At 60.4% G+C, this 56,214-nt stretch carries 55 protein-coding genes (1 of these 55 only partly in view); 19 read left to right on the plus strand and 36 right to left on the minus strand.

Annotation, left to right across the window (positions count from 1 at the left end; all coding sequences use genetic code 11):
* Positions 1 to 182 precede the first annotated feature (182 nt).
* Both OOZ52_RS11030 and OOZ52_RS11035 read right to left on the minus strand, forming a co-directional pair.
* Positions 183 to 1,394, minus strand: coding sequence for a glycosyltransferase family 4 protein (locus OOZ52_RS11030; RefSeq protein WP_274698580.1), 1,212 nt, complete (start codon positions 1,392 to 1,394; stop codon positions 183 to 185).
* The gene (locus OOZ52_RS11035; protein WP_274698581.1) at positions 1,391 to 2,269 is read right to left on the minus strand and encodes an NAD-dependent epimerase/dehydratase family protein; all 879 of its coding nucleotides are present in this window, start codon (positions 2,267 to 2,269) and stop codon (positions 1,391 to 1,393) included. The genes OOZ52_RS11030 and OOZ52_RS11035 overlap by 4 nt, the downstream gene beginning before the upstream one ends.
* Positions 2,270 to 2,366: 97 nt before the next feature.
* Here OOZ52_RS11035 and OOZ52_RS11040 point away from each other — a divergent pair, with 97 nt between their 5' ends.
* Positions 2,367 to 2,951: a sugar transferase gene (locus OOZ52_RS11040; protein ID WP_274698582.1), complete on the plus strand. Its 585-nt coding sequence runs from the start codon at positions 2,367 to 2,369 to the stop codon at positions 2,949 to 2,951.
* A gap of 21 nt (positions 2,952 to 2,972) precedes the next feature.
* On the opposite strand, the gene OOZ52_RS11045 is transcribed toward OOZ52_RS11040, so the two are convergent.
* Positions 2,973 to 4,979, minus strand: a complete 2,007-nt coding sequence (locus OOZ52_RS11045) for a polysaccharide biosynthesis protein (RefSeq protein WP_274698583.1) — start codon at positions 4,977 to 4,979, stop codon at positions 2,973 to 2,975.
* A 113-nt stretch (positions 4,980 to 5,092) separates the two neighbouring features.
* Between OOZ52_RS11045 and purF the strand changes: the two genes are divergently transcribed.
* The 3 genes from purF (at position 5,093) to OOZ52_RS11060 (ending at position 7,767) form a co-directional block, all read left to right on the plus strand.
* Positions 5,093 to 6,595 (plus strand): amidophosphoribosyltransferase, encoded by a 1,503-nt coding sequence (purF, locus tag OOZ52_RS11050; protein WP_274698584.1) that lies wholly within the window; start codon positions 5,093 to 5,095, stop codon positions 6,593 to 6,595.
* Positions 6,595 to 7,326, plus strand: coding sequence for an SDR family NAD(P)-dependent oxidoreductase (locus OOZ52_RS11055; protein WP_274698585.1), 732 nt, complete (start codon positions 6,595 to 6,597; stop codon positions 7,324 to 7,326). The genes purF and OOZ52_RS11055 overlap by 1 nt, the downstream gene beginning before the upstream one ends.
* Before the next feature lie 99 nt (positions 7,327 to 7,425).
* On the plus strand, positions 7,426 to 7,767 hold the full coding sequence (locus OOZ52_RS11060; protein ID WP_446698127.1) for a PilZ domain-containing protein: 342 nt from the start codon (positions 7,426 to 7,428) through the stop codon (positions 7,765 to 7,767).
* Positions 7,768 to 7,838: 71 nt separating this feature from the next.
* On the opposite strand, the gene OOZ52_RS11065 is transcribed toward OOZ52_RS11060, so the two are convergent.
* The 5 genes from OOZ52_RS11065 to OOZ52_RS11085 form a co-directional block, all read right to left on the minus strand.
* Entirely contained in the window at positions 7,839 to 11,141 is a 3,303-nt protein-coding gene (locus OOZ52_RS11065; RefSeq protein ID WP_274698587.1) for a S41 family peptidase, read from the minus strand.
* A 129-nt stretch (positions 11,142 to 11,270) separates the two neighbouring features.
* Positions 11,271 to 12,539, minus strand: coding sequence for a UDP-N-acetyl-D-mannosamine dehydrogenase (gene wecC / locus OOZ52_RS11070; RefSeq protein ID WP_274698588.1), 1,269 nt, complete (start codon positions 12,537 to 12,539; stop codon positions 11,271 to 11,273).
* A complete protein-coding gene (gene wecB / locus OOZ52_RS11075; protein ID WP_274698589.1) occupies positions 12,536 to 13,711 on the minus strand; it encodes a non-hydrolyzing UDP-N-acetylglucosamine 2-epimerase in 1,176 nt (391 codons plus the stop codon). The genes wecC and wecB overlap by 4 nt, the downstream gene beginning before the upstream one ends.
* 60 nt (positions 13,712 to 13,771) lie before the next feature.
* Positions 13,772 to 15,016: a serine hydrolase domain-containing protein gene (locus OOZ52_RS11080; RefSeq protein WP_274698590.1), complete on the minus strand. Its 1,245-nt coding sequence runs from the start codon at positions 15,014 to 15,016 to the stop codon at positions 13,772 to 13,774.
* Positions 15,013 to 16,257 (minus strand): SAM-dependent methyltransferase, encoded by a 1,245-nt coding sequence (locus OOZ52_RS11085; protein WP_274698591.1) that lies wholly within the window; start codon positions 16,255 to 16,257, stop codon positions 15,013 to 15,015. Before OOZ52_RS11085 ends, OOZ52_RS11080 begins: the two co-directional genes overlap by 4 nt.
* Before the next feature lie 96 nt (positions 16,258 to 16,353).
* Between OOZ52_RS11085 and OOZ52_RS11090 the strand changes: the two genes are divergently transcribed.
* A complete protein-coding gene (locus OOZ52_RS11090; protein WP_274698592.1) occupies positions 16,354 to 16,764 on the plus strand; it encodes a hypothetical protein in 411 nt (136 codons plus the stop codon).
* Between the two features lie 9 nt (positions 16,765 to 16,773).
* On the opposite strand, the gene OOZ52_RS11095 is transcribed toward OOZ52_RS11090, so the two are convergent.
* From OOZ52_RS11095 to OOZ52_RS11110, 4 genes are all read right to left on the minus strand, one after another.
* Positions 16,774 to 18,165, minus strand: a complete 1,392-nt coding sequence (locus OOZ52_RS11095) for a cryptochrome/photolyase family protein (RefSeq protein WP_274698593.1) — start codon at positions 18,163 to 18,165, stop codon at positions 16,774 to 16,776.
* 112 nt (positions 18,166 to 18,277) lie between these two features.
* The gene (locus OOZ52_RS11100) at positions 18,278 to 19,228 is read right to left on the minus strand and encodes a metal-dependent hydrolase (protein WP_274698594.1); all 951 of its coding nucleotides are present in this window, start codon (positions 19,226 to 19,228) and stop codon (positions 18,278 to 18,280) included.
* Between the two features lie 6 nt (positions 19,229 to 19,234).
* The gene (locus tag OOZ52_RS11105) at positions 19,235 to 20,251 is read right to left on the minus strand and encodes a 2-oxoacid:ferredoxin oxidoreductase subunit beta (RefSeq protein ID WP_274698595.1); all 1,017 of its coding nucleotides are present in this window, start codon (positions 20,249 to 20,251) and stop codon (positions 19,235 to 19,237) included.
* Positions 20,248 to 22,197, minus strand: a complete 1,950-nt coding sequence (locus tag OOZ52_RS11110) for a 2-oxoacid:acceptor oxidoreductase subunit alpha (protein WP_274698596.1) — start codon at positions 22,195 to 22,197, stop codon at positions 20,248 to 20,250. Before OOZ52_RS11110 ends, OOZ52_RS11105 begins: the two co-directional genes overlap by 4 nt.
* 148 nt (positions 22,198 to 22,345) lie before the next feature.
* Here OOZ52_RS11110 and OOZ52_RS11115 point away from each other — a divergent pair, with 148 nt between their 5' ends.
* Positions 22,346 to 22,828 carry an RNA pyrophosphohydrolase gene (locus OOZ52_RS11115; RefSeq protein ID WP_274698597.1) on the plus strand — a complete coding sequence of 161 codons (483 nt, stop codon included), beginning with the start codon at positions 22,346 to 22,348 and terminating at the stop codon, positions 22,826 to 22,828.
* 88 nt (positions 22,829 to 22,916) lie between these two features.
* On the opposite strand, the gene OOZ52_RS11120 is transcribed toward OOZ52_RS11115, so the two are convergent.
* Genes OOZ52_RS11120 through OOZ52_RS11140 form a run of 5 tightly spaced genes read right to left on the minus strand, consistent with a single transcriptional unit; the run spans position 22,917 to position 27,534 of the window.
* Positions 22,917 to 23,453: a tetratricopeptide repeat protein gene (locus OOZ52_RS11120; RefSeq protein ID WP_274698598.1), complete on the minus strand. Its 537-nt coding sequence runs from the start codon at positions 23,451 to 23,453 to the stop codon at positions 22,917 to 22,919.
* Between the two features lie 14 nt (positions 23,454 to 23,467).
* Positions 23,468 to 24,649 (minus strand): RsmB/NOP family class I SAM-dependent RNA methyltransferase, encoded by a 1,182-nt coding sequence (locus OOZ52_RS11125; protein ID WP_274698599.1) that lies wholly within the window; start codon positions 24,647 to 24,649, stop codon positions 23,468 to 23,470.
* A 9-nt stretch (positions 24,650 to 24,658) separates the two neighbouring features.
* Positions 24,659 to 26,122, minus strand: coding sequence for an IMP dehydrogenase (guaB, locus tag OOZ52_RS11130; RefSeq protein ID WP_274698600.1), 1,464 nt, complete (start codon positions 26,120 to 26,122; stop codon positions 24,659 to 24,661).
* A 54-nt stretch (positions 26,123 to 26,176) separates the two neighbouring features.
* Positions 26,177 to 26,749 (minus strand): hypothetical protein, encoded by a 573-nt coding sequence (locus OOZ52_RS11135; RefSeq protein WP_274698601.1) that lies wholly within the window; start codon positions 26,747 to 26,749, stop codon positions 26,177 to 26,179.
* 29 nt (positions 26,750 to 26,778) lie between these two features.
* Positions 26,779 to 27,534, minus strand: a complete 756-nt coding sequence (locus tag OOZ52_RS11140) for a 3-hydroxybutyrate dehydrogenase (protein WP_274698766.1) — start codon at positions 27,532 to 27,534, stop codon at positions 26,779 to 26,781.
* A 94-nt stretch (positions 27,535 to 27,628) separates the two neighbouring features.
* Between OOZ52_RS11140 and ypfJ the strand changes: the two genes are divergently transcribed.
* Positions 27,629 to 28,483 (plus strand): KPN_02809 family neutral zinc metallopeptidase, encoded by an 855-nt coding sequence (ypfJ, locus tag OOZ52_RS11145; RefSeq protein ID WP_274698602.1) that lies wholly within the window; start codon positions 27,629 to 27,631, stop codon positions 28,481 to 28,483.
* Between the two features lie 72 nt (positions 28,484 to 28,555).
* On the opposite strand, the gene OOZ52_RS11150 is transcribed toward ypfJ, so the two are convergent.
* A complete protein-coding gene (locus OOZ52_RS11150; protein WP_274698603.1) occupies positions 28,556 to 30,376 on the minus strand; it encodes a M56 family metallopeptidase in 1,821 nt (606 codons plus the stop codon).
* Positions 30,373 to 30,765, minus strand: a complete 393-nt coding sequence (locus OOZ52_RS11155) for a BlaI/MecI/CopY family transcriptional regulator (protein WP_274698604.1) — start codon at positions 30,763 to 30,765, stop codon at positions 30,373 to 30,375. Before OOZ52_RS11155 ends, OOZ52_RS11150 begins: the two co-directional genes overlap by 4 nt.
* Before the next feature lie 153 nt (positions 30,766 to 30,918).
* Between OOZ52_RS11155 and OOZ52_RS11160 the strand changes: the two genes are divergently transcribed.
* The 3 genes from OOZ52_RS11160 to OOZ52_RS11170 are packed head-to-tail and all read left to right on the plus strand — an operon-like array spanning position 30,919 to position 32,784.
* On the plus strand, positions 30,919 to 31,446 hold the full coding sequence (locus tag OOZ52_RS11160; RefSeq protein ID WP_274698605.1) for a sigma-70 family RNA polymerase sigma factor: 528 nt from the start codon (positions 30,919 to 30,921) through the stop codon (positions 31,444 to 31,446).
* Positions 31,443 to 32,069 (plus strand): DUF1109 domain-containing protein, encoded by a 627-nt coding sequence (locus OOZ52_RS11165; RefSeq protein WP_274698606.1) that lies wholly within the window; start codon positions 31,443 to 31,445, stop codon positions 32,067 to 32,069. Before OOZ52_RS11160 ends, OOZ52_RS11165 begins: the two co-directional genes overlap by 4 nt.
* Positions 32,070 to 32,127: 58 nt before the next feature.
* Positions 32,128 to 32,784 carry a peptidylprolyl isomerase gene (locus tag OOZ52_RS11170; RefSeq protein WP_274698607.1) on the plus strand — a complete coding sequence of 219 codons (657 nt, stop codon included), beginning with the start codon at positions 32,128 to 32,130 and terminating at the stop codon, positions 32,782 to 32,784.
* A 25-nt stretch (positions 32,785 to 32,809) separates the two neighbouring features.
* Here the strand turns inward: OOZ52_RS11170 and OOZ52_RS11175 are convergent, their stop codons facing one another.
* The 10 genes from OOZ52_RS11175 to sdhC form a co-directional block, all read right to left on the minus strand.
* Positions 32,810 to 33,487, minus strand: coding sequence for a polysaccharide biosynthesis/export family protein (locus OOZ52_RS11175; RefSeq protein ID WP_274698608.1), 678 nt, complete (start codon positions 33,485 to 33,487; stop codon positions 32,810 to 32,812).
* Positions 33,488 to 33,661: 174 nt separating this feature from the next.
* Complete coding sequence (locus OOZ52_RS11180) at positions 33,662 to 34,045, minus strand: VanZ family protein (RefSeq protein WP_274698609.1); 384 nt, start codon at positions 34,043 to 34,045, stop codon at positions 33,662 to 33,664.
* A gap of 70 nt (positions 34,046 to 34,115) precedes the next feature.
* Positions 34,116 to 35,417 (minus strand): M20/M25/M40 family metallo-hydrolase, encoded by a 1,302-nt coding sequence (locus tag OOZ52_RS11185; protein ID WP_274698610.1) that lies wholly within the window; start codon positions 35,415 to 35,417, stop codon positions 34,116 to 34,118.
* Positions 35,418 to 35,476: 59 nt separating this feature from the next.
* A complete protein-coding gene (locus OOZ52_RS11190) occupies positions 35,477 to 35,968 on the minus strand; it encodes a MarR family winged helix-turn-helix transcriptional regulator (protein ID WP_274698611.1) in 492 nt (163 codons plus the stop codon).
* On the minus strand, positions 35,965 to 37,269 hold the full coding sequence (locus OOZ52_RS11195; RefSeq protein WP_274698612.1) for a S41 family peptidase: 1,305 nt from the start codon (positions 37,267 to 37,269) through the stop codon (positions 35,965 to 35,967). Before OOZ52_RS11195 ends, OOZ52_RS11190 begins: the two co-directional genes overlap by 4 nt.
* 184 nt (positions 37,270 to 37,453) lie before the next feature.
* Positions 37,454 to 37,900 carry a thiol-disulfide oxidoreductase DCC family protein gene (locus OOZ52_RS11200; RefSeq protein WP_274698613.1) on the minus strand — a complete coding sequence of 149 codons (447 nt, stop codon included), beginning with the start codon at positions 37,898 to 37,900 and terminating at the stop codon, positions 37,454 to 37,456.
* Positions 37,897 to 38,994 carry a saccharopine dehydrogenase NADP-binding domain-containing protein gene (locus tag OOZ52_RS11205; protein WP_274698614.1) on the minus strand — a complete coding sequence of 366 codons (1,098 nt, stop codon included), beginning with the start codon at positions 38,992 to 38,994 and terminating at the stop codon, positions 37,897 to 37,899. Before OOZ52_RS11205 ends, OOZ52_RS11200 begins: the two co-directional genes overlap by 4 nt.
* A gap of 16 nt (positions 38,995 to 39,010) precedes the next feature.
* Positions 39,011 to 40,855, minus strand: a complete 1,845-nt coding sequence (gene sdhA / locus OOZ52_RS11210) for a succinate dehydrogenase flavoprotein subunit (RefSeq protein ID WP_274698615.1) — start codon at positions 40,853 to 40,855, stop codon at positions 39,011 to 39,013.
* Positions 40,855 to 41,244, minus strand: coding sequence for a succinate dehydrogenase, hydrophobic membrane anchor protein (sdhD, locus tag OOZ52_RS11215; RefSeq protein ID WP_274698616.1), 390 nt, complete (start codon positions 41,242 to 41,244; stop codon positions 40,855 to 40,857). Before sdhD ends, sdhA begins: the two co-directional genes overlap by 1 nt.
* 10 nt (positions 41,245 to 41,254) lie before the next feature.
* Complete coding sequence (gene sdhC / locus OOZ52_RS11220; protein WP_274698617.1) at positions 41,255 to 41,635, minus strand: succinate dehydrogenase, cytochrome b556 subunit; 381 nt, start codon at positions 41,633 to 41,635, stop codon at positions 41,255 to 41,257.
* Between the two features lie 131 nt (positions 41,636 to 41,766).
* Here sdhC and OOZ52_RS11225 point away from each other — a divergent pair, with 131 nt between their 5' ends.
* The 4 genes from OOZ52_RS11225 to OOZ52_RS11240 are packed head-to-tail and all read left to right on the plus strand — an operon-like array spanning position 41,767 to position 44,972.
* Positions 41,767 to 42,477, plus strand: coding sequence for an SDR family NAD(P)-dependent oxidoreductase (locus OOZ52_RS11225; protein WP_274698618.1), 711 nt, complete (start codon positions 41,767 to 41,769; stop codon positions 42,475 to 42,477).
* Positions 42,467 to 43,378, plus strand: a complete 912-nt coding sequence (gene bla, locus OOZ52_RS11230; protein WP_274698619.1) for a subclass B3 metallo-beta-lactamase — start codon at positions 42,467 to 42,469, stop codon at positions 43,376 to 43,378. The genes OOZ52_RS11225 and bla overlap by 11 nt, the downstream gene beginning before the upstream one ends.
* Entirely contained in the window at positions 43,375 to 44,280 is a 906-nt protein-coding gene (locus OOZ52_RS11235; RefSeq protein ID WP_274698620.1) for a 50S ribosomal protein L11 methyltransferase, read from the plus strand. The genes bla and OOZ52_RS11235 overlap by 4 nt, the downstream gene beginning before the upstream one ends.
* Positions 44,277 to 44,972 carry a DUF2459 domain-containing protein gene (locus OOZ52_RS11240; protein WP_274698621.1) on the plus strand — a complete coding sequence of 232 codons (696 nt, stop codon included), beginning with the start codon at positions 44,277 to 44,279 and terminating at the stop codon, positions 44,970 to 44,972. The genes OOZ52_RS11235 and OOZ52_RS11240 overlap by 4 nt, the downstream gene beginning before the upstream one ends.
* Here OOZ52_RS11240 and OOZ52_RS11245 read toward each other — a convergent pair whose 3' ends face one another.
* The 5 genes from OOZ52_RS11245 to recN all read right to left on the minus strand — a co-directional run bounded on the left by OOZ52_RS11245 (position 44,973) and on the right by recN (position 50,331).
* Positions 44,973 to 45,518 (minus strand): DUF7010 family protein, encoded by a 546-nt coding sequence (locus tag OOZ52_RS11245; protein WP_274698622.1) that lies wholly within the window; start codon positions 45,516 to 45,518, stop codon positions 44,973 to 44,975.
* Positions 45,519 to 45,529: 11 nt separating this feature from the next.
* A complete protein-coding gene (ligA, locus tag OOZ52_RS11250) occupies positions 45,530 to 47,605 on the minus strand; it encodes an NAD-dependent DNA ligase LigA (protein WP_274698623.1) in 2,076 nt (691 codons plus the stop codon).
* Positions 47,602 to 48,324, minus strand: a complete 723-nt coding sequence (locus OOZ52_RS11255) for a GNAT family N-acetyltransferase (RefSeq protein ID WP_274698624.1) — start codon at positions 48,322 to 48,324, stop codon at positions 47,602 to 47,604. The genes ligA and OOZ52_RS11255 overlap by 4 nt, the downstream gene beginning before the upstream one ends.
* On the minus strand, positions 48,290 to 48,586 hold the full coding sequence (locus OOZ52_RS11260) for a putative quinol monooxygenase (RefSeq protein WP_274698625.1): 297 nt from the start codon (positions 48,584 to 48,586) through the stop codon (positions 48,290 to 48,292). Before OOZ52_RS11260 ends, OOZ52_RS11255 begins: the two co-directional genes overlap by 35 nt.
* Before the next feature lie 80 nt (positions 48,587 to 48,666).
* On the minus strand, positions 48,667 to 50,331 hold the full coding sequence (gene recN / locus OOZ52_RS11265; protein ID WP_274698767.1) for a DNA repair protein RecN: 1,665 nt from the start codon (positions 50,329 to 50,331) through the stop codon (positions 48,667 to 48,669).
* A 149-nt stretch (positions 50,332 to 50,480) separates the two neighbouring features.
* Between recN and OOZ52_RS11270 the strand changes: the two genes are divergently transcribed.
* Both OOZ52_RS11270 and OOZ52_RS11275 read left to right on the plus strand, forming a co-directional pair.
* Complete coding sequence (locus tag OOZ52_RS11270; protein ID WP_274698626.1) at positions 50,481 to 50,807, plus strand: PilZ domain-containing protein; 327 nt, start codon at positions 50,481 to 50,483, stop codon at positions 50,805 to 50,807.
* Between the two features lie 86 nt (positions 50,808 to 50,893).
* Entirely contained in the window at positions 50,894 to 51,223 is a 330-nt protein-coding gene (locus OOZ52_RS11275) for a hypothetical protein (RefSeq protein WP_274698627.1), read from the plus strand.
* Positions 51,224 to 51,234: 11 nt separating this feature from the next.
* Here OOZ52_RS11275 and OOZ52_RS11280 read toward each other — a convergent pair whose 3' ends face one another.
* Positions 51,235 to 52,041 (minus strand): outer membrane protein assembly factor BamD, encoded by an 807-nt coding sequence (locus OOZ52_RS11280; RefSeq protein WP_274698628.1) that lies wholly within the window; start codon positions 52,039 to 52,041, stop codon positions 51,235 to 51,237.
* Positions 52,042 to 52,481: 440 nt separating this feature from the next.
* Here OOZ52_RS11280 and OOZ52_RS11285 point away from each other — a divergent pair, with 440 nt between their 5' ends.
* Genes OOZ52_RS11285 through OOZ52_RS11295 form a run of 3 tightly spaced genes read left to right on the plus strand, consistent with a single transcriptional unit; the run spans position 52,482 to position 55,839 of the window.
* Complete coding sequence (locus OOZ52_RS11285; RefSeq protein WP_274698629.1) at positions 52,482 to 53,219, plus strand: 2OG-Fe(II) oxygenase; 738 nt, start codon at positions 52,482 to 52,484, stop codon at positions 53,217 to 53,219.
* Positions 53,216 to 54,916: a tetratricopeptide repeat protein gene (locus OOZ52_RS11290; protein ID WP_274698630.1), complete on the plus strand. Its 1,701-nt coding sequence runs from the start codon at positions 53,216 to 53,218 to the stop codon at positions 54,914 to 54,916. The genes OOZ52_RS11285 and OOZ52_RS11290 overlap by 4 nt, the downstream gene beginning before the upstream one ends.
* Positions 54,913 to 55,839: a class I SAM-dependent methyltransferase gene (locus OOZ52_RS11295; protein ID WP_274698631.1), complete on the plus strand. Its 927-nt coding sequence runs from the start codon at positions 54,913 to 54,915 to the stop codon at positions 55,837 to 55,839. Before OOZ52_RS11290 ends, OOZ52_RS11295 begins: the two co-directional genes overlap by 4 nt.
* Positions 55,840 to 55,982: 143 nt before the next feature.
* Here the strand turns inward: OOZ52_RS11295 and OOZ52_RS11300 are convergent, their stop codons facing one another.
* Positions 55,983 to 56,214: the 3' end of a TonB-dependent receptor domain-containing protein gene (locus tag OOZ52_RS11300; RefSeq protein WP_274698632.1), read on the minus strand. Its footprint extends 2,666 nt past the window's final position; 232 of the gene's 2,898 nt are visible here — the last part of the coding sequence; the start codon falls outside the window, past its right edge — the gene reads right to left on this strand; its stop codon occupies positions 55,983 to 55,985.

The raw sequence follows: 56,214 nt of genomic DNA on the forward strand, positions 1-56,214 counted from the left end.
AACCCTTCTCCAGCAACAAATGCGAAAGATAGGCTCCATCCTGTCCCGTCACTCCCGTTATAAGTGCTGTTTTTGCTTTGGCTTCAGACACGCTATGATCCTGTTTTCTGATCGAGAATATCGTGCGCCTGTAGCCCGTACCAGCCACGGATCAACCCCCGCAGTCCGGCAGTTTGACCGAACTAATCCAGCAAATGGCGGAAATCGGCAAGAATTGCCGGTAGCGAATAGCTCCTGATGACAGCTTTCCTTCCGCGTAAACCGCGTTGCGCAGCCTCTGCGCGCCCCTCCGCGCTGACGATATGTTCCATTATCCGTGCCAGTCCATCCGCGTCTCCGGGAGGCAGCACCCACCCGCACTCTTCTTCTTTGACAACCAGTGCCAATTCGGATTCCGGATGGGCCATAGCGATGATCGGCGTGCCTGCAGCCATGACATTATACATCCGGCTGGGCACGGAAACGCCAAGCATGTTGTCGACAAAGGCAATGACGACCGCGTCGGCACCGCTCAGCATTCCGGGAAGCATGTCACGCGGCTGACGGGGTAGCTGAAGCAGCGGTATTCCCGGTTTTTCTGCGGCTGAAACCAGCGATGCCTTGCCACCGAAGCCAACGAACTGGACGGCGATGTCATCGCGGTCACCCAGGCTGCGAGCCGCCTCAAGGATCGCCTCGACATCGTGTGTCCGCCCGATATTACCGGAAAACTGGATGATCGCACGCTGTTCAGGGTTGTGCTTGGCGGAAAACGGGTTCTGGTCTGCCTCAATTGGGCGGATCTCATCAACATCTCCCCAATTGGGGATGACCATTACGCGATCATGCTCATTACCAACCCGGCGTTCGGCTACCTTCGCCATATCGCGTCCTAGCACGACGATCTTTTCATAGAGGCGATAGGTCGACCCGATAAATGTACCAAGCAGGCGATCAACCACACCGCCGCTCTTGATGAAGCCAGTAGCTACCAACACTTCTGGATAGACATCGTGGACGAGCAAGAACGGCCTTGCCCCCTTCAAGCGGGCGATGAAACCGACAATTGGCGGCAAGGTCGGTGGGTTGGTGAGCACAAGAACCCGGTCACCTTTGCCAAAGCTGAAAAGCGCGCGAATTGAAATGCTGAAAGTCAGGGTCAGCAGATTCAAAAGTCTGCCAACCAACCCATCCTTGTCGAACCTGGTCGACCACGCCCGCCTGATCTCAACACCGGCATGCGTCTCGCGCGCGGGGACGTTCATATCTCGCTCGCTGTAAGTTGGGCGACTGCAAAGCGCCTTCACCTCGAACCGGTCCGCAAGGCCCTGGGCAATATGCGTGACGAAGTACCCGGTTGATGTTTCCTCGGGATAATAGAGTTCTGAAACGACCCAGAGACGCGGCTTGTTCATTGAGGTTTTCCCGAGCGCACGATCGCACCCAAGGTGCTGAAAAGATCGCTGTGATGCTGGCGCAGCAGATTGTCTTCCGGATCGAGCAAGCTGTCTTCGAACAGGTTGGCGTAAGCTCCCGGCGACACTTTGCCGATACATGCGGAGGCCCATTTTGGTACCGCTAGACTACGCACAGGCTTTCCGCTTCCTTCCTCTATCGCGCGCGCTGCCAACGCATAAGTGAACGGTTGCGGATCGGCAGCGAAGCGGATCCCCCCATCATCATTGGCAGCAAGCAGTGCGATAGCGTCTGCGGCAAGCTCAGTCGAAATCATGGAGCGGCTGATGTCATCCATCGGCACGGGCCACCAACCAAGGCGGCGCCACGTGTTGAGCAGTTTTTCGACCTTTCGCCCACCTTTGAGAGGATCCAGAATTGCCGGGAGCCGTAGAGACACACATTTCAAACCTCCAGCGGCGGCTTCCAGCATTGCCTCGTCGCCGCGAAGTTTGCTCAAACCATATGCGCTGCGAGGCTGAGGCGCTGTGGCAGCTCCGATACGCTTCTGGAATCCGTAAACTGAAAAAGACGAAATGTGGACCAACCTATCTACCCCGGCCTTACCGCAGGCCAGCGACAACCTTCGGGGCAATTCCACATTTGCATCATTAAGATCGTCCTCGGGCGCATCCACGGCACCGGCGCAATTGATAACGACCGCGAACCCTTCCAGATCCTGCGCCGATACCTGCTGATACCGGGCAACGATCCTCTCGTTGTTGCCGGATGATTTTCTGACGAACAGTGTAGCTTCGGGAAAGTGCTTCTGCACAAGCAGGCGAGCGATCGCACTGCTCCCTCCGACTATTGCAATATCGCGGCCCTTTTTCATGGGAGCGCCCTTTGGCACAGGCCATTAAGCGAGGAAAGCGTTGACTGGCATTAGGCAAGTTCCCATTAAGCCGCGCGAACTGTTTACCGGATTGACAATGGATCGAAAAATCTACGCACTGGCGAAACGCTCGCTCGATATCCTTGTATCGTTGGCGGTCGGCATCATTGCCATCCCGGTTGTTCTGGTCATTTCTCTTGCGATCAAGGCCACATCGAAAGGCCCGGTACTGTACTGGTCCGACCGGGTGGCGGCAGGAAGCGGCACTTTCAGAATGCCCAAGTTCAGAACGATGCGCGTCGGAACCCCGGCTGTGGCCACGCACCTGCTCGATGACGCGGACAGCATGTTGACCCCAATTGGAGGTTTCCTGCGCCGTAGCAGCCTTGATGAGATTCCCCAGCTGTGGTGCATCCTGATTGGCGAGATGTCGTTGGTCGGGCCGCGACCGGCATTGTTCAACCAGGATGATTTGATGGCATTGAGGCACGAAGCCGGCGTTGCCGATCTGGTGCCGGGCTTGACCGGTTGGGCGCAGATCAACGGGCGCGACGAGTTACCGCTCCCTGTCAAGGTGAAGCTTGAGCGAGAGTACATGGAAAACCGTTCATTCTGGTTCGATGCGAAGATAATTGCGATGACTGCCTGGAAAGTTATCTCCAGCAAGGATGTCCAGCACTAGAGCGCTTGCTTGTGCGCCGGCTTATTCGGCCCTTGCCGCCTTCACATCGCGATCATGATCAAATTCCGGAACGATCTTCATCAGAGCACCAATTGCCTCATCATTGCTTGTACAACGCTCGATCGTTGTAACGAACTGATCGAGTGATGCTCGGTCAGCAAAGGCCTCCGAAGCTTTCATGATGCGCTTGTGGTCCGTCTTCTCGGGCTTGCTACCGATCAACAGTTCTTCATACAGTTTCTCGCCAGGCCGCAGACCGACTTCCGTTATCTCGATGTCTCCGTCGGGATTCTCGTGTTCGTCGTAAACGGTCAATCCGGACAACTCGATCATCGTCTGTGCAAGATCGCCAATCCGTACAGGCTTGCCCATATCGAGCACGAAGACCTCGCCTCCACGCGCCATGCCGCCTGCCTGAATAACCAGCAAGGCAGCCTCCGGAATCGTCATGAAGTACCGATTCACGTCCTTGTGAGTAAGCGTGACCGGCCCACCGGCTTCAATCTGCTGGCGGAAGAGCGGCACAACCGAACCGCTAGATCCCAGGACGTTTCCGAACCGGACCATGGAGTAACGTCCCTCGCGGGCTTCCGATGCCCGTGACTGCACCAACTGCTCGGCCGCGCGCTTTGATGCGCCCATGACATTGGTAGGCCGCACGGCCTTGTCCGTACTGATCAGAATAAAATCGGCCGCGCCGAATTGCTCAACGGCCGCGAGAAGGCGCGCAGTGCCCAATACATTGTTACGGATGCCTTCAAGCGGGTTGGCTTCCACCAGTGGCACGTGTTTGTAAGCCGCTGCATGATAGACCGTTTGCGGCTGCCAGAGACGAAAAACACTGTCCACCGTCTCACGGTCGGCAGCCGAACCCAATACCGGAACAATCTCTATTTCTCGGCCCAGCTCTGCAGCAAGCGCGGCCAGCTCCATCTCTATCGAGTATAATGCAAACTCGGATATTTCGAGCAAAACCAGGGTTTTTGGCCCGATTTGGACGATTTGACGACAAAGTTCGCTGCCAATCGAGCCTCCCGCACCTGTCACAAGTACCGTCTTGCCCACGATGGTCTTGCCCAACAGTATCTCGTTGGGCGGCACGGTATCACGGCCAAGCAGATCCTCGATCTGGATTTCCTTGAGGTCATTTACCGAAACGGTGCCATCAACGATCTCTGACACTGCTGGCAGTGTCAGAACGCTGACCTTATACGGTCGCAGTTGCTCGATGATCTGGGCGCGCCTTTTGCGTGAAGCATTGGGAAGCGCAAGCATGACCCTGTCGACACGTCTTTTCTCGATAGCCTTGCTGAGTTCACTGCTGTGGAAGATGCGCGTTTCGTTGAGGCGCTGCCCGCGCAATCGCTTATCATCATCGATAAAGCCGACCAGCATCAGATTGGGTTCGTGGCGCATCGCAAGCGCCAGTTGTTGTCCGGCGGCCCCCGCACCAAAGATCATCACCCGCTGAATCCCGCCCCCAAAGTGATCGGCCAAGACGACATCGGTCACAAGATAACGAATTCCGACACGTGCCGTCGCCATCAAACAGAAGAACAGGATTGGCTGGATGACCGCAACGGTACGTGGAATGTCCGGAACTTGCCGGAAAAGAAACACGATCATCAGAGGTAGGGAATAGGCAAAAGTAGCCTTGCCCAGATTGAAGATTGTGCGCGCACCGGCAAAGCGGAAAATGGTGGAATAGACGCCGCTCAAGTAGAATATCGGAGCAAACAGCGGCACCGCGACTGCGGCGAAGAACAGTGGCTCTGAGACAGGGAAGCTCAACGCGCCAACCCTGAGCGAAAACGCCACGAAAGTAGCCAAGATACAGAGTGTTACATCGGCCGCAAAAACCATGAGGCTTTTTTGCATCCGCGGAATACGAACGAGCGAAACCGTCGCATCCTTGATGCGCTTACGCCAAGACTTCCTGGTTGCTTCGATAAAGCTCATGGCAAGGCCACTACATTCAAAAGGCTGTATTAGGAAGCAAAGAACGTCGAGTTTTTTGCAGTGCAGCAAAAACCTTTCTCACATTTGCGGGCGACAGCTGCCTTGTGCATCTCCACCCACCCTTGTAATCGCCCTGCAACATCGTCATTAGGGCGACGCGGCAGGCCACAGACGGAAATTCGATGAATTTCACCCATCCTTTTCTCGACGAAAGCGGTGACGACAAACTGCATGAAGAATGCGGTGTGTTCGGCATTATCGGCGGAGATAACAAAGCTTCGGGCGTAACGGCACTGGGGCTCCACGCCTTGCAGCACCGCGGCCAGGAAGCTGTCGGTATCACCAGTTTCAACGGCAGCGAGTTCTACACACGGCGAGCGATTGGCCATGTGGCGGAGAACTTCGGCACCGAAGAATCACTCGCTGAACTTCCGGGACACATGTCCGCCGGCCACGTCCGCTATTCCACCACTGGCGGATCGGGCCTACGCAACGTGCAGCCGCTCTATGCGGATCTGGCAAGCGGCGGTTTCGCGGTGGCGCACAACGGTAACATATCCAACGCTGCAACGCTGCGGCAGGATCTGGTCGAAAAGGGTGCGATTTTCCAGTCGACCTCTGACACCGAGGTTATCATCCATCTGGTCGCAACCAGCCGTTATCCGACCATGCTGGACAAGCTGATCGACGCACTGCGCATGGTCGAAGGCGCATATGCGCTGATCGTCATGACGCCGCGCGGAATGGCCGTGTGCCGCGATCCGATGGGTATTCGCCCGCTGGTGATGGGCAAGCTGGGCGATGCAACCGTGTTCGCCAGCGAGACAGTGGCGCTCGACGTCGTGGGTGCGACCTTCGAGCGGCAGGTTGATCCGGGCGAATTTATCGAGGTCGATTTCGACGGGACCATGCGCACACATCGCCCGTTCGGCAACGTGCCCGCCCGCCCCTGCATTTTCGAACACGTTTACTTCAGCCGGCCCGATTCGATCTTCAACAAACGCTCCGTCTACGACAGCCGCAAGAGCATCGGGATCGAGCTCGCCAAGGAAAGCCCTTGCGAGGCGGACCTTGTCGTTCCCGTGCCAGACAGCGGTGTTCCGGCTGCTATCGGCTACGCGCAAGAGAGCGGTATCCCGTTCGAGCTGGGCATTATCCGCTCGCACTACGTCGGGCGCACCTTCATCCAGCCAAGCGACGGCGCGCGCCACGCAGGCGTAAAGCGCAAGCACAATGCCAACCGCGCCATCGTGGAAGGCAAGCGCATCGTCCTGATCGACGATTCGATCGTGCGCGGCACGACCAGCATGAAGATCGTGCAGATCATGCGCGATGCAGGCGCCGCCGAAGTGCATTTCCGCGTCGCCAGCCCGCCAACCGGTCATGGCTGCTATTACGGAGTCGATACGCCCGAGCGTTCCAAACTGCTCGCGGGCCGGATGGATCTTCCTGCCATGCGCGAATTCATCCAGGCCGATAGCCTCGCCTTTGTTTCGATGGACGGGCTTTACCGCGCAGTGGGAATGGCCGGTCGTGACAATGCCTGCCCGCAGTATTGCGATGCCTGCTTCTCCGGCGACTACCCCACCCCGCTTACTGATCTCGCGCGCCGTGAACACGGCGAGGCGCAATTGACATTGGATGTAAGCAAGGGTGTGCAAACCCCTGAAAACGAGGACGCTTGATGTCTGACACTTCTTCTACGGGCCCGCTTGCGGGCCAGGTCGCGCTTGTCACCGGTTCCAGCCGCGGGATCGGCGCAGCGACTGCCAAGGCTTTGGCTGCCAAAGGGGCACACGTAGTGATCACCGGCCGCCGCGTGAAAGACCTCGAAGGCGTGGAAGACGCCATCCATGAAGCAGGCGGCACAGCCACGATTGCGCCAATGGACCTGACCGATGGCGAGAGCGTGGGCCGCCTTGCGCAGGCGATTGCGGAACGCTGGGAAAAGCTCGACCTGCTGGTGATCTGTGCAGCGCAGCTCCCTGTGCTTACGCCCGTCACGCAAATCGAGCCGAAGAGCTTCAACGAAGCCCTCACGCTCAACGTGCTCGCCACGCAGGCGCTGATTGCCGGTTTCGATCCGCTGCTGAAACGATCTGAGGCGGGCAAGATCATCGGCCTCACCAGCTCTGTCGGTGCAGAGCCGCGCCCGTTCTGGGGAGCCTATGGCGCGACCAAGGCAGCGTTCGAAAACCTGCTCCTCAGCCACGGCAAGGAAGTGGAGCGCATTTCCGAAATCCGCATCGCGATAATCGACCCGGGCGCGACTCGCACGGCCATGCGTGCCCGCGCCTATCCGGGCGAAGATCCGCAAACAGTGAAGCCGCCAGAGGCTGTTGCGGACCGTATCGCAGAACTGGCCGAAGACGGATTCGCCAACTTGCACCGCGAGCGGGTGGAAACATCCTCTTAACCTTACCTGGTAACTCCGTGGTAAGCATTTCCCGACATTCTGCGCAAAGCACACGGGTAGGGACCGTACAGCTTAGAATAGGTTTGTCTGACGATGAGCATGCAGAATACAATCGGTCGATACGACATCGCCGCCCAGGAAGATCGCAGCGCCCCCCGCACGCGCATCATGATCCCGGCGCAGCTTCGTGCATCGGGCAATCGTGCCTTCCAGACGGTGGTCAACGACCTGTCGCTGAGTGGCTTTTCCGCCACCGCCCTCAATCGCATGCACGTCGGTTCGATCTGCTGGTTGACCCTGCCCGGTCTTGAAAGTCTCCAGGCAGAGGTCGTGTGGTGGGAAAACGGCACCGCCGGTTGCGCCTTCACAAACCTGCTCAGTCCGATCGTCCATGATAACATCCTCGCCCGTTACCGCGGCGACGGATCGTTCAAGGGCTGATTACGACCACCCGCAAAACCTGGTCAAAGTGAAAAGGGCTCCTTCGGGGCCCTTTTCTTTTGTGCGGTGCCCTAGTCCGGAAGCCTCTGCACATCCCTTCCCGGCGTGCCGAGCGGCGGAAGCGCACGAGGCCTTAGCGGCGTTACCGGCTCCTCGGTCATGCGCTGGTTCAGCAGCGATATCGCCGTGCCCAGCTGCGCATCCTGGCCGTTGAAACGGGCGTGCGGCATGTTCTCGACTTCGTAGTCGGGGCCGACACCGTATCCCTCGAGGATCCAGTTTCCGTTGATGTCGTACTGGGCATATTCGGCAACGCGTACCGCGCCGTTGTCGACGAGGCGATTGCGATCGGACAGCCAGATGCCAGCCCCTGCCGTGCGGGTACCTACGAGCGGCGCAAGGCCGAGCGATTTCATGCCCGCCGCGAACGTCTCGCCATCCGAATAGGTCCGCTCGTCAATCAGCACGACAACATGCCCCCGATAGGCATTCTGCATATTGGTTGTGGCAACACCTTCTCCTTCGGGATCGGTCCAGAAGGCCCACGGCTGGCGAAGGAACTGGTTGATGATGATCGAATCGATATTGCCGCCGTTGTTTCCGCGCACGTCGATGATCAGGCCGGGCCGATCCATCTGCGCAAAGTAATCGCGCGCAAAGGTCGCAATGTCACCCGAGCCCATGGATCGCAGGTGGATGTAGCCAATGCTTCCTTCTGTTGCGGCATCCACAGCGGCGCGGTTGGTTTCAACGAAGTCCCAATAGGCTGCCGTGCGCGCCCCGCCCCAGCTCATCGGCTCGACAATAGCGCTGGTCGATGCACCTGCACGGGTCAGGTCGAGCCGCACCTGCTGGCCCGACTTGGATGCCAGCGCGAGCCGCAGGTCTGCGAGCGAAGCAACCGGTCGGCCATCTACGCGGCGAATGATGTCACCCGCGCGAACATCAACACCCGGACGACGCAAGGCCGGGCGCTGTGAAACCAGGTCTGCCTCTGCGCGATAGATGCGGTCGATCCGCAGTCCGCCCGAGACCGGCGTATATTCCGCGCCGAGGAAAGCCATATCACTGTTCTCGCCATCTTCGGGCAGATCGCCGGAGCGGACCTGGCTGTGCAGGATGCCGAGTTGCGAGGCCATCTGGCCGAGAATCGTGTTCAGTTCCGCGCGGTGTCCGATACGCGAGAGCAGCGGCTCATGCTGCGCGCGCACCGCATTCCAGTCGACCCCGCGCAAGGCAGGATCATAGGCGAAATCGCGGTGCATCCTCCAGGCATCGACGAACATCTGCTGCCACTCGGAAACCGGATCGATGGTGACCCGCCAATCGCCGAGGCGCACGCGGTTGGGAGCCATATCATCGGGCACATCATCTGCCGCAGGGACCAATGCAAATGTCGGCTGGCCATTAGACCGGCCGATGACAAGCACCGCCTCACGATCTGCCGAAAGGCTGAGACTTTGCGCATCAGCGGCAAAGGTCTTCTCTTCGGCGTCGCGACGGTCGATCTTGATCGAAATCGCGTCGTCATCGCGGAAGGTGTAGAGGAAGTTCTCGGTCGCCAGCAGCATGCGCCCGACACCAGCGTCGGCAGGCACCTGATACAGGCGGTCTGCCAGTCCGCTCAGAACGATATTTGCGGAGGCTTCCTCCTCCTCGCTGCTTTCGCCCTCTTCTCCCTCGGCTGAAGCCCCTTCGCTCTCTTCTTCTTCATCTGAGGAGCGGGTCAGCTCATTCTCCTCGGTGAAGCGGAAATCGGACTCGGGATCGAGCTGGAGAGCGTAGATTCCGCCGCGATCGGGAAAACCGACGCCCATGTTGCGGTCACCCCACGGGCTGCCGGGGGACGGGGCAAAATTGCGATCAGAGATGAAATAGAGCCACGCGCCGTCATGCGCAAAGGCAGGGGCATAGTCGTTGTACTTGCCAGAAGTGCCGCGAACGCGTGCGCCGGTGGCGACATTCTGCACATAGATGTCTGACGTGTTGCCACCGTTCTCGCGTCCACCCTCGGCATAGGCTACGTAGTCACCATCGGGAGAGAAGCTCACGCCGGAGAAGGGATTGTCGCTGCCGCTGTCGTTCTGACGCAGCAGGGTTACGCGGCCCGTCGCCACATCAACGCGTTGCAGTCGCGCGGCCTTGTCGCGCACGATCAGGCTTTCACCATCGGGGGCGACATCGAAAGACCAGATATGCGCATCATAGCCGCGCGTGATCGCAGTGGGCTCGCCCGAACCATCGGCTGGAACGCTGTAAAGGTCGCGCGCGTCGCCGCGGTCAAGTATCAGGAACACCTGCTCCCCATCGGGGCTTTCGACAGCTTCGCGTGCACGTGCATCCATCGGCAGCGTCAGTTCGACGCGGCGTGCCTGCCCCGGAGCGCCCAGCGCCACGCGGCCACGCGCGGTAACCGCCACCCGTTCGCCCGAAGGCGCGATGTTTGCCGCATCGGTGAGCGTAAGCGGATTGTCGATGGTGCGTGGACGGGTCTGCTCGCGGTCGGAGACGATATCGAGTGACAGGGTGCTGAGCGTGTTGGAGGCAGTGGAGAAGACGTGAAGATCGGCGCCGTTCTGCAGCACGATGTCACCGCCATCCATGCTCGCCTGAAGTACCGGGAAAGCGAATTCTTCCGAATGCTGCGTCACACCGCTACCATCCTCGGCAACCGACCACACGGCATCCGCACCGCTCCGGTCGGACACAAAGTAGATGCGGCCGCCATGCGCCATCGGGTTGCGGATCGGAGCGCCGAAATCGGCAAGTAGCTGTGTCGCCTCGGCATTGCCGCCGGTCCAGCGCCACAGCTGCATCATGCCGCCGCCGCGATATTGCACCGCGTTGTCGTTCGCCCGGGTTCGCAAGCCACGGCGCGAGAAGAACAGACTGCCATCGCTGCCATAAGTCGCGTCATGCGCGCGCCAAAGCGGGATAGGCGTTGCACCGCCGCCAGCGGGATCGACGGTGTAGAGGACTTCGGCTTGCCCACCGCCCTCGGCAGAGGACGAGAACACCACCCGGCCATCGGGCGTCCAGCCGACGGTGCGCACTCCGCCGCCTTCAAAGGTCAACCGCCGCGGCGCTCCGCCGGCAACGGGCATGACATAGACATCGTTTGAACTGTCGTAAGCAGCGTTGAAAGCCACCCAGCGCCCGTCAGGAGAAATCGCCGGATTGGTCTCCTCCTCCTCGTGATTGGTCAGCCGGATCGCCGAACCACCATCCCGCGCCGAGCGCCACAGGTCGCCTTCGCTGGCAAACACCAGAGTATCACCGTGCGCCGCCGGATACTGGTAGAACCCCTCCTCGGCGAAAGCAGGCGAAGCCGTGGTAGCGAGCAGAGCGGCGGCGAGAGTGGCGATACGCTTCATGGAAGTCCCCCTGAATTTGATCGCGGGAGAATGACCAGAAGGTGGTGTGGTGACAAGGCGCCACTTGTGCACCCCATGTCGCTTGCAGAAACGGGTCAGCTGTTGGTCGGATGATCCGCCCGAGGCGGCCTAATCCCGCTCCACCGCCTTCGCTTTGCGGGTCGAAAACATGCCGGTCGTATCGACCACGGCTTTCTGCAGGTAGCTGTCGCCTTCGAGCCGCTTGAACTGGCGGTGGCCGACGAGGAAGGTCACGATATCGGCGGCTTCGCGGGCTTCGTCCGAGGTGACAAGTTTCACGTTTTCACGGTCAGCGAGTGATGCGGGCAATGCGGAAAGGTTCGGCTCCACCACCAGCACTTTTGCGCCTTCGATCTCCGCCACCATCTCGACGATTTCGAGGGCTGGGCTCTCGCGCACGTCGTCGACGTCGGGTTTGTAGGTAATGCCGTAGCAGGCAACGGTCGGCACCTTGAACTTGTCTGCCAGTGCGCGCACTTGCGACACGACGCGGTGCGGTTTGTCGTCATTCACAACGCGCGCCATGCGAATCAGGCGAGCCTCGTCTGGCGCGCTCGACACGATGAACCACGGGTCCACCGCGATGCAGTGACCGCCCACCCCTGCCCCGGGCATAAGGATGTTCACGCGAGGGTGCTGGTTTGCCAGTTCGCGGACCTGCCAGATATCGGTGCCGAGTTTGTCACAGATGATCGAAAGCTCATTGGCGAAAGCGATATTGACGTCGCGATAGGCGTTTTCGGAGAGCTTACAGAGCTCCGCCACGCGGCTGTCGGTGATGTAGCAGGTGCCCATCACGAAGGTCTGGTAGAGCGCTGCCGCCTTGTTCGCGCAGTCCTGCGTCAGGCCGCCGATGATACGATCGTTGCTGACGAGCTCGCGCAGCATCTGCCCTGGCAGGATTCGTTCGGGGCAATGGCACAGCGCAACATCGGCCTGGCTGTCTTCATCGCGATATCGAGGGAAAGTCAGGTCGGGGCGTTCCTCTGCCAGGATCTCGCCCAGCCGCTCGGTCGAGCCGACGGGAGAGGTACTCTCGAGGATCACCACATTGCCCTTTTCGAGCACCGGCGCGATGGTGCGCGCGGCGGCCTCTACGAAGGTCATGTCCGGCCCTTCGTTCACCATCGGCGTGGGCACGGCGATCAGGAAGAATTCGGCCGATTCTGGCGTGGTTGTCGCGCGCAGGCGCTTGGTATCGACCGCAGCCGAAAGCAGCATCTGCAAGTCCGGCTCTTGGAAATGCGCCTGGCCAGCGTTCACTGCATCGACGACGCTTTCGTTCACGTCGAGGCCGATGACCTCGTGACCACGGCTCGCCAACATGGCGGCAGTCGGCAGGCCAATATAGCCAAGACCTACGGTACAGACTTTCATTGTGCTTTGGCTTTCACGAATTGGGCTACGCTGGCGGCGATCTTTTGGGCGGCGGTGCCGTCGCCATAGGGGAAGACCTTGCGCGCGCGGCGCTCGTAATGATCGGGTTCGTTGAGGAGCCGCGTGGCTGCGGCCATAATACCTTCGACAGAAGTACCGACGATCTGCGCAACGCCCGTCGCAACCGCTTCGGGCCGCTCGGTTACTTCGCGCATGACGAGGACGGGCTTGCCCAGCGCTGGCGCTTCTTCCTGAATGCCGCCGCTATCTGTCAGAACAAAGTGTGCGGCCTGCATCAGCGCGACCATCTGAACGTAGTCGACAGGCGGGATCAGGTGGACATTGCCCGTATCGCCCAGTCGCTCTTCCACTACGCTCTTAACCTGCGGATTGAGGTGTACGGGATAGACAATCTCTGCATCGCCGCGTTCGGCCAGTGCCTTCAGCGCATCGCAAATGCGTGCAAATCCGTCGCCAAAGCTTTCACGGCGGTGGCCAGTGACGAGCACAAGTTTTTTCGCCGGGTCGAGCGAAAGCCCGAGGCCTTCCAACTCATTACCCTGCAATGTACCGGCAACGTGTAGCAGCGCATCGATCCCGGAATTGCCCGTGATTTCGATATGCCGCACGTTGCCCTGCTTCTCGGGCCGTTCTTTCTTGAGGTTCTGCGCAGCAATGCTGGTGGGGGCCCAGAGCAGCTCCGCCACGGCATCAATGGACACGCGGTTATACTCTTCAGGCCACGGGCGCTGGATATCGTGGCTGCGAAGGCCTGCTTCGACATGGCCGACAGGCACGCGGTTGTAGAAGGCGGAAAGTCCCGCTGCCATCGCGCTGGTTGTGTCGCCGTGCACCATAACCAGACCGGGCTTATGCTCGGCGATCAGCGCATCCATTTCGCGCATCACGCGGGCAGTAATGTCCGATAGCGTCTGCCCCGGTGTCATCAGGTTGAGATCGATGTCCGGAGCCTCGTCGAACACCGCAAAAACCTGATCGAGCATCTCGCGATGCTGGCCGGTTGTCACGACTTTCAAATCGAGTTCGGGCACCTGCCGCAGTGCGCGCACCACGGGCAACATCTTGATCGCTTCCGGACGCGTGCCGAAGACGAGCAGGACAGGCGTCACCTGATGGGCGCCGGTGATAGAGTCAGGACTAAGTTCAACCACGCGCAAGCCTTAGCGATTCCGCGTAAAAATATCCTTTCCGCGCCGTTCACTTTGCAAAACCTAGCGCAGCATGGGTTCGGTCGGCTCTTCACCGATCACCACACCTTCTTCGCCGCGCCGAGCATCCACGGCCCTCTGCACAGCGGCATAGAAGCGATTGCGTTCGATCCCCTCGCCATTACCGCCAGTGCTGTCCGGCCAGTTGGAATTGCTCGCAATCACCAGGTTTCGCGCCGGATCGATAAAAATTCCCTGCCCGAACAGCCCGCTGGCCGCGTAGGCATTGCCCGGATAGGTCCACCACTGGTAGGCATAGCCGCGTCCAAAGCGCCCGGTTTCAAATTCCGGGGCGGTTGCTTCCGCAAACCAGCCCTCGGGCACGACGCGTTCACCGCCAGCCATGCCGCCGCCCAGGGCGAACAGACCGAAGCGCGCCATATCCCGCGTGCTCGCCTGAATGCAGCAGCCGGATATCTCGCTGTCCGTGTTGGAGAGCAGCCACGTCGCATCCTGCTCCATCCCGAACGGTGCCCAGACTTTTTCGGAAAGGTAATCGGCGAGGTTTTTGCCGGTAGCATTGCGCACCAGCACGCCGATCATGTTGGTTTCGCCGGTATTGTACTGCCAGCGCGTACCCGGCTCGGCCTCACGCGGGAGCTGGCGCATATAGTCGACCAGCGAATCGACACCCTCTTCACTCGACACATGTTCGTTGAAGCGGGCGATATCGCTCTCTGGGTCGTGGTAGTCCTCGTTCCAGCGGACGCCGCTCGACATGGTCAGTAGCTGGCGCACGGTCACGCCATCATAGGCAGAGCCCGCAAGGTCGGGAATATAGCGGGTCACCGGATCGTCGAGGCTGTCGATATAGCCATCGGCGATCGCAGCGCCGACGAGTGTGGAGGTGTAGCTCTTGGCGACCGAGAAACTTGTCCACTTGCCATCCGCACTGAAATCAAGGCCGTAGCGTTCCAGCACCACTTCGCCGTTGTGGACCACCACGATGGCCGCCGAGTTCTGGCTATCCATAAAGGCGTCCATATCGAAGCCATCAAGGTCCAATGGCTCGCCATCGGGCAAAGGATAGGTCGCATCCCCTGCTTCGATCACGCGTGCTTCGGCAAGCGCGGGAAACTGGTCGAGTGCGCGAAATGCGAGTTCGCGCTGTTCGACAGACCAGAACAACACGTTGCGATCAGTCGGCATGCTGGCGAGGACCGCGCGTTGTTCATCGGTGAGCGTCGCCACGAAGATGCCGCCTACTACCAGCAAGGCCAGCACCACTCCGCCGATCCACTTTATCATTCGCCTGCTCCCTTTTTCACCAATGTCACCTGGCTCACCGTGATGCCGCCACCGCGGAAACCGCCTTCGCAATACATCAGATAGAACCGCCACAAGTCACGAAACTTTGTGTCAAATCCGTCGGGAAGCATTCCGGCCTCTGCCGCTGCATCAAAGCGTGTCCGCCAGAGCTTGAGCGTTTCGGCATAGTCGATCCCGAAATCTTCCTGGTCTTGCCAGTTGAGCCCCCGCTCCTCGGCCAGTGCGCGAAATTCGCTGGTGCGGATCAGCAAACCACCGGGAAAGATGTAAGCCTGGATGAAGTCGGCGCTCTTGGCATAGGCATCGAACAGCTCGTCCCGCATGGCGATAAACTGGATCGCAGCGCGCCCGCCCGGCTTCAGGTTGCGCGCGACGCAATCCATGAAGGTCGGCCAGTATTCGCGCCCCAGCGCCTCAACCATCTCGACGCTGACGATGGCATCGAACTGGCCCGAAGTGTCGCGGTAGTCCTGCTTGAGGAACTGGACACCCGGATGGTGCTCGCGCGCCCATGCAAGCTGCTCATCCGAAAGGCTAATGGCATCGACACGCGCGCCTTTGGCGGCGAAGTGACCTGACAATGCGCCCCAGCCACACCCGATTTCCAGCACACTCTCCGGCGAGCCAACGCGCTCTGCAAGCCGTTCCCATTTGCGACGTTGCGCGGCTTCAAGTTCATTGTCCGCGAGGCGATATGCGCTGGAATAGCTCATCGTTGGGTCGAGCCAAGCAGCGTAGAAATCGTTGCCGAGGTCGTAATGCGCGTGGATGTTCTTTTCCGCCTGCGCCTTGGTGTTGCGATTAAGCGCGTGAAGGGCCTTTGCCGCCCACCGCCATGGCCCCTTGGCCCGCGCAACATCGCCCATCGCGTCAGCATTCTCGACAAACAGCGCGAAAAAGCTGACCGGGTCTTCGCAAGACCATTCACCAGCTTCCCACGCCTGATAGAGGCCGATCGAACCGCCCGTGGCGATCCGCATCAATCCACGCCAATCGTGCAGGTGCACCTCGCATTCAAACCCGGGTGCGCAGCCGCCCAGCGTCCGGCGAGACCCATCAGGAAAGACGCCGTAGAGGGTGCCCTTCTCCAATCCTGCATCAATCCGGTCGAGTATCTTGCCCGCGGCAGGCGCAAACGCACGTGCCAGCAGACCGGGTTTGCCCCCGTATCGCTGCCCGCTCTGGAGCAGCACTCCGCCTCGTTCATTCCGGCTAGCCATCGCGGCGTTTTATGCCGCCCCGTAGAAGTCAGAGCAAGGAGCGAGGATTTGCTACGCAACATTCTTCTGTTAGCAATCCCGCCGGAGGGGAAGATCATGGACAATCCATTGCTCAAGAACATCGTCGCCGCTGTGGTTGGCGTTATCGTGGCAGGTGTCACCGTTGGCATCGTCGAAATGGCCGGACACGCGATATTCCCGCCACCCGAAGGGCTCGATATTACCAACCCCGAAGATCAGGCTCGAATCATGCAGGAAATCCCGGCTGCTGCCAAAGTAGCGGTGATGATCGCGTGGTTCCTTGGGGCCTTTGCCGGATCATGGACAGCGCGCAAACTTGGTGCGACTAGCTGGCCATCCTGGCTCGTCATTGCCCTGATGATCGGAGCCAGCGTCTTCACTACACAGATGTTCCCGCATCCCTGGTGGATGGTGCTCGGTGCGCTGATCCTGCCGGTTATCGCCCTCATGATTTCCGGTCGGATGATACCAAGACCCAGACCCTGAGAGGTTCGTTCAGGCTTTTGCGGCGCGATAGGAGGAAAGCGCCCGCTCGCGCGCTTCCTTGTGCCCGATGATCTTGGACGGGTAATCGGCCGGCTTACAGCCGTTCTCCTCGGGATCGTGAATGTACGGGTCATCCAGATCGGCCAGTTCGGGCACCCATTGGCGGATGTAGTCGCCCGCATCGAACTTCTCCGATTGCGAGAGCGGTGCCATGATCCGCACGAACATGTTACTGTCCACGCCGGTGCCGCTCACCCATTGCCAGTTGGTGGCGTTGGAGCCGTAGTCCGCATCGCACAGCGTGTCCCAGAACCATCGCTCGCCATGCGTCCAGTTGATCAGCAGATGCTTGATCAGGAAACTTGCGCAGATCATCCGTACGCGATTGTGCATCCAGCCCGTTGCCCAGAGCTCGCGCATGCCGGCATCGACAATGGGGTAGCCCGTCCGCCCTTGCTGCCACGCCTCCAGTTCTGACTGAATGACGTCACCGCGATTGGGATTGCGCCAGAAGCTCTCTTCGTAACCATCGCGGTACGGCTCCACCCCGTATTTGGGGAACTGGCAGATGACATTCTGCGCATAGTCGCGCCAGACCAGTTCTTGCCGGAAAATGGTCGCGCCTTCAGAGGTGTAGCGGCTCATCGCCTCCCACAGCATGCGCGGAGATACTTCGCCGAAGTGCAGATAGGGTGACATGCGGCTGGTGCCGTGAATGCTCGGCAGGTTGCGCTTCTCATCATAGTCGGAGACCTGGTCGAGGTAGTCCTTGAACCGCTGCATCGCTGCCGCTGTACCGAAGTCCTCGCCCCAGAATTCGCGCATACCACCGGCCCAGTCTGGGGTGGTCGGAAGCAAATCGAGGTCGAAGAGGCTGTCGCTGTCCGGCCAATTATCCAGGCTGGAAAGGCTCGGTTCGGGCAGGATATCGAAGCCATCGATCGCAGCAAACATGGCGTTCTTGAACGGGGTGTAGATCTTGTACTCCCCGCCCGATCCTGTCCGCACGGTGCCGGGCGGAAGCAGGTAGTTTCCATCGTGCAATTCGAGTGCGACCTTTTCCTTCAATTCGCCTTGCGCCTTGCGCCACCAAGGCTCGTAATGGCGGATGGCGTGGACCGCCTCTGCGCCAGTTTCCTCGACCAATTTGGGCAGGACATCGGTTGCCTTGCCACGCCGCAGGACAAGCTTGGAATGGTGCCGCGCAAGGTCCTTTTCGAGCGCTTCCAGAGCATGATGCAACCGCCACCGGCTCGCCCCGCCCATCTTGTGATCGCCCGGTGTCTCGTCATCAAGAATGAACACCGGAATAACCGGCCCGGCCTGCGCGGCGGCATGGAAGGCGGCCTGGTCGCACAGGCGCAGATCACGCCGCAGCCAGACGATTTGTGGTTTGCTCAAAACTAGTCCCCGCTCACCCTGAGCCTGTCGAAGGGTCGTCGTTACTTTCCGCGCGGCGCCAGAAGAAAAAGCGGTCCTTCGACAGGCTCAGGACGAGCGGAGTTCTTTAGTGCTAACGCGGTATTGTCGAGAGCAGTTCCACGCATTCAAAATTGGGAAGTGCGAGCGAGAAACGGTCACGCGCTCTAGGATCGTAGAAGCGAGCGTCGCGCAGGATTATCGAGCCGTCCTCTGCGCGCTCTGCAAACGGTGTACGAGACCAGAAGAGAAACGCGTCCAGCTGAGAGTTTGTTTTCCGCGCATCGGACAGATCAGGCCAAACACAATAGGAATCTTCAGGAACGATGGAAACTTGAGGGTTGCGGACGCCTGATTTGGCATAGAACCAAGTGTGGTAGTCTCCCTCGAGAATAACCTCTCGGTCCCAAAATACTAAAGGTACAGGGCTGGCAATCGCTTCATAGTTCCAGTCCGCGTTCGTGCGTTCCTGCCACGTCGTAATCCCCGCATTCATCCCAATATAAGCCAGCGCAGCCGCCAAGACGACACGCGCAGTCTTGCGCCAGTCACCACCGCGCTTCTCCTTGCGCAGCGACCACCACAACCCAAGCCCCATCAAGCCCCACAGCCACACATCGATAATGAACAGGGTATCGCCATAGAACCACTGGCTCGAGAACGGTTCGAGCAGGCGGATGCCGTAGACATTGAGCCAATCGAGTGCCGGGTGGGTCAAGCAGCCGAGGAAAGCCAGTCCGTAAAGCCAGCCGAAATGGACGGGCACCCTCCCCTCGGGCCGCTTCCCCCGCGAGGCTTGCAAGCGGTCCCAGCCCCATAACAGACCCGCCAGTATCAGCGGCAATAACACCAGCGCGGGCGGTCCGTGGGTTATTCCGCGGCGGAAGCCAAGATGCTCGGTCCCTTCGAGCCAGAAGAAGCACGCCGCATCCACATCGGGCAGGTTCGCACCGATGATGAGCGCGGGCATGGCCAGCCCGGTTTTCTTCTTCAGGCCCGTCTGCCCGATCAGCGCCCCGACCAGCGAATGCGTGAGATTATCCACGCAGAATCAGCCTTCCACCGACCAAGTCTGCCCCTTCGCCAGAAGCGCAGCCAGGTCGGGCTCCTTGCCCTCGCTCAACCTGCGGTTTTCCTCGACGACCTGTTCTTCGAAAGCCGGACGTGGATCGTCATACAAAACGCCAAGTGCCTTCGGGAATTCGCCGAACGGAAGCTCCACCAGCATGTGCGCGACTGCGCGGTTGGTGACGTCATGACGGATGACCTTGGCCGCTTCCCAATCTCCGTCGACGACATCCACGACTTCAAGCCGCAGCGTATTGTGATTTAGCGTGATGCCCTTCTCGCCCTTGGCGAAAAGCATCGGCTCTCCGTCTTCCAGCCACAACTGCTGGTCTTCCGCGCCCTTCGGGGCAGCGAATTCGTTGAACACGTCCTTGTTGTAGACGATGCAATTCTGGAAGATTTCGATAAAGGCAGCACCCTTGTGCGCGTGAGCCGCTTTCAGAACTTCAGGTAACTTTTTCGACACGTCGAAACCGCGTGCCACAAAGCGCGCGCCCGCGCCCAGCGCGAAGGCACATGGCTCAGTCGGGCGGTCAATCGATCCGGCCGGCGTTGAGGGACTTGTGGTGCCCGGCCGGCTGGTCGGTGAATACTGCCCCTTTGTCAGACCATAAATCTCGTTGTTGAACAGCATGATCTGCATGTTCACGTTACGGCGCAGCACGTGCATCAAGTGATTGCCGCCAATGGAAAGTCCGTCGCCATCACCCGTCACCAGCCACACATCCAGATCCGGATTGGCCAGCTTGACGCCCGTGGCCACCGCCGGTGCGCGGCCGTGGATAGTGTGGAAGCCGTAGCTCTCGATGTAATAGGGGAAGCGGCTGGAACAGCCGATACCGCTGATGAAACAGGTGTTGGACGGATCACATCCAAGCTGCGGCAGCGTGCGCTGTACCGCTTTCAGAATCGCATAGTCCCCGCAACCGGGGCACCAACGCACTTCCTGGTCGGTTTCCCAGTCCTTGAGAGTGGTTTCGATCTTTACGGGAGCGTTCATGCGTCGTCTCCAAGCGGGCTGGGTAGCTGGTCATCGTTAACCTCGACCTGACCGCCTTCATTGTCGGGGATGCCATCAAAATACTTGCCGATCGCCTCTTCCAGTTCGGCAATGGCGAATGGCTGGCCGCTCGTTTTGGTAAGCGGCGTGGCATCGACGAGGAACTGGTCGCGCAGCAGTGTCTTGAACTGGCCAGTGTTCATTTCGGGCACCAGCACGTGGTCATAGCTCTTGAGCAAATCACCCAGATTGGCGGGCATCGGCCAGATATTGCGCACATGGATATGGCTGACGTCGAGGTCCTTCTTGCGCGAGCGGGTCACGGCCTGATGGACCGGACCGTAGGTCGACCCCCAGCCGACAACGGCCAGCTTGCCGCCAGCCTCACCCACGCACACGTTCTGATCGGCCACTGCGATGTTGGCGATCTTGTTCATGCGCGCATCGGTCATCGCCTGATGGTTGTCCGGTGAGTAATCGATATGCCCGGTGTCCACCGCCTTTTCGATCCCGCCGATACGGTGCATCAGGCCCGGCGTGCCCGGCTTGATCCACGGGCGTGCGCCCTTTGCGTTGCGCTTGTAAGGGAGGAGCTCGTCATCCCCCTCAGCATTCTTTGCGTTCTTCTCCTGCAGGAACGCGACAGGAGTGCTTTCATAACTCTCGGGATCGGGCACCAGCCACGGCTCGCTGGCATTGGCGATATAGCCGTCTGTCAACAGCATGACTGGGGTCATGTACTCCACTGCAATGCGGCAGGCCTCGATCGCGCATTCGAACGCATCCGAAGGGCTGCGAGCCGCAATGACAGGCATGGGAGCATCGCCATTGCGGCCATAGACGGCCTGGTAGAGATCGCTCTGCTCGGTCTTGGTCGGAAGGCCTGTTGAAGGACCACCGCGCTGTGAGTTGACGATCACCAGCGGTAGCTCGGTCATTATGCCGAGGCCCATCGCCTCGCCTTTCAGCGCAATGCCGGGGCCGGACGACGAGGTGACACCGAGCGAGCCCGCGTAGCTCGCCCCGATGGCGGCGCAGATTGCGGCAATCTCGTCTTCTGCCTGGAAGGTGGTGACGTTGAATTCTTTCAGCTTGGCGAGATGGTGCAGGATCGCCGAGGCCGGCGTGATCGGATAGCCGCCGAAGAACATCGGCAGCTGAAGCAGCCGCGCACCCGCCACAAGGCCAAGCGACACCGCCTCCGCCCCTGTCACGGTGCGATAGAGCCCCGGCGCAGTCGGTACCGGATCGAGATGGACCTGCCGCAGCGGCCCGGCCAGCTCTGCCGTCTCGCCATAGGCATGCCCTGCATCGAGCGCGGCGATATTGGCGTCGGCAATGTCCGGCTTGTTCTTGAACTTGGTGCGCAGCCAGTCCTGCAGCGGACCGCGCTCGCGGTCGAACATCCACAGCGCGAGGCCCAGCGTCCACATGTTCTTGCAGCGCAGCGCATCCTTGTTGCCGAGGCCGAAAGGCTTCACCGCTTCTACCGTCATAGCGCTGATATCGAGCTTCAGCACATCGAACTTGGCGAGAGTATCATCCTCCAGCGGGCTGACATCGTATTTCGCCTTGTCGAGATTACGCTTCGAGAATTCCCCGGTGTCGACAATCACCAGTCCACCGGGCTTCAGCGCTGGCAGGTTCACTTTCAGCGCTGCAGGGTTCATCGCCACCAGCACATCGGGCGCGTCACCTGCGGTATCCACTTCACGTGCGCCGAAGTTGATCTGGAAGGCGGAAACGCCAAACAGCGTACCCTGCGGCGCGCGGATCTCGGCGGGGAAATCGGGGAAAGTCGCGAGGTCATTGCCTGCCAGCGCGGTGGAAAGCGTAAACTGACCACCCGTCAACTGCATCCCGTCGCCGCTGTCACCGGCGAAACGGACAACCACCGCATCCTGTTGTGAAAGATCCGACCGTGTTTCGGCGACTTGGCTTGCCATACAATTTCTTCCTGCCGCGCCGCTGCGGGCGCTCATTGCTATTCGGGCTGGCACCTAGGTTCCCAAACCTGTCGAGACAATCAAGTTTTTCTGTCCAAAGGGCAATAGGCAGCTTTTACCCGTCCCCCACCGACGCTAAAGCCGGTGAATGAGCACACCAGATCGCAGCAAATACCGCCCGTGCGTTGGCACGATGATGATCAACGCAGCGGGCGAGGCCTTCGTTGGCAAGCGCATCGACAACCGTGAAGGCGACTGGTGGCAAATGCCCCAGGGCGGCGTGGATGACGGAGAGGATCTGGTCGAAGCCATGCTGCGTGAACTGGGGGAGGAGACAGGCGTTGCGCCCGATCACCTGCAAGTCGTGCACCAAATGGAAGGCGAGCTGTTCTACGACTTGCCGCCCGAGCTACATGGCAAGCTGTGGGGTGGAAAATATGTCGGCCAGCGTCAGGCATGGTTCCTGGTGCGGTTCACCGGAGATGATTCAGACATCAATCTGGAGGCGCACAAGCACCCCGAGTTTTGCGAATGGAAGTGGGTCGAGCCTGACTTGCTACCAGAACTGATAGTGCCGTTCAAACGTGATGTTTATCAGCGAGTTGTGGATGATTTTAAATCCCGCTTGTGAACCCCCGTCATCCCAGCGAAAGCTGGGATCGCTGTAAGCAAAGCTCCAAAATCAACCCGATCCCAGCTTTCGCTGGGATGACGCTAGATCAGTTCTGCGTCACATCTTCGGTCGGGTCGACCACCTCAGCAGTCATAACCGGCGGGCCGGCCTGAATTGCCGCGGCAAGCTGCTGCGTTTCTGCGCAACCGTCACCGCACAGGCTCTGCAACTCTGCCAGATTCTCGCGGGCGGCCGAAAGCGCGCCCTTCTCCACCATTGCCTCACCCTCGCCCGAAATCGCGGCGAGGTTTTCCGGATCGCGTTCCTGCGCTTCGCGGTAGTAGTGGATCGCCTTGCCCTGCAGACCTTCAGCCCGCGCAGCCTCGGCCAGCTCGATATAGACCTGCGTATATCCAGGATCGATCACCAGTGCAGCCTCGTAGGCATCAATCGCACCCTGTGCATCGCCTTCAGCCAGCAGCGCTTCACCCTCTGCGACAAGCGCTACAGCGCGCGGATCGGGATCGTATGTACTGGCGTGTCCCACACTGGCGCTAACCGCTGCGAAAAGCGAAAGGGCGGCGGCGGCGGGTGCGAAACGCATGATTGTCTCCTTGACCTTGGCGGGATATTTCTCGGTCATCGGCGGTTGAGGTATCACGCTTTACCTAGACGTGCGATGAAAAATCCGTCCGTCCCGTCACGGTGCGGGCTGAGGCGGATTCCTTCGCCATGCGGCGCTCCGAGCGGTAGCTTGGGCGTGGCGGACCGCCAATCGGTGTTGTTAGCAAAAAACGCGGCGACTTGGTCCTTCCCCTCCTCGTCGAGCAGTGAGCACGTGACGTAAGTAAGGTGACCGCCGGGCTTCAGCAGTTCTGCACCAAGTTGCAGCAGCCGCGCTTGCAGGGTGGTAAGCCTCTCCAGCTCCCGCGGGGTAAGCCGCCAGCGTGCCTCCGGATTTCGCCGCCAGGTGCCCGTGCCCGAACACGGCGCATCGATCAGCACGTGGTCTGCCTTGCCCTGCCACGCTGCAAGCGCTTCGGCTTCCTGTCCCGGGTTGAGCAAAATGGTCTCGGCAATAGTCGCCCCCGCCCGTTCGGCGCGCGGGCCAAGCTGACCGAGACGACGGCGGTCGGTATCGGCGGCGATCAATGTGCCTTTGTTTTGCATTGCAGCCGCCAGAGCGAGCGTTTTACCCCCTGCTCCTGCGCAAAGATCGATTACGGTTTCGCCCGGAGCGGCAGCGACGGCCATACAAGCAGTCTGACTGCCCGCGTCCTGCACTTCGATCAGACCATTTGCGTAGGCATCCCAGTCCTCAACGCGCGTTCCCGTGGGGAAACGCAAGGCATCAAGCCCGCCTATCGGCTCGCCCGCCTCCGGCAAAGCACCAATTTCTCCAGTGACCTTGAGCCTGTTGATGCGCGTATCGAGCGGCGCGCGGGTGAGCAGGCTTTCTGCCTCCTCCTGCGAAACTCCCGAAGCGATCAGACGGTCTTCGAGCCATTCAGGCGCAACCCCGCCCTCGGCAACGGGCTCGCCCTCGCCGATCGGCTGCGGGCCGTAGCCTTCGCCGTCGAACAGTGTGCGTAGGTCCTCACGGTTCTCCTCGACCATCCCGAGCATCGCCGCCCGACCACTCGATGGCACCGGCCCGCAGGCACGGATAGCGTCGTAAACCAGCTCGCGAATGGCGCGCTTGTCCTTCGATCCGGCGAAGCGGTGGTCCTTGAACCACTGCGCAATCAGCCGGTCAGCAGGCGGCCCCTGCCTACGGGCGGCGTCGATCACGCCATCGAGCACTTCGATAGCGGCCTGAACTCTTGCGGAAGGTGTCACTGCCTTGCTCTACCGCGTCGGGTAGTTCGGAGCTTCGCGGGTGATGCTCACGTCGTGGACGTGGCTTTCGCTCAGGCCGGCATTGGTGATGCGGATGAACTGGCCGCGCTCGCGCAGATCGCGAATGGTCGCGCTGCCGGTATATCCCATGGCTGCCTTCACCCCGCCGACGAGCTGGTGAACCACGTCGCGCGCGGGGCCCTTATAGGGCACCTGCCCTTCGATCCCTTCAGGCACCAGCTTCATCTGGTCCTTGATGTCCGCCTGAAAATACCGGTCCGCCGAACCGCGCGCCATTGCGCCCACGCTGCCCATCCCACGATAGGACTTGTACGCACGCCCCTGATACAGGAATGTCTCGCCCGGAGCTTCCTCGGTACCCGCAAGCAAGGATCCGACCATTACGGTCGAAGCGCCTGCTGCGAGCGCCTTTGCCGCATCGCCTGAGGTACGCAGACCACCATCGGCAATAATCGGCACATCGCCCGCCGCGCTCGCCGCATCCATGATCGCGGTAAGCTGAGGCACGCCGACGCCTGCGACAATACGCGTGGTACAGATAGATCCCGGGCCGATGCCGACCTTCACCGCATCTGCGCCCGCATCGACAAGCGCCTTGGTCGCTTCCGCCGTCGCAACGTTACCGGCGACAATCTGCACGGTATCTGACAAAGCCTTCGCGCGTTTCACGGCTTCGCCCACAGCTTTGTTGTGGCCATGCGCGGTATCGATGATCACGACATCGCATCCGGCCTCGACAAGCGCCTCTGTCCGCTCGAAGCCCTTGTCACCCACGGTCGATGCCGCAGCCACGCGCAGGCGGCCGCCTTCATCCTTGGTCGCATCGGGATTGAGCACGGCCTTCTCGATATCCTTCACGGTTATCAGGCCGACGCATTTGTTGTCGCCATCGACAACCAGCAGCTTCTCGATCCGGCGTTGGTGGAGGATCTTGCGCGCCTCTTCCTGACTCACGCCTTCGGAGACCGTGGCGAGGTTCTCGCTCGTCATCAGTTCCTTCACCGGCTGACGTGGATTGTCGGCAAAGCGCACGTCGCGGTTGGTGAGGATGCCGACGAGCTTGCCATCGGGCGCGGTCACCGGAATGCCGCTGATCTTGTGCTGGTCCATCAGCATCTGAGCATCCCCCAATGTCGCATCGGGAGTGATCGTGATCGGGTTGACGACCATGCCGCTTTCAAAGCGCTTGACCCGGCGCACCGCGTCGCACTGTTCCTCGACCGTCAGGTTGCGATGGAGCACGCCGATGCCGCCCATCTGCGCCATGACGATAGCCATTTCGGCCTCCGTCACCGTATCCATCGCCGCGCTGAGAACGGGGATGTTGAGCGCGATAGCCTTGGTCAGCTGTGTCTTGGTGGAAGCCTGCGACGGCAGGATGTCGCTTTCGGCGGGCTGGAGGAGCACATCGTCGAAAGTAAGACCGGTACGAATGTCAGTTGTGTGAGCCATCCGGCCCTCTGTCATAAAAGGGGGTGATTCGCCAAGGGGGTTGTGAGGGGAATTCTACTGCTGCTCGATGCTGGCCACTTCGCCTGCAACCTGACCCTCGCCCACATCCCAATTGAATACGCGGCCCGATTGTTTGTTTACTGCGAACCAACCCAACAGCACGCTACCGCATATTTCTTCTCTGCAGTGGGTGTTCAGGCGAACGACGAAATAGTTCGGTGCGTCTTCGTCCGAGGCATGGCCGCAACCGTTGATGATATTGCGAGTGTAACGCCCCGCTTGGACTACCGACTCGACAACCCTCTCGCAGGCGGTCCGCTCGCTCGACACCGGCATCGCGTGCCGGAAAGCGGAGCAACCCGCTGCGCCGAGCGTGGTGCGTAAACCTCGGCTGATGACCTCGACTTGGTCGCCAATCCGGCACCCCCGAAACGCGCTCCGATGTCCTGCAACTTGAAGCTCGTTGCCGTTCTCAAGCATCACTCGTAAAATCGGTGTGTCGCCATCTCCACTAGCGACGGTGCCAATATAGACAACTTCACCGAACGCTCTCTTCGTTGGCCCAGCATTGACCAGATAGAGCAAGCCAAAAAGCACCAATCCGATGGCCGCAAACAAAGCAAACACTCCGCAGCCAGACTCCCACAGCGGCCTAATCACTCCGCAGTCCAGCCGCCGTCGATGCTGTAGTTGGCACCGGTGATATTGCCCGCTTCATCGCGGCACAGGAATACGGCTAGTGCCCCTACTTCCTCGACTTGTACAAAGCGCTTCGTCGGTTGCTTGGCGAGGAGGACGTCGTTCTTCACCTGCTCCTCTGTCATGCCTCGGGCTTTCATGGTGTCAGGGATCTGGTTTTCGACCAGCGGAGTCCAGACGTAGCCAGGGCTGATGCAATTGGCGGTCACGCCGCTTTGTGCCAGCTCCAACGCGATTGTCTTGGTGAAACCCGCCACACCGTGCTTGCTCGCGACATATGCGCTTTTGAACGGGCTCGCCTGCTTGGAATGCGCGCTCGCGGTGTTGATCACGCGGCCCCAGCCCTTTTCCTTCATCGCAGGCACGGCGAGGCGCGTGGTATGGAACACGGCGGAAAGGTTGAGGCCGATGATCAGCTCCCACTTGTCGAGCGGGAACTCCTCCACCGGGCTGACATGCTGCATGCCTGCGTTGTTGACGAGAATATCGAGCGGGCCTGCTTCCGCCATCATCGCCTCGATCTCGTCAACCTTCAGCAAGTTCGCTCCCGAATGTGTCGCGCCCAGTTCCTCGCACAGCTTGGCAATCTCGGCTTCGTCTCCAAAGCCGTTGAGCACGACCTCTGCCCCTTCAGCCGCCAGCGCACGTGCAATGGCGAGGCCAATTCCAGATGTGGATCCGGTGACGAGTGCGCGCTTTCCGGCGAGGAACATTTGATTCTCCATGAATTTGAATTCATGACGGGTCCTAATAGTGTGGCATTTCGCGTCCAGTGAAATGTGGCCACATCCGGGAAATGAGGGACCAATGAGACTAAATCCATTCGATACTAACAAAATCAACGTTGGCACCACGGGCGGTCGTGGCGGCGGAATGGGCGGCAAGTCGGTCGGCTGCGGCGCCATTGTGATCGTTTTGATCGGCGCGCTCATCTTCGGCGCGGACCCGGCACAGATGATCGGTCAGCTTGAAGGCAGCGGCGGCGGGCAAGAAGTCACCGCAAGCGAGGACGAACAGGCGATCTGCTCCTCCAACCAGTATGCAAGCGAGACCTGTGCCGCCCTCACCTCGCTCAACGAGACGTGGGAAGCGCGTTTCCGTGAGGCAGGCATCGGCAGTCAGTACCGCCAGCCGCGCCTCGAATTCGCCACTGCCCGCCAATTCCGCACCGGCTGTGGTACAGGAAATATCGGCATGGGCCCGTTCTACTGCCCGGCAGACGAGACCATGTATATCGATATTGGTTTTTACGATCAGCTCGCCCGTATGTCCGGTACGCGCGGTGACTTTGCGCGCGTCTATGTCGTGGCGCACGAGTATGCGCACCATGTGCAAACGATCACCGGACTCTCTGGCCAGATCCGCAGCGCGCAACAGCAAAATCCGCGCCGCGCCAACCAGCTGAACGTACTGATGGAGCTACACGCCGATTGCTATGCCGGCGTCTGGGCCGGTCGCAACCGCAACCTGCTCGATGCCGACGATTTCGAGGAAGGCATGCAGGCTGCAGCATCGATTGGTGACGATCGCCTGACTGGTGGTCGTATGAGCCAGGAGAGCTTCACCCACGGCACCAGTCAACAACGCATGGAAGCGCTTCGCCTTGGCATGCAAACGAGTGACGACGAAGCCTGCGATGACCGCTATTTCTCGCCCAGCTGACCGCTAATCGAAGACAACAAAAAGGGGTGTGCGGATTAATCCGCACACCCCTTTTTTGTTTGTTCGGTCAGGTCAGGCGCTGGTGCGCGCGACAGGAACGGTGTGCTCCTCTTCGCAATCGGGTTCGTGGTTCGGAGCCATCGACACGCCGGTGACCGGGCTGACCATCGGAATGGCGCGCGGCGCGAGTGCAGAGGCATCGAAGCTTACCGTAGTGCGGCGAACCTCTGGTACAGCAGGTGCGCGCGGCGCCTTGGGCGTTGCACGGAAGGATACCTGACGGGCCCGCATACGCTCAATCGAGCGCTCCAGCTGACGGATGATGCGTTCACGCATTTCTGCAGGAACATCCGGATCGTTGCGAATTTCAGAGATCGCTTCTTCAATCCCCTCGGCAGCTTCGGCGTTGATCTGCGACTGACAGATCATCAGCGCAGTGCGACCGTCATCCAGTTCACGCTCGACAACGGTATTCTCGCCATCGCAGCGCATATTTGCAGCGCGTGCGCGCCCGTCGCCTTCACGGAAGATCATCACGCGATTGGACATCTCGCCAGCTTCTTCACTCATGCGCATGGCGAAAGCGATCTGCTCTTCGATCATTCCATCCAGATTCGCGAGTTCGATATCAAGGTCAGCCAGTTCGGCTTCGACCTCGGCCATAAGTTCGGCGACCTCTTCCTCGCTCATTTCATGTTCGTGGTCCTCACCGTTGTGACGGATAACGCGGCGCATTACGTGGCGCTCTCCATCTTCACCGGTGACAGTCCGGATAACGATCCGACGGTTGCCGTCTTCGTCTTCCCACTCATAGTCGCCGTCCTGCCATTCGGGTGCAGCAGGGGCTGCAGGCGGCTGAGGCGCTTCAGGTGCCTCTGGCGCTTCCTGCGCAAACGGAAGTTGGGGCGCGTCCGCGGCCGCATAACTGATCGAAGCGGTTAGCGGCAGCGCAAGCGCGGTGGTGGTGATTGCAGCGATGCCGAGTTTACGGCGGCTGCTGGATACGTCATTCATGGTGAGGCTCCTCAAACGGTGAATAATGGACTTCTCGCCCAGCACCGGACAGGCCATCGGAGCAGCCAGAGCGAGGTGTTCACCAGCGGCAAAGCCCGCGATCACTTCGGCATAGGCAGCTCTTTCCGACCGCGCACGACCGGCGACAACACGCGCATCGCACGCTGCCTCCTGATCCCTGCGCATGGCTCGCCAGCCCCACCAGGCGAGCGGATTGAACCAGTGCAAAGCCAACAGCGGCTGCGCCGCAATATTGGCGAGAAGATCATGGCCGCGATGGTGCTCCAGCTCATGGTCAATCGCCATGTCGCGAGCATTCACATCGAGCAGCGCCATAAAGTCTACCGGCAGCGCTACAACCTTGTCACGGATCCCGAACGCGACGGGCGCAGAAACGGCAGGGGTTTCGACGAGACGAATCTTGCCCGTTTCACCCACCGGGCGCGCCTCTGCCAGCAGATCACGACGCATGCGGTAATAGTCACGTATACGCCAGCCCATGAAAACAAGGGCGCCACCAAGCCACAGCGGAAGCAGCAGGCTAGTGACATCCACCGCCGCAGCCGGCGCTGCGGTTCCGGCAGAAGCAGTGGTTTCTGGCAGGATGAAGAGCAAGGCTTCGCCGGTTTCAGCAGTGCCGGCAGTGTCCGCAGCTGCCGGTACGGCCGGCTCTGGTGCAGGCGCCATCCATGCAGGCAGCACTATCGGCGGCATAATGAAACGGAGCAGCGGCAGCGCCCACAGCGCATAGGCGATCTGCGGCCCGAAATGCTGCGTAACGGGGCGACGGACCAACAGCACGACACCAATCAGCAAAGCGGTATAAACAAATGTGTCGATCATCCAGTCCGACATAGCGATCCCCTCCAGCCCGCTCATTTCTTCATCTCCTTCAGGAGACGCTCGATTTCCGCGATATCATCGGCGCTTAGAGCTTCGGTCTGCGCGAGATGCGCAAACAGAGGTGCCGCGCGCCCTCCAAAAAGGCGTTCAACCAGCCGCTTGCTTTCGGTTCCGACATAGGCGGAGCGTTCGATCAGCGGCGAATAGAGGAAGCGGCGACCATCAGGCTCTGTCGAAAGTGCGCCTTTGGAAACCAGCCGCGAAAGCAGCGTCTTGACTGTCGGGATAGACCAGCCACGTTCCTTGCACACGACATCGCATACATCGGCAGCGCTTAACGGGCTTTCGTGCCACAGCACTTCCATCACCGCGTGTTCGGCCTCACTAATGCGTTCTGCGTTTTGAGATTCGTCTTTCGAAGCCACGGCGTCCTCCCAGACGGCTGGATTGATTTACTTTCGATTACATCTGTAATCTGAATGACCAGTGAATGCAATCCGGCGAAATCGCCACAAGCTGCTCGAATTTTTCGAAATCTGGTGTAACCAATGCAGCCGATGGGACGAAACGCCAGTCAGATGAGCAATAATGCCGATGCGCTCGACAGCCTGATGCAGGCAGCGCGCGGGGGCGACCAGGGGGCATACCGGCAATTTCTTGCCGAGGCGACCGGTCGCGTCCGTGCTATGCTCGCGCGCAAGATCGGCAATGATAGTGAACTGGAAGACGTGTTGCAGGAATGTCTGATCGCCTTGCATGAAAAGCGCCACACGCTGGACCCTGACCGTCCGGTGGGGCCGTGGATGTATGCGATCGCCAACTACAAGCTGGTCGATCACTGGCGCAAACGCGGCCGCAGCAAAGTGGTGCTGGATGACGAGGCCGACATGGCCGTGGATGCGGACAGCTTTGCGCAGGTCGATATTGCAGCGCTGCTCAGCGAATTGCCGGAGGCGCAGGCAGAGGCAATCCGTATGACGCACATCGAAGGCATGACGAACAAGGAAGCCGCGACACGAATAGGCATCGGCACATCGGCGATGAAGCTGCGCGTGCATCGCGGCATGCTGCGCCTGAAGGAAATCGTGGAAGAACAGGACCAATGACCGATACACAATCTCTCATTGATCAGTTGGCGCAGGAAAGCGCCCTGCCAGCACGCAATCCGCTTTCGCTGTTTGCATTGCCGATCATCGCAGTCATCGCGCTGTGCGCTGTTGGCGTGGTACTGGCGTTCAGCGATCCTTTCCTGAGCGTTGAGCTTTATGGCTGGGGCCCAATGCTGGTGAAATGGGGCTTCTCCATGTCACTGCTGCTGCTCTGTGCGGCGGCGCTCTGGATTCTTGGCAAGCCGGGTCGACGTTCACGCTGGGCGATGGCTGCCGTGGCTTTGCCCTTCGTGCCGGTTGCCGCCCTGCTCGCTTTCGAACTCGCCATCATCGGCCCCAATGTGGCAGGCGAAACGTGGGCGCAATGCCTCACCGCCATGGCGGTTATGAGCCCGCTTGCCTTCGGCGGAGCGGTATTCGCGATGCGCGCGCTCGCCCCGACCAATCTTAAGCGTTCCGGGGCTGTTGCCGGATTGTTCGGCGGTGCGGTGGCGATGACGGCATATGCGCCATTCTGCCCGGAAATCGGCATGGGCTATATGGTCGTATTTTACTGCTTACCAATGCTCGCCATGACGCTGATCGGCTGGCTTACCGGACCGAAGCTGCTGCGCTGGTGAGCTCCGGCGCTAGCGGCAATCGATTGACCTTCGCGTGAAGTCAGGCACTATCGCGGCCATGTTGAAACGATTCACACTGGCTGCGCTTTTGTTCGCACATCCCCTTGCCGCACAGGACATGGCTGCCGACGCGCCGGAAGAGGCAGCGGTCGAGGAAGCGGACTTTGAAACCACCTCCGTCGTCCTCGAAACAACGATGGGCAACATCACTATCGCGCTGGAGACCGAGCGTGCGCCGATCACCGCAGCCAATTTCCTGCGTTATGTCGATGAGGACCGGCTGGACGGCGTCGTGTTCTATCGCGCGATGAAGCTCGACTGGGGCGAACAGCCAAATGGCCTGCTGCAAGGCGGTGCGCAGTGGGATCCGGAACGGGTCTTGCCCGGGATCGAGCATGAACCGACCAATCTAACAGGCCTATCCCACACGCGGGGAGCCATCAGCATGGCAATGGGCGAACCCGGCACCGCCAATGCGGACTTCTCGATCATGCTGGGTGACCAGACCGGGCTTGATGCGGACCCCGATGCGGAGGATCCCGTGTGGAGGCATGGCTATGCTGTCTTCGGCTATGTCACCGAAGGCATGGAAGTGGTGCAGGCAATCCACGCAATGCCCGTCGACCCCGAACTGGGTGAAGGCTGGATGCGGGGGCAAATGCTCGCCGATCCGGTTGTTATCGTCGATGTACGGCGGGCTGACGAAGCGGAATAGGTCCAGCCTGCATCAGCCCAAGCAGCTAACGCAGCGCACGCTCGATCAGGATAAGCGGTGATGTGATCGCCGAGACCACGCCCAGAACCTCTTGCAGGCGTCGGCGGCCAGGAGAATCGCCCACCATTACGATATCGGTCGGATAGACCGTTGGGTCGGCGTAATTGCCGCGCTGAATCCCTTCAAGGTTGTATACGCCGATGTAGCGCTCATCCCCCACCGTGCGGAAGATCAGCACTTCCTGGCTGTCGGCATACTCATCCAGACCACCGCCCATGGCCACCGCTTCCATCAGCGTGATCGGGGCTGCGATGGCAAAACGGCCAGGGCGCGCGACTTCGCCAGTGATCGTCATCAGCTGGTCCGTCCGTTCGGTAATGCGGGACGTAACATCAGGATCCCGGACGTAGGCATTCCGCAGACGATCTTCGAGCACGCCAGAAAGGTCTTCAGTGGTGAGGCCAACCGCCGCCACCGAACCAACCAGAGGGAAATCGATATTGCCGTTGGCGCCTACCTGCACTTCGCGGCTGAGGTCTGCAATGCCGAACACGTCGATCTGGATGACATCCATAGGACGGATCAATCCGGTTTCGGCAGGCACGGCCATATCGGTAAGACCCGGGATCGGGAGGAGTTCAGCCTGTGAAACCGAAACATCGGGTGCCCCACCCAGCGGTGGCTGACTGGCACAAGCAGTCAACAAGGCTGTAGCTCCAAGAACTATGAATTTGCGAAAATTGGTCAATGCAACAACTCTCTAATCTCCGGCGGATCGCCGTCTTGCCCGTGGGTTATGAGTTTACCCGCCAATCCGCAACACCTTGTGCGCATGCAAAGAAGCAATTGCTGCGGAATGTGATGGGCAATCCCCATGCTAGTCACTTGATCCGTTTGAAACACTGCTTGCCTTCTCATTGCGGACGCGCTTGATCAGCACACGACCGATCCACGCATAGATCACTCCAACTGTGGCAGCGATGGTGTTGAAGCGCATATCGGCCCATTCGCCGCTTCTCCCCAGGTCGGTAAATTCCTGACCCACCTCAATAGCGCCGCCAAGCGCCAACAACGCAAACCACACGAGCAGAAGGCTTAGCCGCGGAAAGGCGGCGGGGGTCAGCAGGCCGAGCACCATGAAAGCTACACCGTGATAGCCTGCACCGCCCAACCCACCCATTTGCGGTGGCACAAGCGCAAACCACAGCGTCGCGCCTACGCAGATTAACCAGATTCCACGCAAGAGTGCTTCGTTACTCATATCCGGGCTGCCATTGCGTCCATCGACCTGAACGTGGGCTGTTGCAGAAGCAAAATCCGGTAACCAAGCGCTACTCGGAAAGCCGACTCATCAAAATGGCCGCGCGCTGCGCCTGGCGGATCATGCTGTTCAGATCGACGCTTTCGCCATCGGCGTGGCTGCCTGCTCCGTTCGGCCCCATTCCGGCAAGCGCTGCATCGACCAGAGGCGCGACAAAGCTGATGTCGGCGGCACCCCGGCGCGAAGGCGGGAATTCCTCCATCGCCTCCAGCCCCATGTCGGCGTTGATAGCATTGAGCTGCGCCAGCAATTCACGGTTTGCCTCGGTGGGTGACATCGGCGGATAGCGGAACGCAAATTCGATTCTAGCATCGCTGCCGGGCAAGTGATCATCGACAATCGCCTGCATCGCGGCCGCCACACGGTCGGTCTGATCTTGCGAGATCGTGCGCAAATCACCGCGAGCGACGGCGCTATCGGGGATGATATTGGTCTTGCCGACGGCGGAAGCCGAGAGAGCTTCCTCTCCCAGTTCAGCAGGAGTCCCGCCGGCCATGAAACCGACGTTGTAGGTCAGGTTCTCTTCCGGCAGCTGCGAGCGGAAAGCGTCGAGAATGCGCACCATCTCGTAAATCGCGCCGTAGCCTGCGCGCTCGCTGAAAATGCCCGAGGAATGACCGCTCTGCGCGCTCGTCGTCAACGTCCAGCTGTTGGAGCTGCGCCGTGCGACTACGCCATAGTCGCGACCATCGATGACCGAGAGCCCTTCGAAGCCGAGCGCTACATCTGCCCATTCGCCGGCGGCATAGAGGTCCGCACGCGACACATCGAGCGGATCGCCAGCATCCTCCTCATCACCAGTCAGCGCGACGACCACATTGGCGCCTTCCAGCGTACCCGCCGCGTGCATGGCACGCAGGGCGGACAGGATCACTATGACCCCGCCCTTGTTGTCGGTAACGCCGGGACCGACTGCCGTGTCACCATCGCGGGTGAAGGTCTGGAACGGACTCTCCGGCTCGAACACCGTATCGAGATGCCCGATCATCAGGATATTGGGCGCTTGCGGATTGCCCTCACGACGCGCGAACAGGTGCCCCGCCCGGCCCGCAGCGCTCTGGTCGATCCATTCGACATCGAACCCCAGCGCCGCAAATTGCGGCATCAGCACTTCGGCTACTTGCAGCACGCCGGCATGGTTGTGAGTGCCGGAGTTGATGTTCGTGATCGTTTCGAGGAGCGCAATATCGCTCTCGTGATGGTTCTCCACCGTGGCGATGATGATCGACTCATCGTTGGAAAGCTGTGCCGCGGCGGGTATGGCCACGGCGAGCGAGAGGGCGGCGAGACCTGCTGAAATGGTTTTCATCATAGAACGAGTGGTCCGCCGAGGCGCGGCGCAAGTCAAGAGACATAGCTGAATGATGGGTTTTAGCGGGTGCTCTCCCGGGCGTCCTCCACCCGATCCGCCAGCCCTATCTCAAGCAACTTTTGCGTCATCGCAACAATCGGCTCTAACACAGGGCCGACTTCCCTCTCGATCTTGCGATAGGCCGCCGCGATATCGGGCATAACACGATCCAGACGTTCCAGCTGGGCCTGCCCTTCGGGCGTAACGGTGAGAAGATAACGCCTGCGATCATCGGGGTCCTCGCTTCGTTCGATCAGTCCCAGTTGAACCAGCTTCGGCAGCTTTTGCATGATGAGCTGGTGCGAACGGCCCAGCGCATTCGCGAGATCGGAAGCGGCCGCCGGCTCACACTGCGAAAGCGCCTCGAGCAGCGAGCAGGACTTCACCGGGATGCAAATATCCGCTGCTGCAAAGAGAAGCGCAGTCTGCTCCTCGATAAGGTCACTCAGACGTTCGCTATGCTTGCCGAGATAGCTCAGTTCGTGATCAGCCTGCGCTTCTTCATCCGTCATTCGCGTGATCTTTCATATACCTGCCTGGTCCCGTCGGCGAAAACGCGCGCAATGCCCGTCACGCTTGTCCCCTCACCCAGCAGCTCAATACGATAACTATCTGTCCCTTCGACCAGAAACAGCCGTTCACTGAGCGGTGTAAGCCGTAGTTCGAACCTGTCTGCCCAGCGATAATTGAGGCCGGAGTCTGCAAACACAAGCTCACGGCCCGAATATTCACCGGCTGCGCTTTGCAGCCAGCTATCGGAGACATCAACTCCTTCAATCGCCGCACGCGCCTCTGCAATGGCCCAATCGCGTGGTATCGAGGGAGCGCTGTTACCTAAACCTTCGAGCATGCGGAGATGCGAAACACGCAACGCGCGATACGAAGGCACGGCAATATCAGGAGCCACACCCACCCCTTCAAACTCGCCACCGTTGGGGCCTCGAAGCTCCCCGATAGGCACCTGCACATAAAGATCATCGCACAGCGCAAAGCGTTCGACAGGGTGGCCACCCCCGGCAGTCTGCCCGCCAATGACCGTTACCCTGCCAAGCTCTTGTAGCGAATGGGTCATCCATTCTGCAGCGGAGAAGGTCACATTGCTGGTCAGGATATGCACCGGCATATCAGGATGGCGGCGACCGGGAACGGCGCTTAGAGCCCACTGCCCGCGCTCGATGCGACTGCCATTCTTGTTATAGTAGTAAGATACGAACAGATGATCCTCTTCGGTCGAGAAGAGGTGGCTGGCGATGAACTGGCCAAGCTCGTTATGGCCACCATTGTTGTAGCGCAGATCGATGATGAGACCGTCAGCATTCTCCAGCAGTTTCAGAGCAGAGGTTGCGGTCTGGTACGCAGCATCGGGCTCGCTGAAATTGTCGAAGCGGAGATAGCCGATATTGCCCGGCAGCAATTGCACCGCCTGAAAGCCGTAATTGATTGAGGGATCGTTGAGCTCGGGGACTTCGGACACATCCTCTTGCTCGGGTTGCATGATGCCGACTGCGAAATGCGGATCGCCAGTGGCTTCGACAAGATCTTCAGCCAACCGCTCGGCGAATGCTCCCTTCTCTACATTGTCATATCGACCCATGTCGGCTGCATCGCGCACGGCTGCCATCACCTGGGGCACGTTTGCCGGGAACACGTAGTTGCGGGTGAGCGCATTCTCTAGCGCACGCAATTGAGCCTGCTGCCCGGTCCCTGCTTCACACGCTTGTTCATTCGCCGGATCATTCGCAGTTTGCGCCAACGCTGCCCCAGGCAGGCAAAGCGGAATAACAGCGGCAGAAATGACGAATCGACGAAGCATAGGGGGTCTCCATTGGTTGTGATGGCACATTATACAACATATTGCGCAATATGTTGCAATAATGTTTTTGCACCGTCCTACCGATGCCCATGAAAGGCAATACGGCCTAAGGATTCGGTGTTGCCTCAGCGGGGTGTAGATAGTTGCGCAGGGCTTTTTGCCCCGAGCGATCACTTGGAAAGATTCAGATGAGCCGAGCCTTCTGGTCTTCTGTGAGCAGCTCGCAGGCGATCTCGGTCTTGCCGAACCAGCGATAGCGGTGGCGGGCGACCATGTCGTATACCCAGTCGCGTAAGGGACGCGGCACCACGCGGAAGAGCAGAAACACCTTCCACCAGCCACCAAGTTCGCGGGCGACCTCGAAATAGCCATCGCTCTTGGTGGTGAGCTTGCCGTTGCGGAGGAACAGATAGGTATCGTCCCAATCCACAGCGTAGTGGCGCGCAATCGCATCGCCCAGTTCGCCCTGCGCGCTGGTAAAGTTGATCAGGCCCTTATGGTCGTGCTTCATGATGAAGGACACGCCGCCCGAGCACAGCACGCACACGTTATCGAAGATGAAGAGCGGCTTGCTGTCGTCGAACCGCGGCACCGCAGGGTCATCACGGTAGCTGTAGGGTGCCTTGGTCATGCGTCGCTCCAGCTCACGTCGAGGTCTGCGAACTCGCCCCGATATTCGTCGAGCGTGATGAGGTCGAGGCAAGGCCGCGCGCCGGGAGCGATGTGCTCTCCCGCAGCGAACTTGCGCGCCAGCAGGATTACGGGGATGATTGGAATGATCGGCCCATGCCCCGACCGCGCAACGATGGTGTGATGCTTGGTGACGGGTTTACCCTGCGCATCCACGCCCTTGATGTTCATGAAGAACCCGCTACGCGAGCGCCCCATCCAGTTGAACAGCTTCGATAGCGCCGAGAGCTGCGAAGCGAACCGGTCGAGCCTTGGCAGCAGCCCCGCGCGCACCAGCAAGCTCATCGCCCAGGTCCCCCAGTGGAGCACCGCAATCTCGTGCCCCGCCCAGAAGGTGTGATTGCGCAGGTGCGGATAGCGTTCGGGAAACAGCGCAAGGTCCGGAACATTACCTTGCCCGAACCAACGACCGCCGAGTTCTCCGATGGGGACCGAGTGAATGTCGCTCCAGCCTATGGTTTCCTTCATCTCGCCGCTGACCAGCCGGGTGAAAGGCTTGCCAACGTAGCTCAGCACTGCAGCCACCGTCCCTGCCCCGCGATTAGCCTGCTCGGCTCCGCTGATCCCGTACTCGACACTGTGCAATTCGGCCATCTGGGTGAGCGCGGCATCGCAGTAGGCGGCAGTCAGCGCGGGGACCGAACTTGCCCCGGCAATGACCGCGAGCCCCGCCGCCTTTGCCGCCGCGTCCAGCTCGCCAATGTTGCAGACGAACTCGCGCGCATCGGCGATATCGCAATAGTGCGCACCCGCCGCGATGGCCGCCTCGGCAGCGGCATAGCTCTGCGTGTGATACGGCCCAACCATATTGATGACGAGATCGGGCTTGTGGCGCACCAGCCCGTCACGCGGCCCGGTGAGATCGAAAGCGATCCCCTCCGCCGGATTGGCGGCATGAAGCGCCTTGGCAGCCGCTTCCGCCTTGGCCCCGTCTCGCCCCGCTAGTATCAGCTGGATGCGCGGATCGCTCGCAAGCGCCCGCGCAACATAGCCGCCGAAATTGCCGTAACCGCCGATGATGAGGGTGCGGAGCATCGCGCCGCTTCCTCGATCAATAAACCCGCTTCTTCGGCTCGATATACTCCGCATCGTCGGTGAGCGTGTACTCATGCACCGGACGGTAGTCGATTTTCACATCGCCGCCGTTGCCGCCCCAGCCTTCGAACCAGGCTGCGGTGTGCTTCATCCATTCGCCATCGTTGCGGTCGGGGAAGTCCTCGTGCGCGTGGGCACCGCGGCTTTCCTTGCGGTTTTCAGCAGAGGCCATGGTGACGCAGGCCTGCGCCATCAGGTTGTCCAATTCGAGCGTTTCGATGAGATCGCTGTTCCAGATCAGCGAGCGGTCGTGGACCTTCACGTCTTCCATCCGCTTGTTGGTCGCGGTTAGCTTCTTCACGCCCTCTGCCATCAGTTCGCTGTCGCGGAACACCGCGGCGTGGGCTTGCATCGTCTGCTGCATTTCCTTGCGGATTTCGGCAGTGGTCGAGCCACCATCGGCATAGCGGAAGTGATCGAGGCGACTGAGCGCCATGTCGGCGCTGTCAGTGGGAAGCTCGTCATGCGAAGCGCCTGGCTTGATCAGTTCCTTCAGACGGAAGCCCGTTGCACGGCCGAACACCACAAGGTCGATCAGCGAGTTCGAACCAAGGCGGTTCGCGCCGTGGACCGATACGCAGGCTGCTTCACCAACGGCGAACAGGCCGGGGACCACGTGATCGGGATTGCCATCCTTGCCGATCGTCACGACTTCGCCGTGATAGTTACAGGGAATGCCGCCCATATTGTAGTGCACCGTTGGCGTCACCGGCAGCGGCTGGCGGGTCAGGTCGACACCTGCAAAGATCTTGCCGCTTTCGGTGATACCCGGCAGTCGCTCTGCCAGCACCTTCGGGTCGATATGGTCGAGGTGCAGGTGAATGTGGTCACCATTCTCGCCTACACCGCGCCCTTCACGCATTTCCAGTGCCATCGAGCGGGAAACAACGTCGCGCGATGCGAGGTCTTTCGCGCTCGGAGCGTAGCGCTCCATAAAGCGCTCGCCTTCGGAGTTGGTGAGGTATCCGCCCTCGCCGCGCGCACCTTCGGTAATGAGTACGCCCGCGCCGTAGATACCGGTCGGGTGGAACTGCACGAATTCCATATCCTGCAGCGGCAGGCCAGCACGCAGCACCATGCCGCCGCCGTCACCCGTACAGGTGTGCGCGGAGGTCGCGGTGAAGTAGCAGCGGCCATAACCGCCGGTGGCCAGCACCACGCCGTGCGAGCGGAAGCGGTGGATCGTGCCATCATCAAGGCACATGGCGATCACACCGACGCAGCGGCGATTGTCGCCCTCACCCGCCATGATCAGGTCGATGGCGAAGTATTCGATGTAGAAGTCAGCCGAGTACTTGAGGCTCTGCTGGTAGAGCGCGTGGAGCATCGCGTGCCCCGTGCGGTCTGCCGCGGCGCAGGTGCGCTGCACCGGAGGGCCTTCACCCATGTTCTGCATGTGGCCGCCGAAGGGGCGCTGGTAGATCGTGCCGTCTTCGTTGCGGCTGAACGGGACACCGGCATGCTCGAGCTCGTACACGGCAGCGGGAGCCTCACGCGCGAGGTATTCGATTGCGTCCTGGTCGCCTAGCCAGTCGGCACCTTTCACGGTGTCGTACATGTGCCACGACCAGTGATCGGGCGTGTTGTTACCCAGCGATGCGGCAATACCACCCTGCGCCGCAACGGTGTGCGAGCGCGTGGGGAACACCTTGGAGATGTTCGCCGTCTTCAGCCCGGCTTCTGCCGCGCCCATCGTTGCACGCAGGCCAGAGCCGCCCGCGCCCACCACGACCACATCATAGGTATGGTCGGTAATCGGATAGCTGCGTCCGTTGATTTCGTAAGTCGAGGTGGCGGCCATCAGGCTACTCCTGCGCCGAATGCCAGGCGCGCAATGCAGAACAGGCCAAAGCCTGCGCCTGCGAAGGTAAGAAGGTTGAGAATGACGAGAGCGCCGAACTTGCTGCCGGCCTCATGCACGTAATCCTCGATCAGCACCTGCAGGCCAAGGCGTGCGTGCCAGAACGTGGTGATGACGAGCAGCGCCATCATGAAGGCGGGGATCGGCTCGCTGATCCAGCCGCTTACCGTTGCGTAATCGAGGTTCGGTAGCATCACGAGCGAAATGCCCAGAAACAGCACGGTGACGAGATTACCGATCGCCGTGAAGCGCTGCACAAGCCAGTGATGCGGCCCTTCGTGGGCCGAGCCGAGACCGCGCACGCGGCCGATGGAAGTTCCGTTACCCATAGCGAAGCCCCTAGCGCGTGAAGATGTAGCCCCAGACACCTGCGGTCAGCACGACCGGCAGCAGCATCGAGACGTAAGAAAACATGCGGTTTGCGTTCAGCTCATAACCCGCGCCGGTATCCAGCACGAAGTGGCGGATGCCTGAGCTTGCATGGTTGAAGAACGCCCAGGTGAGGCCGATCAGCACGACGTATCCGAACGGCGATCCCATCCACTCGGCAAAGGTGGCGTAATATTCCGGCCCGCTCGCCAGCGCGCCCAGCCACCACAGCAGCATGAACAGGCCGACAATGGCCATGCCATCCCCTGTGATGCGGTGGAGGATGGAAACCGTCATATGCGGCCCCCATTTCCAGATCGAAAGATGCGGTGAAAGCGGACGGTCAGCCATGTTGTGCCCCGTGGAATTGAGTCATGCGCCCCACTTAGCGGATAGAGCGCGCGAGACAAGCGCACCTTGGGCGGTATTTGCCACTTTTCGCGGCTTTCCCCCTTGTGCCGCGCAAGCTATGGGTCTGCTTTATGACCAATATCCTCGTTACAGGTACCAGCCGCGGCATCGGACAGGCCATTGCGGACAAGCTGACAGAGCGCGGCTGCAACGTCATCGGCCACGCCACCCGTGCCTTGGACGATCGCACGATTGCCGCCAATTTTGCCGATCCCCCTGCCCCGCAAATGCTGTGGCAGGAAGCGCTTGATCGCCTCGACGGACGCATTGACGTGCTCGTCAACAATGCCGGTCTGTTTGAACAGAACCCCATGCACGCGAGCGATATCGAGTGGCTCGACCGTTGGGAGGATACGCTGCGTATTAATCTCACCGCAGCCGCGCAGCTCAGCCGATTTGCCGTGCGCCACTGGCAGGAAGCGGGTCGGGATGGTCGGATCGTGCACGTTGCGAGCCGCGCCGCCTATCGTGGAGACAGCCCTGCACACTGGCATTACGCGGCGGCGAAAGGCGGAATGGTGGCGATGCACAAGACCATCGCCCGCGCCTACGCCAGCGAGAATATCCTGAGCTACTGCATCACGCCGGGCTTTACCGACACCAGCATGGCGGGTGATTACCTTGAAAGTCGTGGAGGCGACGGGCTGTTGCGAGACATCCCGCTAGGCCGCGTGGCCGAGCCAGAGGAAATCGCCGACATCGCCGTGTTCTGCGCGATGGATGCTCCTGCCAGCATGACCGGTGCAGTGATCGACGCCAATGGAGCTAGCTATGTTCGGTAGACTACTTCTCGCCTCAAGCCTGTTCTCGCTCTGCTCCTGCGCAGCACTGCCTGCTCCGCAATCTGTCGCACCAGTCGACCAGACAGCTTGGGCCGAGCAATGCAGCGATTGGGACGAATGGGACAAGCCAGGGCCAGCTTTCCGCATACTTGGCAATACCTATTACGTCGGTACGTGTGGGATCGCAGCAATCTTGATCACTGGTGATGAAGGCCATGTCCTGATCGATACCGGCACAGAAGCTGGTGCTGAGGTCGTAAGAACCAATATCGAAGCTCTTGGCTTCGAATTGCGCGACATTCGCATCATCCTTCAAAGCCACGAACATTTCGATCATGTCGGCGGAGTGGCAAAGATGCAGCGATGGACTGGCGCCAGAGTCATCGCATCGGAAGAAGCCGCGGTTGTGCTTGCCTCCGGCACACCATCACCAAACGACCCGCAGCACGGCATTTTGCCAGAAATGGAATCCGCCGAAGTATCCGGCACAGTGTCCAATGGCGAAATGCTGCAGCTTGGCTCAATCCAGTTCACTGCTATTGCAACGCCCGGTCATACACCCGGTGCGCTGACATGGAGCTGGTCAAGCTGCTCGGGGACCGTAATCGGGGACGTTTGCGCAAGCATCGGCTATGCCGACAGCCTTTCTGCCATCAGTGCCGACAATTACCGCTTCTCCGACCATCCCGAATATGTGCGAGCCTATCGCGATGGTATTGCGCGGCTGGCAGAACTCGACTGCGATATCCTGATAACCCCGCATCCCTCGGCCAGCGGAATGCGCGACAAGCTGCTGGAAGGCGATCTCACTAACGGCATGGACTGCGCCGCATACGCTGCCAACCGCCTCGCACGCCTCGAAGCGCGGCTGGCGCGCGAGACGGAAGAAGCCGCAGAATGAGCTACAAACTCTCCGTCATCGCGCCAAAGGCCAAGGTCGAAGCAGCACTGGATGCACGCGATGAAGACCCCTTCTGGGACGCGAATATCGTGCTGACCGGGTTCGAAGTCGATCCCGACGAGCCGGACACCTGGCGGCTCGATGCCTATCTTGAAGACGCGCCAGGCAATGGCGAGCGGCGTGCGGTGCTCGCGCTGTTCGGCGACAATCCTCCCGAGCTGATCGAGGAAGAGCTGCCCGAAAGCGACTGGGTGACAGAGAGCCAGCGCGGGGTCGAACCGATCCGCGCAGGTCGTTTCTACGTCCACACGCCCGATCATGCTCCCAGCGATGAAGCGGGCACGCGCAACTTCTGCATTCCCGCCGCACAGGCATTCGGCACTGGCCACCATGAAACGACCTGGGGCTGCCTCGTCATGCTCGATGCGATGGCGCAGCAGGGCCTTACGCCCGCCAAGGTAGCCGATATCGGCACCGGCACAGGGCTGCTCGCTTTCGGTGCGCTGCACCTGTGGCCACAAGCCATCGCCACCGCATCCGACATCGATCCTGTTTGCGAACCCGCCGTCATCGAAAACACGGAGCGGAACGGGATCGCGATGGGCACAGGCACGGGCGAAATGGCGATGTTGATCGCTGACGGGATGGACGATCCGCGCTTGCAGGCCGCAGCCCCTTTCGACCTCCTGATTGCCAATATCCTTGCAGCACCCCTGATCGAGATGGCGCCGGACTTTGCAGGAGCTGTTGTGGAAGGCGGAGACATCTTGCTGTCCGGCCTGCTCGCCACACAGGAAGACGCCGTTCGGAAAGCCTATGCAGAGGTGGGCTTCGGTCTGCATCAACGGCTCACCGCTGGAGACTGGTCGATCCTGTGGCTGAGACACGGCATCCCGGCATGATGCGGCAAAGCCTGCGACTGGCTGCGGGCCTGCTCGCCATGCTGGGGATGGTCGTACTTGGCTATCCTGTTGCGGCATGGGTCGGCAGTTCCATCCCGCAAAACAGCGAGTGGAGCGAGCCGGAAAACGGTGTCGATATCATGGTCGAAACCAACGGTACGCACACCTCGATCATCGTGCCCGTGGTCACCGCACAGAAGGATTGGCGCGAGACTTTTCCCAGCGCATCCGCACCCACACCCCACGGACCCGCTACACATATTGCCATCGGCTATGGAGAGCGCGAGGTCTTCCTCAACGTGCCCACATGGGGTGACCTGCAGCCTGGCACCGCACTACGCATCGCCACGGTTGGCGGTGACGCGCTTGTCCGCGTGAGCCATTACGTGCGCCCTGCCCCTAGCGAAAACCACCGTCCCCTGCGCATTACGCATGATCAGTATGCGCGACTTGTCAGTGCGATAGAGGCGCATTTGCCCGAAATGCCTGTAGGCGATCGCGAGGTGCTGAAAGGCACCTATGTCGACGATGCCTATTACGAGGCGCTGGGCGACTACACGATGGGCACAACCTGCAACAGCTGGGTAGGCGCGCGGCTGGCTGATGCAGGCATTCCGATGGGTCTGTGGACCCCGATGGCGGGCGGCGTGATGAAATGGATTCCCGATCCGGATAGCCCAGAGGCGAACTGATTACCGCCGCGCTTGCGCGTAAAGATACAGCCCGAAAGCAATTTCGATGGCGGCCATAGCCCACATCAGCGCGGGCCCTTGCGGGACTTGCATAAACAGTGCCGTACATCCCAGTGCTGTGGTAATCGCCCCGAGAAGCCAATAGCTGCGCAGCCCGTACGCGCTCTGGAACGGGAAATAATGCGTTGCCACAGCAAGAACCGCCACCGGCATCACCGCCTCGGGAAGGACGGGGATCAGCAACCATGCAGCGCCCAGCATTGCCACCATCTGGATAGTGCACTCAGGTACGATCTTGATCAGCGGGTTGGCTTTGTCTTCGGCTGGCAGTTTCAGGATCCCTCGCGTCACAAGCAGCGTGAGCGGAAAGATCAGGAAGCCACCGAAGAACAGCGCTGCAAATCCGTTTGCAAGATCACTCCGGGCATAGACGATGCCTGCGACTAGCCAGACCAATCCAGAGATCGCCGTTCCCGGTCCACCATTGCCGAAAGCACGGCGCTGATCAGCCTGGGCCGCTTCTACACTTATTGTCTCACTTGCCATTTTCGACCTCCTTATCCCGCTGCCGCAACGATGGCGGCCCAGCCCGCTTCGTCGATCACTTCGATGCCGAGCTGTTCGGCCTTCTTGAGCTTGCTGCCCGCACCCGGTCCGGCGACCAGCAGATCAGTCTTAGCACTGACGCTGCCGCTCGCCTTCGCGCCCAGCCGTTCGGCCTGCGCCTTGGCCTCGTCACGGCTCATCGTTTCGAGCTTGCCGGTGAACACGACCGTTTTGCCCGCAACGGGGCTTTCGACGGTCTCAACCTCGTAACGCGGTGGAGAGACTTCGCTTAGCAGGTCATCCCACACCGCACGGTTGTGCTCTTCGTGGAAGAAGTCGCCGAGCGCCTCGACCACGGCAGAGCCGATCCCGTCGATAGCGGTGAGTTCGCCTGCCGCGTCTTCATCTCCAGCGCGCGCCTTCTCGGCAAAGTCGCGCAATGCAGGCAAGGTGTTCAGGTGCTTGAGCAGATCGCGCGCCGTCACTGCACCAACGTGCCGTATACCCAGGCCGAACAGCAGTCGCGCAGCGTCCGGTTCGCGCTTGGCTTCGATACTGGCGAGCAGGTTCTCGACCGACTTCTCCTTCCACCCGTCGAGCGCGAGGATTTCGGCCTCGCGGTCCTTCAGGCGGAAGATATCGGCAGGGCCATTGTCCAGCCAGCCGTGCCCGATGAATTCGGCAATGGTCTTCTCGCCCAGCCCCTCGATATCGAGCGCGCCGCGGCTGACGAAGTGTTTGAGTCGTTCGAACTGCTGCGCCTTGCAGATGAGGCCACCGGTGCAGCGGACATCGACTTCGCCCTCCGCCGCTACGGCTTCGCTGTCACACACGGGGCAGGCCTCGGGGAACTGGAATGCCGGACGGTCTTCGTTCCGCGTCAGGTTTTCGACCACTTGCGGGATCACGTCGCCCGCACGCTGGATCACAACGCGATCACCCGGACGTACGCCGAGCCGCGCGATCTCGTCGCGGTTGTGCAGCGTGACATTGGTGACAGTCACGCCGCCGACCAGCACGGGCGCGAGTCTGCCGACCGGTGTCAGCTTCCCGGTTCGTCCCACCTGAATATCGATGTTCTCCAGTGTGGTTTCAGCCTGCTCGGCCGGGAATTTGCGCGCAATTGCCCAGCGCGGTGCTTTTGCGACGAAGCCTAGCCGTTGCTGGTAATCGAGCCGGTCCACCTTGTAGACAACGCCGTCAATTTCATACGGCAGATCGGGCCGCGCCTTCGCGATTTCCTGATAGTGACCGAGCAGCCCTTCCAGCGTTTCGAACCGCTTGAACAGCGGGCTGACCGGCACGCCCCAGCTCTCGATTGTGCGGACAACCTCGACCTGAGTCTCGCCCGGTACATGCGACGCTGCACCCCAGCCATGCGCCCAGAACTTCAGCGGCCGTTTCGCCGTAACGCTGGCATCTTTCTGCCGTAGCGAACCAGCCGCGGCATTGCGCGGATTGGCGAAGACTTTGCCCCCCGCCTCCTCCTGCGCAGCATTGAGCGCGGCAAAGTCGGCACGGCTCATGTAAACCTCTCCGCGCACCTCGAACACCTCGGGCACGTCTTCACCGGAAAGCCGCTGCGGGATATCGGCGATATGCGTGACATTGGCGGTGACATTCTCGCCCACCTGCCCATCCCCACGTGTCGCCGCGAGCACCAGCTCGCCCCTCTCGTAGCGCAGCGAGCAAGAAAGCCCGTCGATCTTGTCCTCAGCGGTGAAGGCTACCGCTTCCTCCTCGCTGAGCGAAAGGAACCGCTTCACCCGCGCGACGAATTCGCCCAGCTCCTCGTCCGAAAAAGCATTGTCGAGACTGAGCATGCGCACTTCATGCGTGATCTTGGACAGCGGCGATGCAGCAATCTCGTGCCCGACCTGCTGCGAAGGAGAATCCGGACGCACCAGATGCGGAAACGCCTCCTCCAGCTCGGCATTGCGGCGGACGAGCGCATCGAACTCGGCATCCGATATTTCGGGATCGTCCTCGGCATGATAGCGCTTGTTATGATGGGCAATCGCCTTGGCGAGCCGCATCAATTCGTTGACAGCTTCGGCTTCGGTAATGTCAAACGAGTCGCTGGTCATGCCAATGCCAATATCGTGACAAACATGTTGCGGCGATGCCTAAATCCAAGGCTCTCGTACAATCCGATGGCCCCTGCATTGCTGGCATAGGAGTGGAGATAGGGCACTTCGCCGCGCTGCTGCTGCGCCTGCATCACGTGCGCGATCAGTCGTCGGGCAAGTCCGCGTCCCCGATACTCCGGATAGGTGCACACGCCGCTCACCTCTGCATAGCCAGCCGACGGCCGCATTCGTTCACCCGCCATCGCGACAAGTTTCCCGTCGATCCTGATCCCGAAGAACTGGCCGTATTTGTGCGTCTTGCTTTCCCAAGGGCCCGGCTCGGTTGCATGGGCCAGCGCCATCATCTCCGCTGCATCGGGTTCGTCGAGCGGTACAATATCGGGATGCTGCGCCGCCTCGGACAGGCCATCGGCCTCGGCCACCATTTGCACAAGCTCCGCCGACCGCACCACTCGTGTGCCCTCGGGCGCTGGCCAGACTTGCGGTTCAACCAGCCAAAGCTGATCATCGTGGCCAGTCAACAAATCGCGCAGGGCATTCTGGCATTCCCGATCAAGCGAGCGCGCCGCTGCGAAAGGGCCATATGCCGGATCAATTCTTCTGGCATCGCCCGATCCGATGGCGAGGTGCGCAAACTCGCTGTCGAGCATGTTCCACACCTGCCGGTCGAGAGGCAATCCGTCAGGCACGCAGGCCGACAGGTCTTGTTTCGACACGGGTCCCGAAACCGGCAATCAAAGGTCGGCCATTGGCTATCGCATCTTGTACAGAAGGCAAAGAAAGGCTGTTTTCGTGATCTGTCTTTGTCTGCCAGACCTCGGTTATCCAGAGCGAGTCTGGATCGCTCAGGTCTTCCGCTATCAGATAGGCGATGTTGCCGGGCATGTTGCGGGTCCCCGCCAAGAGGTGCCCAATCAGCTCGGCACGCTTGCCGGGATTGGCCCGAATTTGTCCGATCAAACCGTAGGTTTCTTCCACTGATCCTTCTCCTCCAATCGAATGCGCACAACCGCCAAGCACGGTCACGATTGACAGTCCGACAAATTCGCGGCGCTCCATCACACCCCCTCCAGCAACCGATCCGCCTGTGCCCTCGCCTCTGGCGTAACTTCCGCCCCGCTGAGCATCCGCGCAATCTCTTCCTGCCGCCCACCTTCATCCAACCGCGCAACGGACGTTTTCGTCACCGTCCCGCTGGATGATTTCGCGATCAGGTAATGCGTCGAACCGCGCGCCGCGACTTGCGGCGAATGCGTCACCGCCAACAGCTGCCCATCACTCGCCAGTCGCGCCAGCCTCTCGCCAATGGCGGAGGCGACCGCACCGCCAACGCCGCGGTCGATCTCGTCGAATATCACCGTCGCTGCACCGCCCTGTTCGGCCAGCGCGACCTTCAACGCGAGAATGAAGCGCGAGAGCTCGCCGCCCGATGCAATCTTGCCCAGCGGTGCAAAGTCCGCGCCCGGATTGGTGGCAATCAGAAATTCGACCGCGTCCATCCCGCTCGCGCCCCAGCGGTCTTCGGGCAGCTGCGCAACCGAAGTCCGGAAGCGCGCGGCATCGAGCTTGAGCGGCACCAGCTCGGCAGCGACCGCTTTGTCCAGTTTGGCTCCTGCTTTAACACGTGCCGCATGCAAAGCTTCGGCGGCCTTGCGATAGCTTTCGCCAGCTGCTGCCTCCGCCTTCTCCAGATCTGCCAGATCGGCATCGCCCTGCTCGATAGCGTCCAGCCTGGCGCGAAGGCTGCGCATGACTTCTGGCAGGTCATCGACCTGGCAATCGTGCTTGCGGGCGAGCGCGCGCAGTTCGAACAGTCGCGTTTCGATCCGGTCCAGCTCCAGCGGATCATGCGTAAGCGCCTGCGCGGCTACTTCCAGCTTCTCTTCCGCCTCTCCCGCTTCGATCACCGCGCGATCGAGCGCTGCAAGGGCTTCAGCCAGCAATGCGTGTTCGGGCGCGATCCGGTCCAGCTTGCGCGCGGCAGAGCGCAGCCGGGCAAGCGGTGCATCCGAACCGTCCCAAACAAGCCGCAACTCTTCCAGATCGCCCTGCAGCTTCTCGCCCTTCTGCATGTCGGAGCGCGCGCCGGCGAGGGTTGTCTCTTCGCCAACCTCCGGCTCGATATTTGTGAGTTCGGAAAGGTGTGCGAGCAACAGGTCCTGATCGGCCTTCGCCTGTTCGATGCCCGCCCTCGCCTCTGCCAGAGCATCGCGCGCATGCCGCCAAGCGTCCCACGCAGCAGATACCCGCGCGGCATCTGCATCGGCGAACCGATCGAGCAAAACACGGTGACCGCGCGGGTTCACCAGTCCGCGATCATCGTGCTGCCCGTGCAGCTCCACCAGCGCGCCCGCCAATTGCCGTAACAGCGCAACGCCCACCGGCTGGTCATTCACCCACGCCTTGCTTCCGCCATCGGCCTTCAGGCGACGGCGGATAATCAGCGGCTCACCCGGTTCAAGCTCTACTTCAGCTTCGTTCAGCGCCTCCGCAATCGCGGACGGCATGGCGGCAAATTCGAAGGTCGCGGTAACACTCGCCTGCTCTTCCCCGCTGCGAACCAGGGCGCTCTCCGCACGTGCGCCCAGCACCAGCCCCAGCGCATCGAGCAGGATCGATTTGCCCGCACCCGTCTCCCCCGTCAGCACGCCAAGGCCGCGCCCGAACTCCAGATCGAGCGCGTCAATCAGCACGATGTTGCGAATGGAAAGAGTGGTCAGCATGGCGAGTGATTCCGTCATTACGACGCAGCTTCAAGCCGCGCAACGCAGGCCGCGAACTATCACCGATTCGACTCGAATCGATTCGCACGATAACCTGTGGATAACTATATTTCGAACGACAGATTCGGGACGGGGTCGCAATGAATGCAATGATCGGACGCACGCATCGCCGATATGCTCTTCACTTGCCGGTGGAGCTTCGCAGCGAAACGGCCAGCAAGGCAAAGGGCCTGCTGATTGAAATCTCGCAGGAATGTGCGCGCATCAGCCAGCTTGAACGCGATACTTACCAGCCAGGTGATACGGTTATCGTTCGCTCTCCTTGTGGCATGAAGCGCGAAGGTCGCATCCGCTGGACCCGCGCAACCAACGCCGGTGTTCGTTTTGCAGACCCGCTTCGCTTGCACGAGTTGTCAGACTGGCTTTCAACACGGCATGAAAATCACGCGGCGGCGGATCTGCAATACGCCAGCTGAGCTGGCAGCTGGGGCATTTTACAACACTTAGCGAATCTTAACCATTCAGCGGCGATACTACCCCTGAATTGAGGGGGAGCTGCGCCATGTCGGTGCTGAGAATCCGGTCTTGCCGCCGTTATGCCGTGCGAAGCGAGGCCAAGCTGAAAGCCAAAGGGCAGCGCGCCCGCAGATGCCTGCTGATCGAGTTGTCGCAAATGGGCGCGCGCATCAGCGGCCTTGGCAAGCACTCGCTATCCGAGGGCGAAGAAATCTCGCTGGAAACTGCTCACGCCCGGCCGATCAAGGCCATTGTCAGCTGGAGCGATGAAAATCGCGCGGGTCTGCGCCTTACGCAGCCGCTGCACCTCAACGAACTCTCCGATTTTGTGGCATCCGCCCGCAAGGCCATCGCGGATCAAGCGCAGGTCGCCTAACTGCCGGATCTTCACCCGCCGGTGCGCACGCGATCCGGCTGGTGTTCTTCCATCAGATCGAACGCCCGTTCGTACCATTCGTTACCCGGATAGTTGGCGCCCAGAACGGCAGCGTAGCGCTGCGCCTCTTCAGGCACACCGATGGCGAGGTTCGATTCAACCAGACGATAGAGCGCTTCGGGCGCATGACTGGTGGTCTGGTAATCCTCGATCACGTTCTGGAAGCGAAGCGTAGCCGCAAGCCACTGGCCGGTGTTCTGGTAGAAACGGCCGATTTCCATTTCCTTGCCCGCCAGGTGATCATTCACCAGGTCGATCTTCACCCGCGCATCAGCGGCGTAGGGGCTGTCCGGATACCGGCGCACAATTTCGTTCAGCGAGGCGAGAGCCTGCTGGGTGATCGCCTGGTCACGCTCCACATCGCTGATCTGCTCGTAATAGCTGAGTGCTATCAGGTAATAGGCGTAAGGCGCATCGCGGTTACCCGGGTGGATCTGCAGGAAACGCGTCGCCGAACGGATAGCCTGGTTGTACTCGCGATCGGCATAGTAACTGAAAGCGCTCATCAACTGCGCGCGGCGCGCCCACGGCGAATAGGGGTGCTGACGTTCCACTTCGTCAAACAGCGCGGCAGCAAGCTGGAGCTCACCATTGTCGAGCCGCTGCTTGGCAGCATTGTAAAGCGATTCAACATCGCGCGCGACGTAAGCGAGGTCATTGTTGTCAGAACCGCCTCCGCCAAGGCTGGCGCACCCGGTAAGAGCAAGCGAAGAGACGGCGGCTGCAAGCGCGACGCGGATCGGTTTGGAAACTGTCATGCGCCGCCTATAGCTAGAGCCGGGCTGAACGCCAAGTGAAGGTGTGGGAGAGAAGGCGAATTTCCCCACCCGGGGGCTCCACCTCCGATTCCATTGGTTACATGCGTAATCGTCTCGACCCTCGTCGACCGTGATCAGCGGGTAATCGTATGGCGTCGTGCTTTATCGGTGTTGCGCGAAGGCTGATCGAACTTTGCGATCATTTCACACGGCGCCTGGCTATCTCACAATGCAACATAGCTGACGGATGAAACCATCGGCAAAACCCGACAGCGGTCGTCCGGAGGGTAAGACGGACACGTCCATGGCCGCAATTCCATATCCGGGTTTTGCTCTGAGGCTCTTCGTTGACCGTTCCCCCCGAACATGGTCAGCGAAGAGCCTTCATTTTTCTAATCGCAGGGTGGCGCTGCCCAGCCTGCCTTTCTATAGCGCAAGGCATGGCAAAGGCGCTTTTCGAGCTTAATCCCGATCTGGACCGTGCAGCTCTTGCGGAGGAGTTCGCACGCGAGCGCCGGTTGCAAGTGCCCCAAGTGCTGACCGATGAGACTGCGCGCGAATTGCGCATGGTCATGCAGCACCACACCGAATGGGGTATCGCCCTGCAGGCAGGAGCGACGGGGGAGCCGCGCAATTTCCGTCCAGCAGAGCTCAAAGACCCGCAGAAACAGCGGCAAGCCATGGAAATGGGGCAGCAAACCGATCAGGCGGCTGCAAGGGGTGACTATGCCTATCGCGCACTGCGATATTCGCTTGTGGAAGGGCTGCAGAGCGGCTGGGACCCGGACAGCCCCTATGCGGTGCTCCTCGAACATCTCAATGCCGAACCGTTTCTCGGCTTTATGCGCACGATCACCGGCATGCCCGATCTGGTGAAAGCGGATGCCCATGCCAGCTGCTTCGCATCGCAGCACTTCCTTGGCCGCCACAATGACAGCCACGTCGCAGAAGGCTGGCGCATCGCCTATGTCCTCAACCTCACCATCGATAACTGGCATCCGGACTGGGGCGGTTATCTGGTTTTCTATGACGAGGACGGCAATGTGGAGACCGGCTTCAAACCCGAATTCAACACGCTCAACCTGTTCGCCGTCCCGCAGGACCACGCGGTGACCTATGTCCCGCCATTCGCACCGAAGGGACGCTACGCGATCAACGGCTGGCTGCGTGATCGATGATCGGCATGAATGCCGAGCAGTTTCTTGCGCAGGCGATGAACCAGGCGCAAGGCGGTAACGAGGCTGCCGCCCTCGCCACCCTGACACAGGCCAAATCGGCCCATCCAGAGCATCCGCGCATCTGGCACTTTGCCGGTAACCTGCTGTTACGGGCGGGCAATGCGGCAGACGCTGCCGGACATTTCGGCAAGGCCCATGAACTCGATCCGGGCAACTTCGATTACGCCATCGATCAGGCTATCGCTCTGACAAGACAAGATAAAAACCATGAGGCACTTGCCGTGTTAGCCACGGTAGAAAATGTTGCAAACGGCCACGCGCACTTCTGGTCAACCCGCGCCAACGCTGCACGGGGAACCGGTGATTTTTCGACGGCTGCCGAGTGGTATGACCGCGCCCTCAAGATTGAACCCTCTCGTCCCAAGGCCTTGCATGGTCGCGCTACAGTTGCGCTGGAACGCGGCGAACCGGATGCGGTCGAGCTGTTTGACAAGGCATTGCAGGCCAATCAGGCCGATCCGCAGGCCTGGCTGGGCAAGGCCCAGGCACTGGACGTCGCCGGGCGAACACAAGAAGCGATTCAGATCGCCGAAGCGCTGGTCAATCAGATTCCGCAATGGATCGATGGCATCAGACTGCTCGCGCAGCTACGCCTCGGCCAAGGCGATGGTGACTTCGCCGCACCCTATCGCGAAGCGGCAAAGCGCGTGCCGCAAGATGCCAACATCCCGGCCGAGCATTGCAGGGAACTCGCCGCGCTCGATATGGCGCAAGAAGCAGCAGACATTGCTGCCGACGCTCGCCGCAGGTTTCCTGACAACCCCCACCTTGCAATGCTGGAAGCAATGCAGGCTGGTGCCGCAGGAGATGAGGACCGGGCGGAGGAAATCTGGCTATCCCTTGAGCTCGACAGGGTGGATCGCCACGTCTTTGAAGCCCGCCACTGGGTCCGCAGAGCAGACTTTGACCGCGCGTCAGCAGTCATCGACAAAGCGCTGGCCGCCGCGCCATGGGACATCGGTGCCTGGGCCTTGCGCGACGTGATTTGGCGGCTGTCCGGAGACGACCGTCATGAGTGGCTGCACGGCCAGACAGGGCTGGTTCAACTGCTTCCCCTAGCCGATGTCGAAAGCGTTCTGCCTGCAGCAATCGCTATTCTCGATCAGTTGCACGACAACGCCCATCATCCGTTGGGGCAGTCGCTGCGTAAGGGTGGCACACAAACACAAGGTCGCCTGTTCGACAGGTACGAGCCCGAAATTCAGGCGCTGCATCTGGCGATAGCCGAAACGGTGAAGAACTATCGCGACCAATTGCCCGCGATGGACGACAGTCACCCCCTGCTTCGCCACAGAAACAAGGACTGGCGCTTTTCGGGCAGCTGGTCGATCCGCTTTATGGGCGGGACGGGGCACCATACCGCGCACCTCCATCCCGAAGGCATCGTTTCCTCTGCCTGCTATCTTGCTTTGCCTCCGGATCTTGGTGCGGGGGAAGGTGAAAAGGCAGGCTGGATTGAGCTTGGTCGGCCGGCGCCCGATTTGCGCCTGGACCTGCAGCCGCTGCACGAACTCAAGCCGAAGGAAGGGCATCTCGCCCTGTTCCCAAGCACGCTCTATCACGGCACAAACCACTTTAACGAAGGGCGCCGGATGACGGTTGCCTTCGATGTCATCCCCGCTACACAGCAGACATGAGCGAAGACGCGACGGACAACGCTTGGAACACCTTCTGGGATCGCGAGCGCAAAGCGGGCCGCGCAGACAATGGCGGCGGCTGCTTGCCCGCTGGCTGGCAGGGCATCGCAGACACACAAAAGCGCGTCTGGCACAGCTTTAGCCGCACCCTGCCAAAGGGCGCCAGAGTTCTCGATCTGGCCACAGGCGATGGAATTGTTCTGAAGATGATCATGGAAAAACGCCGTGATCTCAATCTCTTCGGGGTTGACCGGGCGGAAAGCATCCCGACGCCCCCCGCTGGCATTACGCTCCGCGGCGGGGTGAGCATGGAAGACATCCCCTACCCCGACAATCGGTTTGCCGCTGTCACCAGCCAGTTCGGTTTCGAATATGGCGACATCGAAAGGGCGGCCGCTGAAATTGCGCGCGTCATTCAACCCAGCGGAAAGCTGGGTCTGATTACCCATCGCCTGTCCGGCCCGATTGTATCGCATAACCGCAAGCGCAAGGAACAGATTGCCTGGGCGATCGAGACTGAGGGCCTGATCGACACGGCGAGAAACAGCCTTGGTTTGAGAGACGCAGGTATCGCCGCAATTCCGCAGGCGATTATCGATGCGCCCGCAAAAGGCGCCTCCACATTCGGAAATGGCTCTGCGGCATGGGAAATCGCCGAGGCTGTCCGGCAAACTTTGCACATGGGCCGCAACGATGACCCCGCACGCGTCCGCGCTATTCTGGATGATATTCAGGCGCAGGCGAGCAACGAGATGGGGCGCATCGCCTCATTGGAATCGGCAGCAGCCACGGCCAGCGATGTCGACAATGTCGTTGCCGTGCTCGAGAAGGCAGGTCTGGCATTCCGTAGCGAAGCGCTGTTGACCGATGGCGTGTCCGCCAGCCCGTTTGCGGATTTCCGCACCTACGCCCGCGTAGACTGACGTAATCTCAAAGACTTCTGTACTCCACCCGCTCTTTCGGAGAGCGGTTCGCGCATCTGTGCCCGAGCTCGGCATAGAAAAAGGGCGGGAGACCCGAAGGTCCCCCGCCCCTTTTTCTGTGAGCTTACGCTCGGTTGGTTCGCTTAGAAGCGAACGACAACCGATGCGAAGAAGTCACGACCCAGCACGTCGTAGGTCGACGGGTAGGTGTTCATCTGCTCAGCGTTGTTGAAGTCGCCCAGCAGGAGCGAGTTCGTATTGTTGGTGACCTGACCGGCTGCGTTGAACTCAGGCGAGCTCGGCAGCGTGTCGAACAGGTTGTTGACACCGACAGTGAACGTCACCGATTCCATGAAGTCGTACGACAGCGTCAGA

Origin of the sequence: Aurantiacibacter sp. D1-12, from assembly GCF_028858515.1 — a bacterium.
Taxonomy (GTDB): Bacteria; Pseudomonadota; Alphaproteobacteria; order Sphingomonadales; family Sphingomonadaceae; genus Alteraurantiacibacter.

Bases quoted from the DNA above. Each gene is read 5' to 3' on its own strand.
- OOZ52_RS11030 (WP_274698580.1), bottom strand. From the start codon at position 1,394: ATGAACAAGCCGCGTCTCTGGGTCGTTTCAGAACTCTATTATCCCGAG.
- OOZ52_RS11035 (WP_274698581.1), bottom strand. From the start codon at position 2,269: ATGAAAAAGGGCCGCGATATTGCAATAGTCGGAGGGAGCAGTGCGATC.
- OOZ52_RS11040 (WP_274698582.1), top strand. From the start codon at position 2,367: ATGGATCGAAAAATCTACGCACTGGCGAAACGCTCGCTCGATATCCTT.
- purF (WP_274698584.1), top strand. From the start codon at position 5,093: ATGAATTTCACCCATCCTTTTCTCGACGAAAGCGGTGACGACAAACTG.
- OOZ52_RS11055 (WP_274698585.1), top strand. From the start codon at position 6,595: ATGTCTGACACTTCTTCTACGGGCCCGCTTGCGGGCCAGGTCGCGCTT.
- OOZ52_RS11060 (WP_446698127.1), top strand. From the start codon at position 7,426: ATGCAGAATACAATCGGTCGATACGACATCGCCGCCCAGGAAGATCGC.
- OOZ52_RS11065 (WP_274698587.1), bottom strand. From the start codon at position 11,141: ATGAAGCGTATCGCCACTCTCGCCGCCGCTCTGCTCGCTACCACGGCT.
- wecC (WP_274698588.1), bottom strand. From the start codon at position 12,539: ATGAAAGTCTGTACCGTAGGTCTTGGCTATATTGGCCTGCCGACTGCC.
- OOZ52_RS11080 (WP_274698590.1), bottom strand. From the start codon at position 15,016: ATGATAAAGTGGATCGGCGGAGTGGTGCTGGCCTTGCTGGTAGTAGGC.
- OOZ52_RS11085 (WP_274698591.1), bottom strand. From the start codon at position 16,257: ATGGCTAGCCGGAATGAACGAGGCGGAGTGCTGCTCCAGAGCGGGCAG.
- OOZ52_RS11090 (WP_274698592.1), top strand. From the start codon at position 16,354: ATGGACAATCCATTGCTCAAGAACATCGTCGCCGCTGTGGTTGGCGTT.
- OOZ52_RS11105 (WP_274698595.1), bottom strand. From the start codon at position 20,251: ATGAACGCTCCCGTAAAGATCGAAACCACTCTCAAGGACTGGGAAACC.
- OOZ52_RS11110 (WP_274698596.1), bottom strand. From the start codon at position 22,197: ATGGCAAGCCAAGTCGCCGAAACACGGTCGGATCTTTCACAACAGGAT.
- OOZ52_RS11115 (WP_274698597.1), top strand. From the start codon at position 22,346: ATGAGCACACCAGATCGCAGCAAATACCGCCCGTGCGTTGGCACGATG.
- OOZ52_RS11120 (WP_274698598.1), bottom strand. From the start codon at position 23,453: ATGACCGAGAAATATCCCGCCAAGGTCAAGGAGACAATCATGCGTTTC.
- guaB (WP_274698600.1), bottom strand. From the start codon at position 26,122: ATGGCTCACACAACTGACATTCGTACCGGTCTTACTTTCGACGATGTG.
- OOZ52_RS11140 (WP_274698766.1), bottom strand. From the start codon at position 27,534: ATGTTCCTCGCCGGAAAGCGCGCACTCGTCACCGGATCCACATCTGGA.
- ypfJ (WP_274698602.1), top strand. From the start codon at position 27,629: ATGAGACTAAATCCATTCGATACTAACAAAATCAACGTTGGCACCACG.
- OOZ52_RS11150 (WP_274698603.1), bottom strand. From the start codon at position 30,376: ATGAGCGGGCTGGAGGGGATCGCTATGTCGGACTGGATGATCGACACA.
- OOZ52_RS11160 (WP_274698605.1), top strand. From the start codon at position 30,919: ATGAGCAATAATGCCGATGCGCTCGACAGCCTGATGCAGGCAGCGCGC.
- OOZ52_RS11165 (WP_274698606.1), top strand. From the start codon at position 31,443: ATGACCGATACACAATCTCTCATTGATCAGTTGGCGCAGGAAAGCGCC.
- OOZ52_RS11170 (WP_274698607.1), top strand. From the start codon at position 32,128: ATGTTGAAACGATTCACACTGGCTGCGCTTTTGTTCGCACATCCCCTT.
- OOZ52_RS11180 (WP_274698609.1), bottom strand. From the start codon at position 34,045: ATGAGTAACGAAGCACTCTTGCGTGGAATCTGGTTAATCTGCGTAGGC.
- OOZ52_RS11185 (WP_274698610.1), bottom strand. From the start codon at position 35,417: ATGATGAAAACCATTTCAGCAGGTCTCGCCGCCCTCTCGCTCGCCGTG.
- OOZ52_RS11190 (WP_274698611.1), bottom strand. From the start codon at position 35,968: ATGACGGATGAAGAAGCGCAGGCTGATCACGAACTGAGCTATCTCGGC.
- OOZ52_RS11195 (WP_274698612.1), bottom strand. From the start codon at position 37,269: ATGCTTCGTCGATTCGTCATTTCTGCCGCTGTTATTCCGCTTTGCCTG.
- OOZ52_RS11200 (WP_274698613.1), bottom strand. From the start codon at position 37,900: ATGACCAAGGCACCCTACAGCTACCGTGATGACCCTGCGGTGCCGCGG.
- OOZ52_RS11205 (WP_274698614.1), bottom strand. From the start codon at position 38,994: ATGCTCCGCACCCTCATCATCGGCGGTTACGGCAATTTCGGCGGCTAT.
- sdhA (WP_274698615.1), bottom strand. From the start codon at position 40,855: ATGGCCGCCACCTCGACTTACGAAATCAACGGACGCAGCTATCCGATT.
- sdhD (WP_274698616.1), bottom strand. From the start codon at position 41,244: ATGGGTAACGGAACTTCCATCGGCCGCGTGCGCGGTCTCGGCTCGGCC.
- sdhC (WP_274698617.1), bottom strand. From the start codon at position 41,635: ATGGCTGACCGTCCGCTTTCACCGCATCTTTCGATCTGGAAATGGGGG.
- OOZ52_RS11225 (WP_274698618.1), top strand. From the start codon at position 41,767: ATGACCAATATCCTCGTTACAGGTACCAGCCGCGGCATCGGACAGGCC.
- bla (WP_274698619.1), top strand. From the start codon at position 42,467: ATGTTCGGTAGACTACTTCTCGCCTCAAGCCTGTTCTCGCTCTGCTCC.
- OOZ52_RS11235 (WP_274698620.1), top strand. From the start codon at position 43,375: ATGAGCTACAAACTCTCCGTCATCGCGCCAAAGGCCAAGGTCGAAGCA.
- OOZ52_RS11240 (WP_274698621.1), top strand. From the start codon at position 44,277: ATGATGCGGCAAAGCCTGCGACTGGCTGCGGGCCTGCTCGCCATGCTG.
- OOZ52_RS11245 (WP_274698622.1), bottom strand. From the start codon at position 45,518: ATGGCAAGTGAGACAATAAGTGTAGAAGCGGCCCAGGCTGATCAGCGC.
- ligA (WP_274698623.1), bottom strand. From the start codon at position 47,605: ATGACCAGCGACTCGTTTGACATTACCGAAGCCGAAGCTGTCAACGAA.
- recN (WP_274698767.1), bottom strand. From the start codon at position 50,331: ATGCTGACCACTCTTTCCATTCGCAACATCGTGCTGATTGACGCGCTC.
- OOZ52_RS11270 (WP_274698626.1), top strand. From the start codon at position 50,481: ATGATCGGACGCACGCATCGCCGATATGCTCTTCACTTGCCGGTGGAG.
- OOZ52_RS11275 (WP_274698627.1), top strand. From the start codon at position 50,894: ATGTCGGTGCTGAGAATCCGGTCTTGCCGCCGTTATGCCGTGCGAAGC.
- OOZ52_RS11280 (WP_274698628.1), bottom strand. From the start codon at position 52,041: ATGACAGTTTCCAAACCGATCCGCGTCGCGCTTGCAGCCGCCGTCTCT.
- OOZ52_RS11285 (WP_274698629.1), top strand. From the start codon at position 52,482: ATGGCAAAGGCGCTTTTCGAGCTTAATCCCGATCTGGACCGTGCAGCT.
- OOZ52_RS11290 (WP_274698630.1), top strand. From the start codon at position 53,216: ATGATCGGCATGAATGCCGAGCAGTTTCTTGCGCAGGCGATGAACCAG.
- OOZ52_RS11295 (WP_274698631.1), top strand. From the start codon at position 54,913: ATGAGCGAAGACGCGACGGACAACGCTTGGAACACCTTCTGGGATCGC.